The sequence below is a fragment of the uncultured Gordonia sp. genome (assembly GCF_937858515.1).
Lineage (GTDB): Bacteria > Actinomycetota > Actinomycetes > Mycobacteriales > Mycobacteriaceae > Gordonia.
Genome location: NZ_CALLZT010000120.1, coordinates 1 through 48,530, shown reverse-complemented (window position 1 = coordinate 48,530; position 48,530 = coordinate 1). Strand labels below are relative to the sequence as shown.

The following is a 48,530-nucleotide window of genomic DNA, read 5'->3' as shown; positions in this document are numbered from 1 at the left end:
CGTTGCGATCCGGCTGGGGCCCTCGACGCGGCGCCTCCTCGCGGCGCGCCGCACGCTGAAGACGATCGCGACCGTCACCGTCACGCCGGCCGGCCGGTCGCCGGTGACGACCAGGACGAGCTACACACTGCGCGCGCCCGCGCGCTGAGGTCAGGCGCGCCCGGCGGGAAGCCGCGCGGCGACGGCGCCCCGGACCCGGCGCACCGCGGCCGCGGCGGACCTGCGCGCGGCGCCGGGCGGGTGCTGCCGCGCGCGCAGCCAGCGCTCGAAGTCGGCGCCGCCGATGTCGGGCGGGACGTGCCGCGGAATCTCGTGGACGCGCGTGCGCCGGGTCACGGACCGCGGATGGATCGCGCAGGCCCAGCCGAACCCGGCCTCGCGCACGATCGCGGCGGTCTGCGACGTGTACTCCACGCCGGGCTTGCCGAACGGGTAGGCGAAGCCGCGCACCGGGTGGTCGAGCTGGTCCTCGAGGTCGCGGAGGCTCCCCGTGATCTCCGCGCGCTGCACCTCCGGTGACTGGACGGCGAGCACGGGATGCGTGCGCGTGTGCGCGCCCACGTCGATCAGCCCGAGCCCGCGCAGCCGGCGCAGCTCGTCCACGTCCATGACCCGCAGCGTGTCGTCGCGCTGCAGCGGCCCGCGCCCGCGCCACGCGCGCAGCTCCGCGAGCACGGCCTGGATCTCTTCGAGCGGCCACGTGCGGATCCAGGCCCAGATCTCGATGCCGGCTCCGCTCGGGCCCCCGGGCCCGTCGAAGCGGAACGTGCGCGTCTCGCCGCGCCCCTGGAGCGTCACGACGGGCGACGGCGGCGGCCCGGTGAGGACCAGGTCGTCGAGCTCCTCCCACCAGACCGCGTCACGGGTGCCCGTGAACCCGGTCGTGACGAACACCGTCGCCGGGCCGCCCGCCCGCTCGAGCGCGGGCGCCGCCGACGCGAGGCTGTCGCGGTAGCCGTCGTCGAAGGTCACCGCGATCCCGCCGGGGCGCACGTCGCCGGCGCGGATCTCCGCGACGAGGTCGGCCAGGGCGAGCGGACGATGGGCGCGCATCACCTCGAGCTGCTCGGCGAAGTGTTCCGGCGTGACCGCCATGCCGAACGGGTCATGGTCGAGCCGCCCGACGCGGTGGTAGCAGAGCGCGATCGTCGCGGCGCGCGAGCTCACGCGTGCCTCCCCAGCAGCTCGACGTAGGTCGCCTCGACCGCGCGCGCCATCTCCGCCGCCGTGAACGCCGCCAGCGCCCGCCCGTGCCCGGCCGCGCCCATGGCGGCGCGCAGCCCGCCGTCGCCCGCGATCCGCCCGACGGCGGCGGCGAGCGCCGCTGCGTCCCCGGCGGGCACGAGCAGCCCGGTCTCCCCCTCGACGACCGCCTCGATCGCGGGGCGCGCCACGACGCTCGCCGCGACCGCAGCCGGAATCGTGTCCGCGTCCGTGCCGGACGGCGCCGCCGCGCGGGCGGGATCGACGGAAACGTCCCTCACTCTGGTTGAGAACCTTACTTCCGTGGACGTATAACGGCAATCCCGCGACGGACGGTTCGAGGAGGCAGCGATGCGGATGGCCCTCGCAGCGGTACTGGCGGTCCCGGGGGGGGGGGTCGCGCCCCCCGCCCGCGCCGCGCCGGCCCGCACCCCTCCGCCGGCCCGACGTCGCGGACGAGCGTGCCCGGTGTCAGCGACGCGACGTCGGTGGTGGCGGGCACCCGAGGTGCGTGCGCCGTCGCAGACGCAAAAGTGTTCTGCTGGGGCGAGAACGCCGCCGGGCAACTCGGCGACGGCACCACGGAGGATCGCGAAACACCCGTTCAGGCAGGGGATCTGACGGGTGTCACCGCGGTGTCGACCGATGCGGGCACCACCTGCGCGATCAGCGACGGCGCCGTCTACTGCTGGGGCAGCAACTCGTCCGGGCAACTGGGCAACGGGTCGGCCGACGACAGCTTAACCCCCGTCCGGGTGCCCGGATTGTCCGGCGTGACGGCGATTGCCACACACTCGGAGACCACCTGCGCGGTCGCCGGCGGTGCCGCCCATTGTTGGGGGCGCAATGACTCCGGACAGGTCGGCGACGGTACGACGGACAACCGCAGTGCACCGACCAGGGTGCCCGGACTGTCACGTGTCACCGCGATCTCGACGTCGCACGGGACCACCTGCGCCGTAGCGGATAAGACCGCACAGTGCTGGGGGCTGAATGAGGCAGGTCAGCTCGGAGACGGCTCAACCGACGAGCGTGCCACGATCGTCCAGGTCGCCGGACTGACCGATGTCAGCGCGATCGACGTCGGCTACAACGCCGTCTGCGCCATCGACGGCGGCACAGCCTATTGCTGGGGTCTGAACGAATCGGGTCAGCTCGGCGACGGCACCACCGAGAACCGCGGTACACCGACTCAGGTCGGCGACATCGGCTCGGCGACGTCGGTGTCGGCAGGTGTCGGACAGGCCTGCGCCGTCTCCGATGGGACCGGCTACTGCTGGGGCTACAACGGATTCGGCCAGCTCGGCGACGGCACCACCGAAGACCGCACCACCGCGGTCCGCGTCACCGACCTGTCGGGGCTACGCGCGATCGGTGCGGGTGAGGACACCACCTGCGCGGTGTCCGGTGGCAAGGTGTACTGCTGGGGCGAATTGGCGAGCTGACGCGTCAGTCAGGGCAGTAGTCGGCGCAGTGCCTCGTGTGGCTGCCCGAAGAGCTGCGAACTACCTTGTGCGCGTTTGAAATACAGGTGGATGTCGTGCTCCCAGGTGATACCGATGCCGCCGTGGATCTGGATGGCGTCGCCGGTGACCGAACTGAACGCCTCCGAGCAGTAGACGTGCGCGGACGCGGCGAGTGTCTCGGCGTCCGGCGCATCGTCGACGAGGGCCTCTATCGCGGCTCGGGCGACCGATCGTGCGGATTCCACCAGGACGTACATGTCGGCCATCCGGTGCTTGAGGGCCTGGAACGAGCCGATGGCGCGGCCGAACTGCTTGCGCACCTTGGCGTACTCGACGCTCAGGTCGAGAGCGGCCTGCGCGCCGCCGACCTGCTCGCACGCGAGCAGAGCCCATGCGCATGCTTGCAGCCGTGAAGGGAGGTCCGCTGCCGAAGCGACACCCTGGGCGGGTGCCTCGGAGAAGCTGACCGTAGCCAGAGGGCGGGTCGGGTCCACAGTCGGCAGGGCCTGCACCTGAACGCCGTCGGCGTCGGCGGCCACTACGTGCAGTGTCGGTTCGTGGCCGGGTCCGTCGGCGAGTACGACGAACAGGTCGGCGGATTCACCGTCGACCACATAGTGGGCGGTGCCCGACAGCAGGCCACCCTCGGCGATGACCCCCGGGGAGTTCCATCCGGCGGCTCCCGCCCAGCACACCGTTGCGGTTCTCCCACCCGAGGCGATGCCGGGCAAGATCTGCGCGGCCACGGCGTCGTCGCGGGCCAGCAGGAGCGCCACGGTCGCCAGGGCCGTCGAGAACGCCGGTACCGGTGACAGCGACCCACCCAGTTCCTCCAGGACGACGGCCGTTTCGGCGAGGCTCGCCCCGGCACCGTCGAACCTCTCCGGGATGAGGAGTGCGGCGACACCGATCTCCGTGCACAACGTCGACCAGAGTGGCTCGTCGGTGCGGCCGGGAAGGGTGGAGGCCTTGCGTACGGAATCCATTCCACCGCGCCGTCGCAGCAGGTCGGCGACGGAATCGCGGAGCGCTTCACGGTCGTCGGCCGATGCCGCCTCGCCCAGCGTCCCGGAGCGGGTACGAGCGGCCGACCGGTCGTCGATCGTGGTGTTCATGGCGCCTTCCTGCCTTGCGGAACTATCAGAGGGAGTCGAGGATTCGCTGCCGGTGCTGGGCGGGGGTGCCCCAGGCGCCGACGAGTGCCCGCGTCTTGGTCAGGTACAGCGACAGGTCGTGTTCGGCGGTGTAGCCGATGGCGCCGAGCACCTGCAGCGCCTGCCGGGACGCGAGGTAGGCGGCGTCGGCGGTGGCGACCTTCGCCGCGGAGATATCGGCGAGGACGTTCGTGCCCACCGGTACGAGGCCGTCGGCGCCGAGCGCGGCGGCGTGCACGAGGGGCCGCGCCATCTCCAGGGCGATCGCCACATCGGCCAGATGATGTTTGACCGCCTGGAATGATCCGATGGCGCGGCCGAACTGTTTGCGTGACTGCGCGTATTCGGCGGCCAGCGTCAGCATGGTCTGCCCGAGGCCGAGCAGGTAGGCGGCCGTGGCCAGTGCCCCGAGGTCCGCAGCCGAGACCGCCGCGTCCGGGAGGTTGACGTCCTCGACGAGGACGGTGTCCACGGCGACCGTCGAGACGGTCCGTGCCGGATCCACCGACGCCGCGGTCGAGGCGATCCGGGCCACCGAAAGTGTCCCGGAGGCAAGCAGATACACCTGTGCCGCGTTCGGCGCGTCGGCGGCGTTCGGCTGCCAGTGCTCGATCGCGCACGAGACCGGTGTCCCTTCGGCGAGCGGGGCGAGCCGCTGGTGCAGGCCGCAATCGCCGAGGAGCTTCGGTGCCACCGCCAGGCTTTCGACGATCGGTCCGGGCATACCGTGACGTCCGAGTTGTTCCATCGCCACCACCAGTTCGGTGACCCCGGCCCCCGATCCGCCGTGTTCCTCGTCGATGACGAGACCGCAGATGCCTGCCTCGGCAAGCTGACTCAGCACCGGGGTGGCCGATGCCGGATCACCGGCCGCGTAGGCGCGGATGACCGTGGGCATGTCGGCCTTGGTGAGGATGGCGTCGACGGTCGAGGCCAGATCCGAATGAATGTCGGAGAGCAGAAAATCCATGGGGATGGTCCTTTACCGGTCGCCGCGGGGCAGGCCGAGGAGTCGTTCGGCGATCACATTGCGCTGAATCTCATTGGTACCGGCGTAGATCGGCCCAGACAGCGAGAACAAGTAACCGTCGGTCCATTCGTCGGCGATCTCGGCGTCGGTGCCCTGCAGGTCGAGTGCGGTCTCCTGGGCGGCGATGTCCCACTGCGACCAGAACACCTTGTTGATCGACGATTCCATGCCGAGTTGTCCGCCCGCGGCGAGCCTGCTGACGGTCTGATAGGTCGACAGTTCGTAGGCGCGGGAGCCGATCCAGGCGTCGGCGACGCGACGATCGACATCGGCCGCGGCCGGAACCTCGGTGCGGTTACGTTTCCACAGATCCACCAACCGGTCGGTGGTAGCCAGGAAGCGGCCCGGGGCCCGCAGTGACAGGCCACGTTCGTTGGCGGCGGTGCTCATCGCGACGCGCCAGCCGTTGTTGACCTCACCGATCACCCCGGACTCGGCCGGGTTCGCCGGATCGTCGGGCACGAACACGTTCTCCAGGAACAACTCCGCGAAACCGGGCTCGCCGTCGAGCTGGGCGATCGGGCGCACGGTGACGCCGGGACTGCGCAGATCGAACATGAAGTAGGTGATGCCCTTGTGTCGCTGGGCGTCCCTGTCGGAGCGGAATAGTCCGAACGCCCAGTCTGCGAAGCTCGACCGCGAACTCCACGTCTTCTGGCCGTTGAGCAGCCAGCCGCCCTCGGTGCGGGTGGCCGTTGAACGGAGCGATGCCAGGTCGCTGCCCGACTCGGGCTCACTCCACGCCTGGCCCCAGATGTCGTCGGCGCGGGCCATCCGCGGCATGATCCGGTCCAGCTGAGCCTTCGACGCGTGTTCGAAAAGCGTTGGGGCGAGCAGGAAGATACCGTTCTGGCTGACCCGGCCCGGGGCGCCCGACCGGAAATACTCCTCCTCGAAGATCACCCAGTGCAGCAGGGGAGCGTTCCGGCCGCCGTATTCTTCCGGCCAGCTCACCACCGACATACGGTCGGCGGCCATCGTCGCCTCCCACTCGCGGTGCGCCTCAAAGCCTGCGGCGGTGTCCATCGACGGCAGTGCGGTGCGGGGCGCGTGTTTGGTCAGCCAGGCGCGGACCTCGGCGCGAAATTCGTCCGCGGCGGAATCGAAAAGCAGATCCATCTCAGTTCCCCGAAGCCGTGGTTGCCGAAGCCGCTGTAGCCGAAGCCTTCATGGACTTGGCATCCATACCGCCGAGTGAATCCCCGCCCGAGGCCTCGGAATTGGCGGCGTGGGCGTAGTGATGCCAGCCGAACACCGAATCCATCGAATTGCGCAGACCCATATTGTCCTCGCAGATGTTGACGGCCTTCTTGGACAGGAACAGTCCCTGCATCGGCATCGCCACCATCTTGGCGGCGAGCTCATCGACCTTGCCGGCCAGATCGTCGCGCGGCACAACATGATTGACCATGCCCCAGTCAGCGGCCTGTGCGGCGGTGAACCGGTCGCCGGTCATCAGGATCTCCTTGGCGCGGCGCGGGCCGAGGACGAAGGCGTGGGCGAAGTATTCGACCCCCGGAATGCCCATGCGTGCCACCGGATCGGAGAAGAACGCGTCGTCGGAGGCGACGATGAAGTCACAGATCCAGGCCAGCATCAGCCCGCCCGCGATGCATGCGCCATGCACCTGCGCGATCACCGGTTTGGGGATGTCGCGCCAGCGCCGGCACATCCCCATGTACACCTCGATCTCCCGTGCCAGCCGCTGATCGGCACCTTGCTTATCGGTGTGATCCCAATGCAGCGTGGCCACGTTGTCGTAGAAGGTGTCGAAGTCGCGTTCGGGGGTGCCGATGTCGTGGCCGGCCGAGAAATGCTTGCCGTTGGCCCGCAGCACGATGACCTTCACCGACGCGTCGTCCACGGCCTTGCCGAACGCGGCGTCCAACGAGTACGTCATCACCGAGTTCTGGGCGTTGCGGTACTCGGGCCGGTTCAGCGTCACATAGGCGACCGCGCCGTCGGGTCCGCCCGTCTCGTACGCGACGGGAGTGGTGTCCGGGCCGAGATCGTCGCGACCCAGCGCTGGGGGAATGACGCTTTCACTCATGCCCCCGAGCGTAACCTAGCAAGTGCTTGGTTGGTAGATCGGGCTGCTTCGGCTTCGCCCCGGCGGTGTCGCTGTGTCACAGTCATGGGGTGAAGCGACGGACCGGCGGAAGGATTCCCGCATGACCGGCTCGGGCGGCAATATCGTCTGGCAGTCGAGCAAGGTCTCTCGTTCGCAACGACCGCATCAGGGCGCGACGCTGTGGCTGACCGGGCTGTCCGGGTCGGGCAAGTCGTCGCTGGCCATCGAGCTGGAGCGGTGCCTCGTCGCCGCGGGAGCGCCCGCGTACCTGATGGACGGCGATAATCTCCGCCATGGTTTGAACTCCGATCTGGGTTTCTCCGACGACGATCGCCGCGAGAACATCCGCCGCACCAGCGAGGTCGCGGCGTTGTTCGCCGACTCCGGCGCTATCGCGATTGTGGGGCTGATCAGCCCGTTCGCCTCCGAACGACAACGCGCACGCGAGATTCACGCCGAACGTGGCCTGCCGTTTCACGAGATCTTTCTCGACACACCGATCACCGAGTGCGAGCGACGGGACCCCAAGGGGCTGTACGCGCGTGCGCGGCGCGGGGAGATTCCGCATTTCACCGGAATAGACTCGCCGTACGAGGCGCCCCAGCACGCGAACATCGTCGTCACCCCGGCCGACGGAACACCGACCGAGGTCGCCGAGTCCGTGCTCGACCGGCTGGGTCTGGGCCGCAACCGCTGAAGGAGAATCGGTGTCATCGGAACGTCTTGACGATCGGGCGCTGGCGGGCGAGCTGGCCACCGCAGCCGGACAGTTGTTGCTGCAAGTGCGCTCGGACAGTGGGCTGTCGGGCAAGGAACTCGGGGACGCGGGCGACCTGCGCGCCAATGACCTGCTGCTGTCGCGGCTGGCCGCCGACCGCCCCGGTGATCTCGTGCTGTCCGAGGAATCCACCGACGACAAGCGCAGGCTCACGGCGTCGCGGGTGTGGATCGTCGACCCGCTCGACGGGACCCGCGAGTACCGGACGCCGGGTCATTCGGACTGGGCCGTGCATGTGGCGTTGTGGTCGGCGGGCCGGTTGATCGCCGGGGCGGTGGCCCTGCCCGCGCTCGGCATCACCTATGTCGATGACGACGCACCTATCGAGCCTGTCGCCGGTCTGCTTCCGCCTCCCGCCGATGACCGGCTGCGCGTGGTGGTGAGCGGGTCCCGTCCGCCCGCCTTCTCGGACGTGGTCGCCGAGGCCGTCGGTGGTGTGGTCGCGCCGCTGGGGTCGGCCGGGGCCAAAGCCATGGCCGTCGTGCGCGGCGAGGCCGCGGCGTATGTACATGCAGGCGGGCAGTACGAATGGGATTCGGCGGCGCCGGTCGCGGTGGCGCAGGCACAGGGCCTGTGGTGCGGCCGCATCGACGGTTCGCAGCTGGTCTACAACAACGACGACACCTACCTGCCGGACCTGATCATCTGTCGGCCCGAGTTGACCGACGCTATCGTCGGGGTGACTTCCCGCTATTCGTAACTGAATTCGGGTGTTCGGCTTTGTCCGGTGAGTTGCGCCAGCGCCGCGCGGATGTCGGCGGCGTCGATGCACATGAGATCCTCGTGGGTAAGGGTGCCGAGATCGTCGCGGTCGGAGAGCCGGAATTCGCGTTCTTCCTCGGCGGTTTCGATGACGTTGCGGATGAACCGGCCGTTGCCGACGATGTCGATGCCGCGGCGCAATCCTGAAGCGGTCGGGCGAATCTCGGAACACAGCGCGGCACAGGCCCGTTCGAGTTCCACCAGGGCGTCGGTGGTGAGGGCTGAATCGCGGCCGGCGGCGATGTGCGAACCGATGTCGGCCAATTCGGTGGGGGAGTACGAAGCAAACCGGATGCGCCGCGAAAACCGTGATGCCAGACCGTCATTGGCGCCGAGAAAGCGGTCGATTTCGTCGTCGTAACCGGCGATGATCACCACCAGCCGGTCGCGGTCGTTTTCCATCCGCGCCAGTAGCGTGTCGACGGCCTCCCGGCCGAACGCGTCGCCACCGGAAAGTCCTTCCTGGATAAGCGTGTATGCCTCGTCGATGAACAGCACCCCGTCGAGTGCGGAGTCGATCACCTCGGAGGTCTTGATGGCGGTGCTGCCCAGATGCTGGCCGACCAGATCGCCGCGGCCGACCTCGACGACCTTGTCGGACTTGATGAATCCCAGCCCGCAGTACATGGCGGCGACGATGCGGGCGACGGTGGTCTTGCCGGTGCCGGGTGGGCCGGTGAACGCCAGATGCAGGCTGCGTGCCGCCGTCGACAGGCCGCGATCAGAACGCAACCGTGCCATCGTCGCCGCAGAACGCAGCTTGGCCACTTGCAGTTTCACCTCGTCGAGCCCGATCTGCGTGTCGAGCCGGCGCTGGGCCCGATCCACCAGGTCGTCGTCGGTTCCGGCGTGGCTCGCCGCGGGCTCGCCGCCGGCTTCCGTCGGGGCGGGGGGGTCGGGGGTCCACGGGTCGATACGGGCATCGATGTCGGTGGCACTGGTGATCACGAGCCGGTACGCGGGTGACCGCAGCGCGTCGGTGGCCGGGCCGAAGCCCGGGTCGCGGGCGTAGACCTGCTGAAACCGGCTCAGCGCCTCGGTTTCCTGGCCCTGTTCACGCAACGCCATCCCGGTGGTGAACAGGGCCTGGGTGGCCAGGGCCGGAACGGGTCCGGAGAGCACATCGGACAGCTGCCGCATCCCCTCGTCGAACATGCCGAGTTGCACGCACGCGGTGCCGGTCATGAATTGTGCTGCGCAGCCCAGCACCGGATCGGGCCACGCCGCTGCTGGTGACAGCGTTGTCAGTACGTGATTCCACCGGCCGGTGGCGAACTGCAGCACCCCGCGGACCAGGTCGATGATCGGGATATTGTCCGCTACCTGTGACAACACGTCGTCGGCACCGGCCGGATCGCTGCCCCGGACGAGAGTCGCCGCATATGCGGCGGTGGCTTCGAGGGCATCGGCGAGCGGATAGTCGATGCCGATGGTGGTGTCCCAGCGCCCGGCCAGGATGCGCTGGGGGAGCCGCAGTCTGCGCTGCTCACGGCCGATGGCGTCCCGGTGCAAGTAGAGGGCGGCTATCACCTCGTCGGTGCTCTCGCCGCACGCCATCCGGCCCAGCCAGGCGTCGGCCATCGCCGGATCCCACTGGCTGGCCCGGGTGAATGCGCGTGCGGCCTGCGCACGGTCGTTCACCGGGTCCTGGCCGTCGACGGGAATACCGAGCGACAGAACACCGAGATCGAACAGTTGCCGAGCCCTGTGCGCGGCCTGCGTCATGAGTCCCCCAGTCTGCTTCCCGGACGGCCGCGCACCCCTTCGCGGCCCCGTCACACCCTACGGGCGAATCGCCCGAAACCACCAGTGGCTTATCCACAGGGTGCGTGGGAAGCCCCACCCCGCGGCACCCACTAGACTGACGCGGGTGAGTGCACAGGTGGATACCGTCTCAGCCGCTGCCCAGACCCCCGACCATCCGCAGCCGTTCCGCGAGCTAGGCCTCAAGGACGACGAGTACGACCGGATCAAGGAGATCCTCGGGCGCCGCCCCACCGACGCCGAACTGGCCATGTATTCGGTGATGTGGTCCGAGCACTGCAGCTACAAGTCGTCCAAGGTGCACCTGCGCTACTTCGGGGAGACCACCACCGACGAGATGCGGGCCTCGATGCTCGCCGGTATCGGCGAGAACGCCGGCGTCGTCGACATCGGCGACGGTTGGGCGGTCACCTTCAAGGTCGAGTCGCACAACCATCCGAGCTACGTCGAGCCGTACCAGGGTGCGGCCACCGGCGTGGGTGGCATCGTCCGCGACATCATGGCGATGGGCGCGCGGCCGATCGCGGTCATGGACCAGCTGCGGTTCGGTGCCGCCGATGCCCCCGACACCCGGCGCGTTGTCGACGGTGTGGTGCGCGGTGTGGGCGGTTACGGCAACTCCCTCGGCCTGCCCAATGTGGGTGGCGAGACGGTGTTCGACGCCTCGTATGCGGGTAATCCGCTGGTCAACGCGCTGTGCGCGGGCGTGCTGCGGGTGGAGGATCTGCACCTGGCGTTCGCCTCGGGTGCGGGCAACAAGATCATCCTGTTCGGTGCGCGCACCGGCCTCGACGGCATCGGTGGTGTGTCGGTGCTGGCGTCGGAGACCTTCGACGACAGCGAGGAGGACGGGCCGAACCGCAAGAAACTGCCGAGTGTTCAGGTGGGCGATCCGTTCACCGAGAAGGTGCTCATCGAATGCTGCCTGGAGCTGTACCACGCCGGTCTCGTCGTGGGCATTCAGGATCTCGGTGGCGCCGGATTGTCGTGCGCCACTTCAGAACTCGCTGCCGCCGGTGACGGTGGCATGCACATCGACCTCGAGAAGGTGCCGATGCGCGCCACCGGGATGACCCCGGCGGAGGTGCTCTCCAGCGAATCCCAGGAACGCATGTGCGCGGTCGTGACACCTGACAATGTCGACGCGTTCATGGCGGTGTGCCGCAAGTGGGACGTGCTGGCGACCGACATCGGTGAGGTCACCGACGGCGACCATCTGGTCATCACCTGGCACGGAGAGACCGTCGTCGACGTGCCGCCGCGCACAGTCGCGCACGACGGTCCCGTCTACGAGCGTCCCGTCGCCCGGCCCGACTGGCAGGACGAGGTGATCGCGTCGTCGAGCGCCGGTCTGGCACGGCCGTCCACCTCCGATGAGCTGCGCGAAACGCTGCTGACGATGCTGGCCTCGCCCGCGCTGTGCAGCCGCAAATTCATCACCGAGCAGTACGACCGGTACGTGCGCGGCAACACCGTGCTCGCCGAACACGCCGACTCCGGCGTGGTGCGCATCGACGAGGAAACCGGCCTCGGTATCGCCCTGGCCACCGACGCGTCGGGCCGCTACACCTACCTCGACCCGTACCGCGGCGCGCAGCTCGCGCTCGCCGAGGCCTACCGCAATGTGTCGGTCACCGGCGCCACCCCGAAGGCCGTCACCAACTGCCTCAACTTCGGTTCCCCCGAGGACCCAGCGGTGATGTGGCAGTTCCAGCAGGCCGTCCGCGGCCTCGCTGACGGCTGCGCACAGCTAGGCATCCCGGTGACCGGCGGCAACGTCAGCTTCTACAACCAGACCGGATCCACTCCGATCCTCCCGACACCCGTCATCGGCGTGCTGGGCGTGATCGACGACGTCCGCCGCCGCACCCCCACCGGCTTCGGCACCGAACCGGGCGAAACGCTGATCCTGCTCGGCGACACCCACGACGAATTCGACGGGTCGATCTGGGCGCAGGTCGCCCACGATCACCTCGGCGGCGTCCCGCCGCAGGTCGACCTCGAACGTGAACGGCTCCTCTCGCAGATCCTCGTCGCCGGTTCGCGCGACGGCCTCATCTCGGCCGCCCACGACCTGTCCGAGGGCGGTCTGATCCAGGCCGTCGTAGAGTCGGCGCTGGCCGGTGAGACCGGTGCCCGCGTCCTGCTGCCCGAGGGCGCCGACCCGTTCGTCTGGCTGTTCTCCGAATCCGCCGGCCGCGTCCTCGTCGCCGTCCCCCGCACAGAGGAATCCCGCTTCTGCGGCATGCTCAACGCCCGCCAGATGCCATGGACCCGCATCGGCGTCGTCGACCAGGGCAGCGACTCGGTCGAGGTTCAAGACCACTTCTCGATCACCCTCGCCGAGCTCCGTCAGGTTCACGAGTCCACCCTCCCCACCCTCTTCGGCTGAACGGGCGACTACGCGAACCTGGCGACGAGGCGTTCGGGGTCGTCTGTGGTGATCTGGTCGGCTTGCAGGGCGAGCAGGCGGGTGATGGTGCGGCGGGAGAACAGGTTGACGCGGCGGACCGTGTAGGTGTCGACTGTGCGGCCTGCCGCGTGGAAGGCGCCGATCAGGTCGACGCCGCGGTCGTCGGCTCGCAGGACCAGCTTCTTGTCGAGGTAGACCATCTCCGCTCGCGGGGAGGCGTCGACGGCGTTCGCGACGAACTCGTCGAATCGTCCCGAGGTGAGTACCTGTTTGACGGCGCCGTCGTGACATGGGTCGTAACCGACGCGGATTCCTGGTGCGGCGCTTGTCAATTCACTAACGGCCACAGCGTCGCCGCACGAGAGGATCATGTGCCGGGCGATGGGGGCGACGGCGTCGGCGAAGGTCTGCAACGCCCTGTCGTCGAGGGCGGATGCGGTCTCCTTGAAATCGAGCTGGAGCAGGGCGTCGGGGTGAATCGTGGTGGTGCGCAAGGCGTCGGCGAGGTCCTCGAGCAGCAGGACCGGTTCGTCGATGCGGCGGCGGCGATTGTCCACGAGCGACATGGCGCGCAGTTGGTTGGCGCCGAGCGTGCGGACGTTGCCGCGCCCGGTGGTCGCATGGGCCACATCGAGATCGTGCAGGACCGCGAAACCGCGGTCGGCGTGCACCACAAGATCGATCTCGACGCTCGCACCGACTGTCATCCCCTCGCGGATCCGGGTCGCGGTGAACACCGGGTCCGCAGCCCTGCGCCGGGCACGATGCCACTTGATCCGGGTCACGTGGCCGTCGCGTACCACGGTTGTCGGTGCGTTCATCGTCGCCACGATAGCCTGAGTGTGCCGCTGAACCCGGAAACCGGGACTGATCGCACGGTGACCCTCGACTCCGCGAACACTCGACATGACGGTGAAACGTGTTCTAGTTTTGGGTGATGAGTCTTCGCGTGGTCGTCTGGTCGACCGGAACCGTCGGAAAGCATGCCATCGCCGTCATCGACGGCCATCCGGATCTTGAACTGGTCGGGGTGTGGGTGTCGAGTGAGGCGAAGGCCGGTCAGGATGCCGGACGGCTGGCAGGCCTGGACCGAGATCTCGGGGTGGTCGCCACCAACGACCGGGATGCGCTGCTGGCGCTGCGTCCGGATTGCATCGTGCACGCGGCCATGACCGACGACCGGGTACCCGAGGCCATCGAGGATCTGATCGGATTCGCCGAGGCGGGCATCAATGTGGTGTCGAGTGGTCCGGTGATCCTGCAATTCCCGTACGACGTACTGCCGGATGCGTACATTGCCCGTATCGACACCGCCGCCAAGGCGGGTGGGGTGAGTATCCACGTCAACGGAATCGATCCCGGATTCGCCAATGATGCTCTGCCGCTTGCCATGACGAGCCTGTCACAGCGTATCGACGAGCTGCGCTGTCAGGAGATCGCCGACTACTCCACCTACTACCAACCCGTCGTGATGAGTGAGTTGTTCGGCTTCGGCAAACCGATGGACGCTACACCGCCGCTGGTGGTGCCGCAGGTCCTCACCCTCGCCTGGGGCAGTGTGGTGCGCCAGCTCGCCGCCGGGCTCGGCGTTACGCTGGACGAGCCGCTCGACGTTCGCGTCGAACGTGTTGCGGCTGACAGGGATTACTCGACGGTGTCGGTAGAGATCGCCGAGGGGACCCAGGCCGCACTGCGTTTCGAGGTGGCGGGGCAGGTAAACGGGACCGATCGCATTGTGCTCGAACACTACACACGAACCCACCCCGACCAGTGCCCGCACTGGCCTACGCCCGCCGAGGGCGATGGTTGCTATCGAATCCTGATCTCCGGCGAACCGCACATGGCCGTCGAGTTCACCCACCACGGCGAGCGCGGCGACCACAACGTGTCCGGCATGATCGTCACCGCCGCCCGCCTGGTCAATTCCGTTGCCGCCGTGGTGGATGCGAAACCCGGCCTGATCACCGCCCTCGACCTCCCGCTCATCACGGGTAGGGGCCTGGTCGCGTCATGATCGTGTGGTCACCGGACCCTTCGAGACGCGGTCGGCTCCTTCGTCGCGCGACTGCTCCTCAGGGATCAAGATGCCGGGCCGCGACCAAGCATCTTGATCCCTGAGGCCGATGCCGCGGCGTTCGGTCTGCTGCTGTCGCGACCATGCATCTTGATCCCTGAGGCCGAAGCGACGAAGGAGCGAGGGTCGCGAAGGGTCCGGTGACCTGGCTGCACGACGAAATCACCTCAAACCGGTTGAGAATCAACGAGAAGGAAGTCCTCGGGTTTCGAGCTGGTCCCGCAGCTTCTCCCGCCCGTGCAGCGACGCGACGGTGCCCAGGCGGGTGAGCACCCGGCCACTCCAGGTGCCGTCGAGGCCGTGCCGCCGGTTGTAGTCGGCCAGCGACTCGTCGTAACCGGTGATGTGGGCGTCGGCGGCGGCAGCGTCGTACTGCTCCTGATGCAGAACGGCCTCCTGTGGCAGCCGGGGTTTGATGCCAGCGTTCTCCGTCGGGTCCGGAACACCCACGGCCAGGCCGAAAGTGGCGATCGTGTGCGGTGGCAGACCCAACTCGTCGGCCACCTCCAGCGGCTTGTTGCGCAATGCACCGACGAAAACCGTTCCCAGGCACAGTGATTCGGACGCGACCACGGCGTTCTGGGCGGCCAGGGCGGTGTCGACGAACCCGATGATGGTGGTTTCCAGATAGTCGGCACCGTCCAGTGGTGCGTTTTCGCGTTCGGCAACGCGGCGTGCCCGGCCGAGGTCGGCTACCCACACCAGGAACAGCCCGGCCTCGTTGATGAACTGCTGATTATTGGCCAGCGCAGCCAGCCGGGCCTTGCGCTGTGGGTCCCGGACGGCAATCACGCTCCACGGTTGCAGATTCGACGACGTCGAAGCCGACTGCGCTGCAGCGACTATCGCCTGCAACTGCGCGTCGTCGACGGGTGTGTCGAGGAACTTGCGCACCGATCGGTGGGCGAGTTGGGCGGCGATAATGTCGCTGGTGGTGGTCAGGGTCAACGCTGCGTCGGCATACCGGGCGGCGATGGTCATGCTGAATCTCCTTGATTCATAGTGTGATTCCCCAACTCACCGTCGTTGGTCGGGGTGTGATGAGCGTAAGCGACGAGCCTCGAAACCCGGTGAGACGATATTGTCCGCTCGCCAGGTTTCGAGGCTCGGTCGCTGGGCGACCTCGCACCTCAGCCGGCAATAGAGGGCGGAGAGGTGGTGTTGCTGGGGTGAAGGTTGTCCTTACGCACCCAGGAACTGCTCTCCTGAGACGAGTTCGGACTGGCGGCCGTCGACACCGCGCGGCACGTCCCCTTCCAGAGTGACCCGGTAGAGCACCCGGTCGTGGCCGAGGTGACCGGCGTCGGCGATGGCCAGGTGGGCGGTGGCCCGATTGTCCCAGAAGGCGATACTGCCTGGGGCCCAACGGAACCGGACGGTGTACTCGGTGCGGGTGGCCTCGCGCCACAGCAGTCGCAGGATCTCGTCGCTCTGCTCCGGTGAGAAGCCCCGGATCTCGCGGGCACCGCGGGTGAAGCCGGGACTCACGAACAGGGCCCGCTCACCGGTTTCCGGGTGCACCCGCACCGCCGGATGGTAGGCGACGAGGTTGGCTTCGGCGATCTTGCGGGCGCGCTGGCTGCCCTCGGCGGCCCGCGCCGCGAACTGGTGCCGGATGTCGATGCGGTCGGCCAACTCACGGAGCTGCCTGGGCAAACCCTCATAGGCGGCAACGAGATTGGTCCACGCGGTGTCGCCGCCGTACGGCGGCAAGATATCGGCACGCAGGATCGATGCGGCCGGCGGGTTGACCAGCGCGGTGACGTCGGTGTGCCAACTGTGGTCGTACGAGGTGCGCTTGCGGCCGAGGTTCTGGTCGTAGCGGCGGCTGTCGATGGGAAGGATCTCCGGGAAACCCGCCGGTGGGTTCTCCTCGTGCGGGTGTGCCGGGGTCACCTTGCCGAACCGCCGGGCGAATGCGACCTGTTCGGCGTGGCCGATCTCCTGGTCGCGGAAGAAGATCACCTTGTAGCGGTGCAGTGCGTCGCGGATCTCCTCGACCGTGTTCTGGTCGAGATGATCGCGCAGGTCGACACCGCCGATCTCGGCGCCGATGTAGCCGGCGGAGGGGGAGATCTCCAGCGAGCCGGTGTGGGCGGGTGCGTCCTGTACTGGGGCTGCTTCCTGTACTGCGGTCATGGGCTGTGTCCTTCTCTTTCTCTGGGTTGAATCATCTTGTGGTTGTTCGTGTTATCCCGCGAGGGAGACCGAGGTTCCCGATCCGGGGAACGGCACACCGAATCGTTCACGCAGCGTGGTGGATTCGTAGTCGCGGCGGAACAGTCCGCGGCGCCGCAGGATCGGCACCACTTCGTCGACGAAGATCTCCAGACCGTCCGGGAAGCGGTCGGGCATCAGGTTGAATCCGTCGGCGGCTCCGGCGTTCCACCAGTGTTCGATGGTGTCGGCGACCTGCTCGGGTGAGCCGACGATCTTGCGGTGCCCGAATCCGCCGCCGAGCCTGCCGAGCAGTTGCCGGACCGTCAGGTTCTCGTCGGCGGCCAGCCGGATCACCGACTCCCGGAAGCCGAGCGAACCGCGGAACCGGGTCGGATCCACCGGTTCGGCGAGCACCGACTTCGGTAGCGGCGCGTCGAGATCGACGGCCGTGAGATCGATGCCGAGGGTCGCCGAAAAGCGAGCTGCCGCATGGCTTGACGGTGCGAGCGCGGCCGATTCGTCGTCCCGCGCGCGGGCCTCGGCCTCGGTGCTGCCGATGACGGTGATCAGCCCGGGCAGGATGCGGACGTGCTCGGGATTGCGACCCGCTTTGGCCGCAACGGATTTGACGTGCTGATAGTGCGCGATGCCCGCCTGCAGACTCAGTTCGGCGGAGAACACCGCGTGCGCCTGGCGTCCGGCGAGTTCGCGGCCCGCCGGTGAGCCGCCGGCCTGCACCAGCAGTGGCTGGCCTTGCGCGGAGGGGGGAACGGGCAATTGTCCTGCGATGGTGAAGAACTCACCGTCGAAACGCACCGGCGTCCGGTTCCGGGCTGACGCCCACAGTTCGTTGACGGCGTCGACGAACTCCGCGGCGCGACGATAACGGGTGTCGCGGTCGGGTAGTTCGGTGAGCCCGAAGTTTCCGGCGATGTCCTCGGCGTAGGTGGTGACCACATTCCACGCCACCCGCCCGCCGGACACATAGTCCAGCGACGCGATCCGGTAGGCGAGTTCCCACGGGTCGTTGAAGGTGGTCGACAGGGTGCCGATGAGGCCGATGTGCTCGGTGGCGGCGGCGACCGCGCCCAGGATCGTGGTGGGTTCGAGTGCCCTGCCGGGTTTGTGCCGCGGATCCTCCCGCAGGCCCGGGCCGTCGGCGAGAAAATAGCCGTCGAGGGTGCCGCGTTCGGCGATGCGCCCGACCTCGGTGAAGTACTCGGTGTCGACGAACGAGAGCGGATGCAGGTCGGCGGACCGCCAGGCGTCGTGGGTGATGCCCACGTCGAGAACGTTGACATTGAGTATCACGTGGCCGGGACGGTTGGTGGGGGAACGGTCAGGCACGGGACACCTCCGGGGTGGCTGGTTCGGTGGGAAAGACGACGCGGCCGGCCGCGGCCGGACCGGGGACCGGCAAGCCCAGGACCGCGCGCAGCGTTGCCGGTTCGTCCGGTGATCGGTCGACGGCGGGCAGGACGGTGAGCAGTTCATCGAGTTCGCGGGCATCGTCGGGCCGGTACACGACGATCCGACTGCCGCTGCTCGCGCCGGCCGGCACCACGATATCGGCCACCGAAACCAATTCCCTTGCAGCCAAGACAGATACAAAGATCGGAGGCCATACCTGGGGGCTGGTCGGCACCTGGAACGGTCCGGCGATGTCGTACGCGCCGTGGTGATCGATCGCCACGATCCGTTCCGATTCGGCGAATACCCCGCTGTCGCGGTCGGCGACGATGGTGTCGGCCGGAAAGCTGCGCCACAGCTCACGGATCGCCGTCACCGCGTCGGCGGCCCCGGCCGCGTCCTCCCGGGCCCACGGATTCCCCGCGGTCGCCGTGGGATCGCGTTCGGCGACGGCCAGCCCCGCACGGCCCCGGGTCGCGTGATCGACCCCGGCGACCCGGCGGGCCAGATTGTAAGGATGATCGCGGTGGGTGGCGGCGGCGATCACCAGACCGACGCTGCGGGTGTGCGCTGCCAGTGTGATCGCGGCGATGCTGGGGTCGAGCCCGGGACCGGCGACGGCCCTTGCGGCAGGAGGATCGAGCAGATCCGAACCCAGGATCACCGCGTGCGCCACCGCGTCGAGCCGCCTGCCCAGTTCGGTGGGCTCCTGTGGGCGATGCGGGCCCAGAACCTCTGCCAGCAGGGGCCGGGTGAGTGCGATCAGCACGAGTGGTGGACCGGAAACAGGTGGTGCGGACATGCGTTTGAGGATCGTCCGGGCCGGCCGGACGAAACAGGTAAGCGCGCTACGTGATCGAAAAAGGTGATACGGGCGGGTTCCCGACAGGCGCCCGCCAGTGGTTCGACGCCATCGCAGCCGAGTGCTTCGATATCGCCGACGACGAATACGCGGCGAGCACACAGGCTATCGTGCCGAAAGGTGCCGCGCGGTCGGCAATCGCGATCTGTAAGGCACCCGTGCGAAATCGTGCGAATCCAGCCAGGCGCAGACAAGAGGAGTGATCCATGCCGACTCGTGACGCGGTGATCGTCGAGGCCGTCCGTACACCCATCGGAAAGCGCAACGGATCGCTCGCCGGGGTCCACCCGGTGGATCTGTCCGCCATCGTGCTGAAAGAACTTGTGCGTCGTACCGGCATCGATCCGGAGACCATTGACGATGTGATGTGGGGGTGCGTCACTCAGCTCGGCGACCAGTCAAGCAATATTGCCCGCTTCGGTGTGCTGGCGGCAGGCTGGCCGCAGTCGGTTCCGGGGGTGACCATCAACCGCGCCTGCGGTTCGGGTCAGCAGGCCATCGAGTCCGCCGCGCACGCTGTGATCGCCGGTGCGTACGACATCGCTGTCGCCGGTGGTGTGGAGACGATGTCGCGGGTGCCACTCGGCGCCACCCGAGCTTCCGGATTCCCGTACGGGCAGACGGTTCTCGACCGGTACGGCGTCGACAAGCTCGATCAAGGCATCGGCGCGGAGATGATCGCCTCGCAGTGGGGACTGTCGCGGTATGCCCTCGACGAATATGCTTCGCGGTCACACGAATTGGCGGCCGCAGCCATCGACAGTGGTGCATTTGAGTCGCAGATCGTGCCTGTCGACACCGAGGACGGCCCGTTCTCCGTCGACGAGGGCCTGCGGCGCGGCACCACTCCGGAGAAGCTGTCCGGGCTCAAACCGTCGTTCCGTGGGGACGGAGTCATCCACGCCGGCAACGCCTCCCAGATCTCCGACGGTGCATCGGCGGTGATGATCATGACATCACAGAAGGCGGCCGAGCTCGGTCTGACCCCGATCGTGCGTCTGGTAGCGGGCACCGTGGTGGGCGACGACCCGGTCAAGATGCTCACCGGACCCATCCCTGCCACGCAAAAGCTACTCGCCCGCACCGGGTTGAGTATCGATGACATCGGTGTGGTGGAAATCAACGAGGCGTTCGCACCCGTGCCGATGGCCTGGCGGATCGACCTCGGTGCCAGACTCGATCGGCTCAACCCGCTGGGCGGGGCGATCGCGCTTGGCCATCCGCTTGGCGCAACAGGCGGATTCCTCACCACCAAACTGATCAACCATATGCGCGACAAGGGAATCCGCTACGGTCTGCAGGCCATCTGCGAGGGCGGTGGCACCGCCAACGCCACCCTGTACGAACTCATCGAATAGCTGCCCCCGGCTTCTTGCCCCGTTAGGTTCTTCTCGCTTTCGGTGAAGTTTGCTGTCCTTCACAGTGGGCAAGCAGCGCGAAGGCGGTAAGTGGCTGATCTCCGCGTTCGATCCCGTGTGAGCGTGATCACGTAGCGGACCACGTAGTCCACCCGCTGCGAGCGCCGGCCCTCCACCGGCAATGTGATTCGGGTCATAGACGACACCGAACCGGCCAGGAGGGCCCCATGACCGCAACCGAACTCAGCCCGGCACCGACCGAGCTCGCCGCTCCCGACTACATCGCCCGCGCTCGCGAGGTGGCCAAGGTGATCGAGGCCGAGGCCAACAACATCGAAGAGGCGGCGACCATCACCCGCCCCGTCTACGAGGCGCTGGCCGACGCCGGGCTCTTCTGGATCCTGATCCCCGGCGCGTACGGCGGCGGCGGTACCGACATCGTCACCGCCTTCAAGGTCATTCAGGAGATCTCCCGCGCCGACGGTTCCACCGGCTGGGCGTTCATGGCCAACATCTGCAGCGCGGCCGTCGCCGCCGGCTTCATGAATTCCGAAGGCGGACAGGAGATGTTCGGCGGGGAGAACAAGGCGATCACCGCCGGCATGGTGGTGCCCACCGGCAAGGCGACCCGCGTCGACGGTGGCTACCGGGTGGACAGCCGGTACCAGTTCGCCAGCGGCTCGGCGCACGCGAGCTGGATCGGAGCCGGATTCGTCGTCGTCGACGACAACGGCGAACCCGTTCTCGTCGACGGCGAACCGCAGTGCCGGATCGCGTTCCTGCCCCGCGACGAGGTCGAGTTCCTCGGCAACTGGGATGTCATGGGCATGGTCGGCACCGGCTCCTACGACTACGCGGTCAAGGACCGGTTCGTGCCGGACAAGTTCACCATGGAGACCTTCGCGACCGTCCCCACCCAGGCCGAACCGGTCTACCAGCTCGGGCTCCTCGGCATCGGCGTCGGCGGTCACGCACCGGTGGCGCTCGGGCTCGCGCAGCGGGCGCTGCAGGAGATCGCCGGCATCGTCAACAACAAGATCCGGCCCGGCTACGACGGCCCGGTGGGTGACTCGGACCTGTTCCAACTCGACTTCATGCGGCACGAGGCGAAGTTCCGGGCGGCGCAGGCCTACGTGTACGAGGTCTTCGGGGACGCCGAAGCCACCGCGGCGCAGGGGAACGAGATCTCCGACGAGCAGCGGGCCCGGATGCGGCAGGCCACCACCTGGGTGCAGGAGGTGACCGGCGAGGTCGTCATGTTCGCGCACCGCTGGGCGGGCAGCGCCACGGTCCGCAACCCCAGCGCGCTCGGCCGCTGTGTCCGCGACGCCGCCGTGGCAACCCAGCATGCGCTCATCGACCGGATGACCCTGGTCGAGGCCGCACCCGCGATCCTGCCCGGCTACCAGAACCGCTGACCGCTTTTCACTCTTCGCCGACCCTGTATCCGACACCGTCGGCACATTTCACCGAAGTATGCGCAAGGAGGCGCACATCATGGGACAACTCGACAACAAGGTGGCACTGGTCACCGGAGCCGCACGCGGACAAGGACGTTCGCACGCCATCAGGCTCGCCGAAGAAGGCGCGGACATCATTGCGATCGACATCTGCGCCAAGCTCGGCACCACCGAGTACAAGGGAGCCACACCCGAAGATCTGGAGGAGACCGCCCGCTTCGTCGAGAAGACCGGCCGGCGCGCGGCGACCTCGATCGTGGACGTCCGGGACCTCAAGGGTCTGGAGCAGGCGGTGAAGGAGGGGATCGCCGAATTCGGCCGACTCGACACCGTGGTGGCCAACGCCGGCATCTTCTCGTCGGCACCGCTGCACGAACTCACCGAGACGCAGTGGAACGAGATGGTCGACATCAACCTCACTGGCGTGTGGAAGACGATGCGCGCCACCGTTCCCTACCTGATCGAGCAGGGTGAGGGCGGCTCGATCATCCTCATCAGCTCGACCGGTGGCCTGCAGGGGTTCCCCAACTTCGCCCACTACGTGGCCGCCAAGCACGGGGTTCTGGGTCTGGCCCGGACTGCGGCGAATGAGCTTGGTGCGCACAGTATCCGGTGCAACTCGATCCATCCGACATCGGTGCTGACCGACATGATCGACCACGAGGCCATGTACCGGCTGTTCCGCCCCGACCTCGAACACCCCACCCACGAGGATTTCAAGGAGGCGTGCGAGCAGGGCATGAACCTGCTGCCGACGCCGTGGGTGGAGCCGCGCGACATCTCCAACGCGGTGCTGTGGCTCGCCTCGGACGCCTCGCGCTTCGTCACCGGCATCGCGCTGCCGGTGGACGCGGGCACCCTGTGCAAGGTGTAGTGACACGGCCCGAGGCGTAACACCCCGATCGCCTCACCGAAAATAGACTTCTGCCCCGGGCGGTGCGAAAACGCCTGCCCGGGGCAGAATTCCAGTTTGTGTGGGGACTCATCCGGGGAATGCGGGAAGTCGGTCCGGAACAGATCAGGCCAGATCCTCAGGACGGCGAGACACGGGAGCCGGAGATCGCCGCGGCCATCTGCGTCCGGCGGGTGAGATTGAGTTTGCGCAGGGCATGCTCGACATGGCCCTCGACGGTACGGGGCGAGAGGACGAGCCGCTGCGCGATCTCCTTGTTGGTCAGGCCGTCGGCCACGAGCACGGCGACCTCCTGCTCGCGCTGGGACAGGGAACCGAGCAGAACGGTGTCGTGAGCCGGCGGTGAGCGCCGGACGACGGCCGGACTGCGGTCGTCGGTCACGGCGGCGGGCGCGTCGCCTGGGGCCCCGTCGCCGGCGATGTAGTCGAGTAGCTCCGATGTGGACATCGCTTCGCCACGGGCCCACCAGGTTTCGAACGTGGACTCACCGAGATCGGCGCGGGCCGTGGCAACCGCGTCCGCGCGCAACGCATTCCAGTGCTCCGATCCGTACAGTTGCTGCCCGAAGAGCCCCCACAGCGCCGACGCCGCACCGAGTACCACCGCGGCACGCGTCCCGGACCCGTCGGCGGCCAGCGACCAGCCCAGCAGGTCGGCCATCAGCGTCATGCCGACGACGTCACCGAACGGTCGATGCTCACCGAGGGCCTGGGAAGCCAGTTCGGCGGCCCGGCCGGGTTCTCCGGCGAGCAGTGCCGTCAGACCGAGCCCGTAGGTTGCGTAGGAATGGAACCATTGTTCGCCCACGGCGGCGGTCGCCTCGTGCACCTGCGTGAAAACCGCCCGGCTGCCGTCGATGTCGAGAATCGAACTCAGCAGCATCCCGCGGTGCACCCGCAGGGTGGCCAGCAGATCGGCGTCGGATTCGCGGTAGAGCGCCTCAGCATGGTCGAAGTGTCTTCCGGCGGAAACGAAGTCGCCCGCGAAGAAGTCGCGCAGTCCGGTGGTGTGGATGGCGAAGGCCGTGGTCTGCCGGTCGTGGACACGATCGGCGAGGCTGCGGGCCCGCTGAATCGAGAAGGCCGCCGACTCGCGATCGCCCTGCAAGGTCTGCAGCAGTGCGAGGACCCCGAACATCCGCGCCTTGTTCCTGTCTCCTGCATGGGGTAGGTCCAGCGCTTTGGTCAGCCACATGCGGTGCTCCCGGCCGGATATGCCGCAGGCCCACAGGAATCGGGCCGAACCCAACGCGTGCGTGGCGACGGCGGTGAGGTCGGGGTCCGCGCGTGAGTCCATCGCGAATTCCAGTGCGGCGCGGACGTTTCCCAGGTTGTCCTGGACCACGGTGGCCTTGGTCACCTGGTCGGGACCGTACCAGTGGGTCGCCGAGTCGACCATGATCCGCGCGGACCAGGCCAGGAGCCGGGCGTTCATCGTGTCGCGGTCGCGGGGGACCAGTTTGCTCCAGCCGTACTCGCGGATCGACTCGAGGAGACGGAAGCGGGCACGCCGGTCGTCGGCGACGCGGGACACCACCGACTTGGCGACGAGCCCGGCGACCGCGTCGACGACCGATTCGGCGGGCAACTGGTCGTCGGCGCACACCTCGACGGCGGTGCCGAGATCGAATCCACCGATGAACACCGACAGGCGTGACCACAGCAATTGCTCAGGCGCGGTGCAGAGTTCGTAGCTCCAGTCGGTGGTGGCCTGCAGGCTGCGGTGCCGTGCGGTGCGGTCGCGCGATCCGACGGTCAGCATCGACATCCGCCGGTCGAGGAGATCGGCGAGGTCGTGCACCGACAGCACGTTCAGCCGGGTGCACGCCAATTCGATTGCCAGCGGAAGACCGTCGAGGCGTCGGCAAATCTGTTGTACAGCTTGATGATTGGCGTCGGTGAGCTCAAATCCGGCGAGAGCCGACGATGCGCGGCGGGTGAACAGTTCCACCGCGGCACTCACGTCGTGGGTGTCCTCGGTCGAGAGAGCTCCGAGGTGGAAGACGTACTCGCCCGGAATCGACAGGTACTCCCGTGAGGTCACGATGATCCGCAGCTCTGCCGTCGATGCGAGCAGGTGCGCGATCAGTGCCGCGGCGCCGTCGACGACGTGCTCGCAATTGTCGAGGACCAGCAGCATCCTGCGGGTGCGCAGGAATGTGGCCAGTGTGTCCGGCACCGATCGGTCGCTGGACTCCCTGCTGTTCAGAGACAGGGCATCGCATACGGATTGGGCCAGCAGGGATTCATTGCGGACCGCGGTGAAGTCGACGAACCGCACGCCGTCGGGAAAGGCGCGGCGAAACTCCTCGGCGGCGGCGATCGCCAGGCGCGTCTTGCCGATTCCGCCCGGGCCCACCACCGACACGAGCCGATGGTCGCCCAGGAGACGGCGTAGCTCGGCCAGTTCACCGCGCCGCCCGACGAAACTGGTTGCGGGGCGGGGGAGACCGGGCGTCGCGGTACCGCTCGATCGCCCGAGTTGAGCCGTGTTCTCCGAGCGGATCGTATTCACTCGCCGGGCCAGCAGGGTGCGTGATCGGGTCCAGCCGATCGACCGTCCGATCTCGGCGATCGTGACGTCGGGGTCGGTGGCCAGGATCCTGCGGATGTCGTCGTCGGCCTCGTCGGCGAGCGAGCCTTTGACGCTGCGATGATCCTCGGGCGGCGACGTCATCGCCAGAGCCCGCCGGACGGTATTGCGCGACATCCGAAGTCGTCCGGCGATCCCCTTGATCGTCTCGCCCTCGGCGTGGCACCGCCGAATCTCGGCCCACTCGTCAGCATTCACTTCGGTACCTCTCGTCCGGTATCGGCACCGTCGGGATCGCACATTCCCCACATTCGGTGATGCAGATCACTCTGCTGTCCGATGGCGCCTGCCGACAACCCCGGGGGTCAAGATGTGTCACCGCGGGTGTCGGGTGCGGGTGTGACAGTGGGATCACCCGTCAAGGAATGCCTCTTGACCAGGTCTTTCGCGCTGGCGTTCCGGTCCTGGGTGATTCGGGGTCCAGATCACGTAGTCGGCCGGTTACCCGACGGGCCGGTCGACCGCCACAGTGATGGTCGACACACCAACCCGATCACTTCCCGAGAGGACACATCATGACCCAGCAGAACGCAGACGCCCTGACCAAGGCCTTCGCCGCCGCCGACGCCGGCGACCCGAGCCTGCTCGTCGCCCTGTACGCCGACGACATGACCTGGGCGGGCTTCACCGTGGAAGGCGCGGTGCGCCTCTACACCAAGGGTGAGTTCCTGGGCGCCTTCGGTGTGGTGGCCAAACTCGACGAGGCCCGCAACGAGGTGGTGCACTGCGACGTCGTCGGCGACGAGATCGTCACCGCGAACGTCCACATCTACCGGCGTCTGGGTGACACCGTGCTCGACACCACGATGGTCATGGTGCACCGCTTCGTCGACGGACAGGTGAAGTTCGGCAACGACATGGTCCCGTCGTCGTTCGAGCAGTTCTGGGCCTCGGTGGGGATCACCGGGTAGTCACCCCGTCGGGATCACCGGATAACATAGGAGTTCGTCATGTCCGCACCACTGACCGACCTGCAGACCGAGTTCCGGCAGGCGATGGCCAATCTTTGCGCACCGGTCTCCATCATCACCGTGATGGACGGTGACCGTCCGCACGGCACCACCGTCAGCGCAGTGATGTCGCTGTCGATGGACCCGCTGCTGGTGGCCGTCGCACTCGCCGACACGTCCGAAACCCTGGCCCGGATCAGGGAATCGAAGGCGTTCGGTGTCAATGTGCTGGCCGGTGACCAGCACGACATCGCCGGCCGATTCGCGACGAAGGGGCCCGACAAGTTCGGTGACATCGACTGGCACCAGGTCGAGTCGGTACCGCGTATCACGGGCACGGCGGTGTGGCTGGCGTGCCGGGTGGCCGACCTGCTGCCGGGTGGTGACCACACCATCGTCGTCGGCGATGTCGTTGCGGCCGAGTCGGATACGGACGCGCAGCCGCTGACTTATCACCGGCGGGGATTCGGCACGCACGCGGCGCACGGCGATCGCTGAGGCCAGGCCGTCAGCTCGTGGCCGCCGCGGCGGCGATGTTCGCGCCGCGGTAGGTCCGGTTCAGGTAGCCGGCAAGCCGCGGATCCTCCAGCGCGCGAGTCAGTTCGAGCACGCGGGGATCACCGGCGAGCCGTGACGGCGCGACGAGGACGTGCGCGTACGGGTTACCGGGCCCGGGTTCGACGGCCAGGGCGTCGGTGGCCGGCACCAGTCCCAGACTCGCGGCCTGATCCGGATTGAGGACGATGGCGTCGTAGCTGTTGTAGGTCGACTTGAGGAACTCGTCGAAGCTGAGCCCGATCACGTCCAGATGCCGAGCCGAATCGAGGACGTTGGCCGCCGTGATGGTGAGATCCTGCGCCGAGGTGCCGCCGAACTTGCGGTCGAGGGTGACCAGTCCGGCCGATTGCAGCAGGTACAGGCCACGTGCGAAGCCGGTGGGAGTACTCGGCAGGGCGACCCGGGCGCCGTGCGGCAGGCTCGTTCCGGTGATGCTGTCGGCGACCAGCCCGGTGTTGACCCAGCTGCCGGTCTCCCGCAGATCTGTCCATTTGTGTGAATACAGCGCGTAAGGAACCACATTCACCCGGCCGGCGATGCTCAGATCGGTGATGCCACGATCGGTGGTGTCGGCCTCGAATGCCGGAGTGTGTTGGTAGAACGCCAGATCAGCTTTTCCCGCTGATACTTTCGCGTTGGCGTCGTCATCGGCATCCTCGATCTTGATCCGGATCTGTGTGCCGAGAAGGTTTTTCGACACGTACTCGAGAATGCCGCGGTCGGCACCCTTCCCCGCGTAGACGACGAGGGCGTCGCCGTCGGACCCGGAATCGTAATCGACGGACGTCTCCGATCCGCAGCCCGCAGTCATGACGGTCGTCAGCATCGCGATCAGCACGACCAGGGCGGCGCGCAGACGCGGACCGCGGATCGGAGGGGCGGTCATTTGTTGGTCAGTCCTCTCTGCCACGCCGTGGCCTTGTGCTCGACACCGGTCATGACGGCGTTGACAAGGATGCCGATGAGCCCGAGCGTGATGATGCCCGCATACATCTGCGGCGTCTGATACCGCAGTGCGGCATTGTTGATATAGATACCGATACCGTGTGCGCCGCCGACCAATTCGGCCGCCACCAGCGCGGTGAACGCGTTGGCGCTCGCGAGCCGGATACCGGGGAAGATGCCGGGGATCGCGGCCGGTAACACCACCCGGGTGAAGATGTACACGCGGCCCGCCCCCAGCGTCTTGGCGGCGTTGAGCAGGATCTTCTCCACGCCGTTGACCGCGCCGACGGTGGTGATGAAGATCGGCCAGAAGCACGCCCACACCACGATCGCGATCTTGGACTGCTCGCCGATACCGAAGAACACCACGAACACCGGCAGCAGCGCGAGCAGCGACAGATTGCGGAAGAACAGCAGCACCGGTTCGAGGAATTGCTGAACGATGCGGACATACCCGACGGCGATCCCCAAACCGATACCGGCGACGAGGCCGATCACGAAACCGATGAGCGCGCGCTGCACGCTCGGCGCGATCTCCTGGGCCAGCGATCCGTCGGCCAGTCCGTCGATCAGGGCGGTGAAGGTGTCCTGCGGCGTCGACAGGTAGAGCTTGTCGACATAACCGGAAGCGACGGCCGCCCACCACAGTACGAGAAAGCCGGTCAGGCCGATCGCGCCGTAGATGTATCGCTCGTACTTGACCAGATACGGGTTGCGGCGGGCAGGTGGGGTGAGGTCGTAGTCCTCATCGATTACCGACAGCCCCGCCGGGTCCGGCTTAGGCAGCGTCGTTGCCAACGTTGACCTCCTCGGCGAGAATCCCGGCCACCCTGGCCCGGATATGTGCGAAATCTTCGGAACTGCGCAATGTCTGGGTCCGCGGACGGTCCAGGTCGACGTCCAGGACGGTCTTGACAGCGCCCGGGGACTTGGTCATCACCGCGATCCGGTCGGACAGGAAGATGGCCTCGTCGATGGAATGGGTGACGAACAGAATGGTCTTCTTGTTCTCGCCCGACTCCCAGATGCGCAGCAATTCGCCCTGCAGGAACTCACGCGTCTGGGCGTCGAGCGCGGCGAACGGCTCGTCGAACACGAGCACCTCCGGGTCGTATGCCAGGACGCGGGCGATGGCCGCACGCTGGCGCATACCACCGGAAAGCTGGTGCGGCAGACGGTCGGCCGCAGCCGACAGACCGACGGTCTTGAGCACCTCGGCGGCCCGTTCACGACGCTCGGCCCTGCCGACGCCCCGGATCTTGAGGCCGACTTCGACGTTCTTCTGCGCGGTCAGCCAGGGGAACAGTGCGTAGCCCTGGAATACGACACCCACGTTCTTGTTGACCCCGGTGACCTGCTGCCCGTCGAGGTGGACCGAGCCGCCGTTGTAACTGTCCAGTCCGGCAAGGATATTGAGGAATGTTGACTTACCGCAGCCGCTCGGGCCGAGCAGCGACAGGAACTCGCCGTCGTTGATGGTCAGGTCGAATCCGTCGAGGACGGCGGTGACGTCCTTGCGGGAACCGGGTTTGGGGTAGAGCTTGCTGACCTTGCGGGCCACGATCTTGGGTGTAGCATGCCTCGGTGCCCTGATCGCGCTGCCCGCGGCGGCTGTTTGCTGCTCCACCAGCACTGTTCCGCTCATGGCAGTGGCCTTTCTGTGTGTGATTTGGGATGACGGTTCTCGGCCCGCGGCTATTTCTCCACGGGTGATGTTTCTTTCCGGTGGCCTATTTTTCAGCGGTGGCGAAGTCGACCAATGGGGTCTTGAAAACTCCCTTGTTGCGGAAACCCGGTAGTACCGAGGTGTTCTCGTCCTGATGGTCGAGCAGGTCGGCGGAGGTCGCGTACGGGTTGAACGCGTTGGTGGCGATGTCCTCGGGCTTGAGCTTCTCCGAACCCGCGAGCGGAGTGCCGGTGTCCTTCACCAGATCCCACCACAGTGCCAGACTTGCCTTGTCCAGCAGTGCATTCGGTGCGTAGTGCCAGTTGGTGGTCTGCTCCACCGGGTATCCGGTGGTCTTGCCGGCGATCTCCGCGGACTCCTTCGGATGGGAGTTGGCCCAGTTGGCGGTCTTGCCGATGATGCCGACGAACTCGCGGGCGGCGTCCGGATGCTTCTGCAACCAGGCGTTGCTGGCCACGAACGGGGCCTGGCCACCGAGCGGTCCCCAGTCGTCGTAGGAGGTGAACGTCTGGGTGAACTTGTCGGGTTTGCTCAGTAGCACACCCACCAGCGGCGGGTGGAACACCCCGAGGTCGACCTCGCCGCGCTCGATAGCGGGTGCGATCAGTTCCGGTTTGAGTTCGAGGAACTTGACCTTGTCCAGGTCGACACCGTTCTTTTTCAGGTAGCGCTTGATCACCAGGTCGGTGCAGCTGTTCTTGCCGGGGCCCAGACCGACCGTCTTGCCCTCTACCGCTTTGAGATCGGTCTTGGTGATGGGCGAGCCGGCCTTGGTGAAATAGGCCATATGCGGCTGATCGGGCAGATCGAGCATGCTGGAGGCGATCGCGGTGAACTTGAAACCCTTCACCTTGCCGTCAATGTCGTTGCTGAACATGCCGGTGGCGATGTCGACGCGATTCTGGTCCAGCAACTGCACCGCCGGAACGCTGGTCGCCGGACCGACGTATTCGGGTTTGACGCCGGCGTTCTTCCAGTAGCCGAGCTCGTCGGCGATCCGGACCAGCGACAGTGCCGTGGGCGAGTTGGCGAACCGGAAGGTGACCACGCCGTCGTCGGACCCGCCGACGCCGGAGCAGCCCGCGAGCACGGTAGGGGCGGCGAGGGCGGCGGCTACCGCGACGGTCAGCTTGCGTACGAATCTGCTGCTCCGGACTCTGCTGGTCAGCAATCGCGTGGTGCCCGTCGGTGACGTGTGTGTCGGTGCGATCTGTGTCGAACTCATCTGCAACCTCGGTATCGGTGTGGAGTCTGTGGAAGTGGGGGTCCTTGGGTGCACGTTGTGGGGATCGAAGTCCCTGCCATGCGCTGTAACTGAAAGGTATGGGTGCCGGGCGGGTAGGAAAATGGATAAACTCACCGTGGTCCCCAAAGTGGGCAGTGAGTTCTTGGAATTGTCGATAGCTGTTGTCCTACTACAGGATTCATGTAGTAGAAATGTGTCGACTAATTCTTGGGGGAATCGCGAAGAAATTGTTTACGATGGGAAAAAATCGACCGGGCCGGAATTCATTGGGTGTGGGTGCGGCGAACGTACGGTGACATCATGACCACCACAGCCGATATCACCTCAGCAGTCGTCACCGCCGCACTGGTCGACGCCGACCCGACGGCGCATCCCATGTACCAGGAGTTCGTGCGTTTCGCGGCCGAGGTACTGACCCCACGCGCCGTCGAGGTCGACCGCACCGAGGTTCCGCGCTCGCATATCGACGGCCTGCGGGAGATCGGCTACCACCGGCTGTTCGTCCCCGAACAGTACGGCGGACTGAAACTGCCGCCGCGGGTGGTGAATGCGGTGAACAATCTGCTGTTCGGCGTGGACCCGTCGACGGCGACGATCGTCACGCAGCACGGTGCGCCGGTGCTGCCGGCGGTCACTGCGGGAACCGATGACGCGCTTGAACTGCTGCCGAAGCTGGCCTCGGGTGAACTGATCGGCGGTGCGGGGATGGGGCATGTGCGGAGCTGGCCGAAACGCCGCGGCACCGTCGCCACCCGCGTCGCCGGCGGATATCGCATCGACGGGGTGATCGGGTGGCATTCGGGCTGGGGGCTGACCGACATCATCTGGCTCGGCGCCGTCGATGAGCAGCGCGAGGAATTCGTGTTCGGGATCGGCCATCTCGACGATGCGTCGATCAGCGGCCAGGTTCTCCCGCTCGCGGCGGTATATGGCTCCCGCACAGCGGAACTGAGACTCGACGGATACTTTCTGCCCGATGCGCTGGTCACGGAGGTCGTCGCCGTTGAGGAGTATCGTCACCGTGACGGCACCCGCGTGCAGGAATTGCAACGGGCCAAACACCTGAATCCCGACGTCGATGATGCGGATCTGGCCGCGATCGCGCCTGCCGGACCGTACGGTCTCGCCCGCGCCGCGCTCGATGACGCGCTGCGCATCGCCGGCGACGACACTCATTTGCTCGCGCTGTCCGCGGAACTGGAGACTGCGGCGGCCACACCGCTGCCGGATCCACAGTGGCGTGCGGTGCTCAACGAACTCGCTGTCCGCGCCACCACGGCGGCCGTCGTCGCGGCGGGCGGTGCGGCGCTGCTCGACTCCGACATCGCGCAGGTCCGGGCCCGTGCGGCGCAGTTCCTACAGGTGCGGGGGCTGGCACCGCGGGTGCGGACGGCGCACTTCGCGGTCTACGCACGGTGACTTGCCGTCGGTAGATTTCGCCAGGCTGGGTGCAACAGGGTGCTCCGGTGGCGCCCGGCACCATACTGGGGCTCCTGTCCGCGAACTGGAGGAGGATGTCTCATGCTGGACCTTCGGCGAATGATGTTGCTCTGCGATCTCGCGGAGCTGGGGACCGTCACTGCTGTGGCCGAACGTCGATCCATCACGAGTTCGGCGGTGTCGCAACAGCTTCGGGTACTCGAAGACGAGGCGGGGGCGACTCTGTTCCGGCGTGAGGGCCGGACACTGGGGCTCACCCGGGGCGGGCTGGTGCTCGCCGAACATGCCCGCCGCGTGCTCGGGGCGGTCGACGAGGCACTCAGCGCGGTCGCCTCCACCGCCGATCGGACCTCGGGGCGGCTGATCGTGGCGTCGTTCAATCTCGGTGTCCGGTTGCTCGCGGCCCCGATGACCGTCCGTCTCGCGCAGGTGGACCCCGAGATCGGTGTGCAGATTCGTCAGCTCGGTCGCGCCGACGCATTGCGGCAGCTGCGGCAGGGCGAGGCGGACCTCGCGATCACCTGCGAATACGACTTCGGGCGCCATGAATCGTTCAGCGGGCTGCGTGGTATTCCGCTGTTGACCGAGCCGATGGTGCTGCTCGCGGCGCAGAACCGGCATGCGGCGATCCGCTGCGGGGGTCTGGGTGCGCTGGCCGAGGATTCGTGGGCCACCGGCATTCCCGGTTCGGGACTGCACACCGCACTCCTGCGGGCCGCCGACAGGGTCGGCTTCACCCCGCACATCACCCACCAGACGATGGGGGCGGCCAACGCCTGCGAACTCGCCGCCGCCGGCATCGCGGTCGCGCTTGTGCCGGCGCTGGCGGTCTCCGAACAACTCGCACCGCTGGTGGTCGAAGGACTCGACCTGGAAAGCCGGCGTATCGAGGTGGTGACCCGCGCCGGGCGCCTGGAAGACCCCAACGCCCTTGCCGCCGTGCGTGTTCTGCAGGAAGTGGCCGCCGAAGTGGAGGCCTCGATCACCGGTTCGTGGGTCTCGGTCGCCTGAGGTGGCCGGTGTCGTTCGAGGTGGGTGCGTCAGGTGCCGAAAGGTCACCGGACCCTTCGTGACCCTCGCTCCTTCGTCGCTTCGGCCTCAGGGATCAAGATGGTTGGCGTGACAAGAACATCTTCTTCGTCGCTTCGGCCTCAGGGGGCAAGAGGGTTGGGGTGACCAAAGCATCTTCTTCGTTGGTTCGGCGTCGGGGGGCTAGAGGGTTGGGGTGGCCGAGCGTCTTCTTCGTTGTTTCGGCCTCAGGTTCGTTGTTTCGGCCTCAGGGATCAAGAGGGTTGGGGTGACCAAACGTCTTGATCCCTGAGGGCTGTCGCGCGAGCTTGCGAGCCGACAGCGTCACGAAGGGTCCGGTGACACCAGGCTCCCAGGTCAGAAGAAGCCGGCCTTGGGGATGGGGGTGCCGTTGACGGCATGATCGCCGAGTACCCGCGCCTTGTACGGGGTCGGGTTGTGGGAGAACAGGGTTCGCAGATTGCGCCAGTGCCGGTCGAGATGCGCCGACGAACGGGTGGCCGAAGCGCCGCCCACCGCGAACAGGTCGCCGGCGGCCTTCAGTGCCAGATCCTCTATGCCCACCTTGGTTTTCGCCGCCAGCAGCGAGGCATGCTGTTCCCGGTGATCGCAGACGACACCGTTGGCGATCGCGTACGCGGCCGCGTCGTCCTGGGCGTCGGCGGCGGCAAGAACCGTTGCTTCCGCAACGAATGCCGCGGACGACAGCCGACCGACGACCTCCAGCAACTGCGGGTCCTCGGTGGGATTCGGTGCTGCCGCATACACATACGTGCGGCTTCGGGTACGCAGTAGGTCGGCAGCGTCGGCCACCACCGCCCGCAGGATTCCGGCGGCGATCGCGTGCAGGATCAGCTGGGGCTGCGAACCGCGTGGCCGGGACGGATCCTCCGGGCTGTCGAATCGGATCAACTCGTCGGAGGAGACGTACACGTTGTCGAGAATGGTGGTGCCACTGCCGGTTTGAGCCTGTCCGATGCCGTCCCAGTCGTCGGCGTGGATGACGCCCTCGCGGTCGGCGGGGATGAGAGCTGCCCGCTGCGCACCGGAATCGTCACTGGCGGTGACCCTCAGGTAGTCCGAGTAGAGACTGCCGGTGCTGTAGAACTTCTTGCCGTTGAGCCGGAATCCGTCGCCGTCGACGGTGAGGGTGGTGTCGTAGTTGTAGGTGCCGACCGTCTTGGTGGTCAGTTCGGACGACACGCCGCCGTAGAGGACGCCGTCGGCGATGTCCGCGAGCCACTGCCGGTCGCTCTCCTGACCCCGCAGCCGCAGCCGGTCCTCGGTGAAACCCCAATGGATGCGCAGGATGTGTGGCACATCCGGATCGGCCTCGGCGAGCCGGATGATCAGGGTGTACAGGTCGCGCTTGGAATATCCGGCGCCGCCGAGTTCGATCGGCAGCCGAACCGCGCCGAGCCGGTGCGAGCGGATCAGTTTCAGCGCCAGTTCGGGACGGCCACCGCCGGACTGCCTGCGCCGCCGGGCATCCTCGGCGATCTCGGCGATGATCTCCCGCAGTTCGGGTGAATCGAGCGGCGGCGCCGCGGTGGGCTGACCGGCTGTGGACGGCGCCGGTTCAGCATCCGATTGTGTTGAAAGGGCGGGTGATTCGATGATGTCGGTCACAAGTATCTCCAGAATAGTCGTCAATTGCGGTGGCCCCATCGTGCGTTCGCCACCGTTTCCGGTCAACCTTGCGGCGCTAAAAGATTCACGTAGAAGAAGTTCGGCTATTCGGCGGCGCACTGTGCCTACTGTCTGGTCCTATGACTGTTGACAATCCCTCGAATGCAGGGCTTTCAGAGAATGCAGGGCTTTCCGAGAACGCTGGGCTTTCCGAGAACACTGCGGCTGCGAACGCACAGGAATCGTTGCAGCTCCTCGGCTACCCGGACACCCCGAACCTGATCGACGAATCGGGCGGTGCCGATCATGACGTGGTGATCATCGGCGCCGGACAGACCGGGATCAGTGCGGCGTTCGGGCTGCGTAGGCGCGGAGTGCGCAGGATCAGCGTGATCGATGCCGCTCCGACCACCGCCGACCTTGCCTGGCGCACCAAGGCGCGCATGCGAACACTGCGCACCCCGAAGACCCTCGCCGGCCCCGAGCTCGGCGTTCCCGCACTGTCGTTCCGGGCCTGGTACGACACCGTGCGCGGCGACGGTGCGTTCGAGTCGATCGGCCGGATCCCCACCGGCGACTGGGCCGATTACCTGGACTGGTTCCGTGAACAGGTCGGCGTCGACGTACGTCGCGGGGTGCGTCTGGAGTCGATCGAATCCGTCGGCGACGACCTCATCGCCCTGCACCTGGTGAATCCCGAAAGTTCGTCGCAGCCCGAGCGGTGGGTCGAGACCACCCGCAAGCTGATCCTGGCCACCGGGGTATCGGGAACGGGTGGACCGCTCATCCCCGAGGCGGTCGCGGACCTGTCGCCTGCGGTGTTCGCGCACACCGCCGACGCGATTGACTTCGCGGCCCTCGCCGGTAAGTCGGTGGCGGTGCTGGGCGCTGCTGCATCCGCATTCGACGCGGCGGCAACAGCTTTGGAGGCCGGAGCGGCGAGTGTCGACGTGTACACCCGGCGTCCCGAATTGGTGATTCCCGATCCTGCGGGGCCGCCCATCAACCGGTTGGTGCAGGACGTGTTCGCCCATCTGCCCGACGACGAGCGGTGGCGCCGGCGCAAGGCCACGTTGACCGCCGGCGCCAGTGTGCCCGCCGATTCGGTGGAGCGGGCGGCACTGTTCGAGAACTACCGGCTGCATGTGTCGGCGCCGTGGCATTCGGCGCGCGAGGCCGACGGCCAGGTGACGGTGGAAGCCGAAGACGGCACCGCCACCTACGATTTCGTCATCGCCGGCACCGGCTACCAGCAGAACCCGGCGACCCGGACCGAATTGTCCGCCATCGCAACGCATATCGCGCTGTGGCGGGACAGGTTCACCCCGCCGGCCGGGCAGGAGTCGGAAACCCTCGGCGTGGTCCCGTATCTCGGGCCCGGCTATCAGCTGACCGAACGCGAACCCGGACAGGCGCCGTGGCTGGCGAACATCCACGTGTTCTCGATCGGTTCCAATGCCAGCTTCGGGCTGCCCGTCGGCGACGTCCCGAGCCTGCCCACCGGCATCCCGCGCCTCGTGGAGGCGATCATCCGGGATCTGGTGATCGCCGACCTTGATCGCGCCCGCACGGTCGCGGCCCGGTAGTTCAGGCGCCCGGTAGTTCAGGCGCCCGGTAGACCGGGTCAGAGCCCCATCCGACTTTGAAAGGTCAATGAACAGTCATGTCACACAACAATCATGCAACGATCCGGAGCGGGTTACGCGCTGCCGTCGTCACGTTCGGGGTGCTGGGCCTGACGGCCCTCGGTGCCGCCGGCGTCGCGTCGGCACACGTCTCCGCCGATCAGACGGTGCAACCGGCCCAGGGTGGATACGGTCAGGTCCGGCTCATCGTGCCCACCGAATCGGATACCGCGCGAACCACCGCGGTGGCGGTGACCATCCCCGAGTCGGTCGACCTGACCTCGGCCAGAACCCTGCCGATCCCCGGCTGGACGGCCAAGGTGAGCACCGAACCCGATGGCGCCGCCCAACGGGTCAGCCGCATCGAATGGACGGCGAACAATCCCGACAATGGTTTGGGCGCAACCGAGTTCGGGGTGTTCACGTTCTCGGGCGGAAAATGGCCCGCGGGCGTCGATTCGGTGTCGCTGCCCACCGAGCAGCGTTATAGCGACGGCACCGTCGTGCGGTGGGACGAGGAGGCACTCGACGCCGCCAGCGAGCCCGAACATCCGGCACCGTCGGTGACGCTCGCCGAATCGGCCGGTCATGACGGAGCGCACGGGCAGTCCGCCGACCACAAGGCGGAAAGCGTTGCCGCCGAACAGGACAAGGCGGACTGGGCGGCTCGGGTGCTGGGCATCGCGGCATTGATCGTGGCGCTGGCCGCCGCCGCCGTGGGCGGTGCACTCTGGCAGCGGGGCCGAACGGATCCCGCGGCGCCGGCCGACGGAGCGGCCACGGCTGAACGTGACGGTGCCGAAGGTGATCTCGTGTCGGCCGGGACCGGGGAGCGCGGTCCGGCCCGGTCATGACGACGGCGCTGCGGGCCGCCGCCGCACTGCTCGTGACGCTGCTGGCCGGTGCGGTCCTGGTGGCATCGGCAGCACCCGCATCGGCGCACGCCACCGTCGTCTCGAGTTCGCCGGCCGACGGCGCTCACGTCGATACGGCACCGGAGGTGCTGGTCATCGAGCTGAGCGAGCCGGTGACCATCGTCGGTGGGTCGGCGTCGCTGATCACCTCCGGCGGTGAGCGGATACGGCTGTCGGGGGTACGGCTGGAGAACGGTAACCGCCGGGTGGTGATCAACCCGTCCGGCTCGCTGGGCGACGACGCCTACCTCGCCACGGTCCGCACCGTGTCGGCCGACACCCATGTGATCTCGTTGTCGATCCGGTTCACCGTCGGCTCGGTCACGGACCTGAGCGGGATACCGGTGGCCTCCGCAGCGAGCAATACCGCGACCCGCTGGGGGTGGCCGGCGAAGGCGGCCGTCTATCTCGGCGTCATCCTCACCGTCGGACTGCTGCTCGCCGCGCGCATGGTGTGGCCGGAGCTACTGTCCGGCAACAGGTTCCATGTCGTATACCAGGCCGGTGGGGTGATCCTGTTCCTCGGGCTGCTCGGCCGCCTCGCCGTCCTGGGCACGCAGCACGCCGGCGGTCTGTCCTCGATCACCACGGGCGCGATGGACGATGTGCTGCACACCCGGGCTGGTTGGTCGATCGCGCTCGCCGCGGTGCTGAATCTGACTGTCGCCGCGGGTATCTCCCGGATCCGGGGCGGACGATACGCCGGATATGTTGCGGCGGGGTCCGCGCTGATCGCCGTGACCCTCGGCGGGCACGGGGGGTCGACGGATCGGTGGCCGGTTGCCTTTGCCGACACACTCATTCACGTGTACGCGATGTCGGTGTGGCTCGGTGGGGTAGCGGTGCTCGCGTTGCTCGCCCCGGAGACTGTCCGCATCGCGCGCTGGCATCGGGTGGCGCTCGCGCATGTGGCGATCGTGATCGTGTCCGGGGTGATCCTGGCGCTGTGGCAGGTCGATCCGCTCGCAGCGCTCGGGACCACCACGTACGGGGTGGTCCTGCTGGTGAAGGCCGGCGTGGTCGCCGGTGCCGTGGCGGTCGGATTCTGGGCGTACCGCCGATCCGTTCGTGGTGATTCCCGGCGCGGAGTCGTCGCCGGGGAACTCGCGCTGGTGGTGGTGATCGCATCGGCGACGGCCGTACTGTCGTCGACGACGCCCGCCCGGGACAGCTACACCACGCAGGTGAAGGCCACGCTGGACTTCGGGTCGTCCCGGATATTGGATGTCGATATCGACACGATCCGGCGCGGTGATCAGACCATCACGGTGCGATACCGGAGTCCGGAGCCGGCCGACGATCCCGACGTCGACATCGAATTGTCATCGGCCGACGCGAACGTCGCTCGGCTGCCTGTCACCGTCGCCCGGGTGTCGTCGGCGAGTGGCGTCCTTTGGCGAAGCGACGGCCTCATCGTTCCCGCTGCGGGGAAGTGGAAGGTAACCGTTCGGTTCGACGGCGGGGGCCCGAAAGACGGGGGGCCGAAACTCGCGTCTTTCAGGTATCGGGTCCGTTGATCACGGAACCATTGCGATCACCGGCGCGCCGGACACATTAATACTCATTGCGAACAGATAAAGCATTCTTTACCAATTATGTGGTGGCAGTGGGTGATCCGCGGGAATTCGGCGGTGTCCGGTAATGTTTATCAATGCGTCGGAAACCGGTCGAAGGGATTGAGGTCTGGTGGGCTTGAAGGTGAAAAGCGGTCAGGGAACACTCACATTGCTGGCACCATTGCTGGGCCGGGCCAACCTGCGCCGGATTCACGCCGGCATCGTGCTGTCGGTGCTCGCCCAGGTCACCCTGGCCGCGATACCACTGATCCAGCAGCGGATCGTCGACGACTGCATCGTCGCCGGCCGGCAGTCGCTGGGGACATGGATCACCATCCTGCTCGTGGTGGGCGTGGTCTGTTTCGGGTTGCAGTACCTGCGCCGGTCGGTCGGTTTCCGTGCTGCCGCCCGCGGGCAGCGTGACCTGCAAGAACTCGTCCACCGGCACATGCAGCACCTCGACGCGAGCGCACGGGGCCGGTTCCGTACCGGCGACGTGATGTCGCGTGCCACCAGTGACCTCACGCTGATCCAGATGTTCCTTCAGCAACTCGGGCTGCTCGCCGGAAACATCACCCTGCTCGCGAGCGCGCTCGCGGTGATGCTGTATCTGTCGCCGCTGCTGTCGCTGGTGATGGTGATCGCTGTCCCGGCGTTCCTGTGGGTCGCGGCCCGCTTCCGGACCCGGACCTTCCCCGCCGGCTACACCGATGCCGTGTACAAGGGGTCGGTGGCGGGCGTGGTCGAAGAGGCGATCACCGGGGTACGGGTGGTGAAGGCATTCGGTCAGGAGGCACAGGAACAGGACTCTCTGAATACCGAGGCGCGCACGCTGTTTCAGTCGCGGCTGCGTGCGGCCCGCATCACCGCCCGGTTCTCCGCCTCACTCGACGCGTTCCCGGGCCTCACCCAGGTGGGGGTGCTCGCCCTCGGCGGGTTGCTGGTGATGCGCGGCGACATCACTCTCGGTGTGTACCTGGCGTTCTCGAGTTACATCCTGCAACTGGTCACCCCTGTCCGGTTCCTGTCGAGCATCCTCACCACCAGTCAGCAGGCGCGGGCGGGAGTGACCCGGCTGCTCGATCTTCTGAACTCGAAGTCCGAGGTCGCAGACCGGCCCGACGCCCCCGAGATCCTGGCCGGGCACGGACTGATCGAGATCGACCATGCAGACTTCGCCTACCCGGGCGGCGAGCCGGTGCTCACCGACATCACGCTCCGCGTGCAGCCAGGTGAGCGGCTCGCGATTGTCGGCGCGTCCGGCTCCGGAAAGTCGACGCTGGCCTTGCTGCTCGCCCGCTTCTACGATCCATCCGCCGGGCAGATCCGCATCGACGGCCAGGATCTGCGGGACTGTTCGGTCGCGTCCGTCCGGCGCGCGGTGGGGCTGGTGTTCGAGGAAGGATTTCTGTTCTCCACCACCATTGGTGACAACATCGCCTTCGGCCGCCCCGGCGTCGGTCGCGGCGAAGTAGAGCGTGCCGCGATCGCCGCCCATGCCCACGGTTTCATCTCCGGACTTCCGGGCGGGTACGCCACAGTGGTCGGCGAACGCGGGTACACGCTGTCCGGCGGTCAGCGTCAGCGCATCGCTCTGGCCCGGGCCGCCCTGGCCAACCCGCGGGTTCTGGTGCTCGACGACGCGACCTCGGCGATCGACGCCCGCACCGAACACGCCATCCACCGATCCTTCGATGAGGTACTGTCCGGGCGCACCACGGTGCTGATCGCCAAACGCTATTCGACGCTGCAACTGGCCGACCGGGTCGTCGTGCTCGACGGCGGGCGGATCGTCGATCAGGGCACCCCGGATGAGCTGCAGGAACGGTCGGCGCTGTTCCGGGAACTGATGACCGGCCCGGACACCGACGATGTCCCGTTCACGCCGGATACCGACACGGCTGCGGTGGATACGGCTGCCTGGCCGGCCGGAGTCTCCCGGGAGGGGGCGGCCAAGGTGAGCAGTTTCGCCGGGGACGCACTCGCCCGCTCGTCGGCCGGCGGCGGTGGACCGATCAGCGACAGCTCCCGGCTCGGCAGCCTGGCCACTGAATCACCCGAACTGCTCGCCGCCGTCGACGCCCTGCCGCCGCTGTCGGGCGAACCCGACGTCGACCTCGCCGAGCAGACCGCGCCGAACAGCCATTTCACGATGGGTGCCGTGTTCGCGCCGTTCGCCAAGCCGCTCGCGCTCGGTGTGCTACTCGTGGTCGTCGACGCGCTGGCATCGCTGGCCGGGCCCGCGCTCATCCGGTTCGGCGTCGACCACGGTGTCGTGCGTGACTCGGTCGCCGTGCTCTACGTTGTGGTGGCGTCGCTGCTGGCGTTGCAGATATTCATCTGGGTCAATCAGCGATACATGACGTTCTTCACCCAGTGGACGGCAGAGCGGATGCTGTTCGGTCTGCGGGTGCGGACTTTCGCTCACCTGCAACGACTTTCGCTGAATTACTACGAGCAGCACCAGGCCGGCAAGATCATGACGCGGATGACCTCCGACGTGGAGGCGTTTGCCCAACTGCTGCAACAGGGTCTGGTGACCGCGCTGGTCAGTCTGCTCACCTGCGGTGGGATCGCGGTGGTGCTGGCGGTATTCAACCCGGCTCTGGCGCTTGCCGTTTCGGTGGTGATCGGACCGCTGGTAGTGGCCACCACGGTCTTCGGACGGCTCTCGACACGAACATATCTGGTTGCCCGGGAACGCATTTCGGTTCTGTACGCCGATATGCAGGAAAGTCTCAACGGGGTCACGGTCAGCCAGGCGTACAACAGGCAGGGCGCCAACGAGCGGCAATTCGCGAGGCTGGCCGAAAGCTACTGCGCCGCCAGGGAACGCTCGTATGAGTTGCAGGCCAGGTTCTTCCCGTTCATCGACCTGCTCAGCGTGATCGCCAAGGCGATCGCACTCGGGGTGGGGGCGGGCATGTTCGCAGCCGGAAACCTCACCGCCGGTGTCCTCGTCGCGTTCCTGCTGTATCTCGATCAGTTCTTCGCACCCATCCGGCAGTTGTCGTCGGTGTTCGACCAGTGGCTGCAGGCCCAGGTCGCCGCCGGACAACTCGGTGAGCTGTTGCGGACCCCGTCGGACACCCCGATTGCCGAGGCGCCCGTGGTGCCCGGCCGGTTGCGGGGCGACATCGACCTCGACCACGTCACCTTCGCCTACGAATCGACCGGGCTGGTGGTGATGGACGATGTGTCGTTGCGCATTCCGTCCGGGCAGGTGGTGGCGCTGGTCGGGACCACCGGCGCGGGCAAATCGACGCTGATGAAACTCGTCGCCCGGTTCTACGACCCCGACGCCGGCACGGTCCGTGTCGACGGTGTGCCGTTGAAACATCTGGATCTGCCGTCCTACCGGCATCAGCTCGGATTCGTTCCGCAGGAGCCGTTCCTGTTCAGTGGCACGATCCGGTCTAATATCGCCTACGGGCGGCCCGGCGCATCCGATCTCGAGGTCGAGCGCGCCGCGCGTGCGGTCGGTGCGCACGAGTTCATCCGCGGCCTGCCCGCCGGATACCTCACCCCGGTCAGCGAACAGGGCACGTCGCTCTCGGCCGGGCAACGGCAGTTGCTCAGCCTCGCCCGGGCGCTGCTGGTGGATCCGGCGATCCTGCTGCTCGACGAGGCCACCGCCAACCTGGACCTGGCCACCGAGGCCCGGGTGCAGCGGGCGATGGGTCTGGTCGCCAGTGGCCGCACCACCATCGTCATCGCCCACCGCCTGCACACCGCCCGCGTCTCGCACCGGATCCTGGTGGTGGACAACGGCATCATCGTCGAAGACGGCTCCCACGACGAATTGATCTCCGCCGGTGGCCGTTACGCCGGCCTGTGGGCGGCCGCTGCTGAGCAGGTGGTCACCTCATGATCGCGTGTCACCGGACCCTTCGAGACGCTCGCTCGTACCTCGCATCGCCCTCAGGGATCAAGAAGGGTGGGCGCTACCGATTATCTTGATCTCTGAGGCCGACGCGGCTCTGCTGCGCGCTCAGGCTTACGTGACCGATTGTCTTGGTCTTGGAGGCGGGAGCGGTTGTGCTGTGCGTTCGGGTTTACGTGACCGATCATCTTGATCCCTGAGGCCGTTGCGACGGAGGAGCGAGGGTCACGAAGGGTCCGGTGACCTTCCGCGCATTGCCGGACCACTTCGGAATCATCAGTGACACATATTAAGTCGCCGAAGCAGCTTGTTTGTCGCGGTAGCGGCGGGCCCATTCGGCGCGGGACCGGATGGACACGTCCACGTCGGCGGCGGCGCGACGCAGTGTCCCGGCGGAGATCTCCTCGCGGGTGCGGTCTTTCAGCGGATCCCAATTGAAGAAGCGGGCCGAGTTCTCCCAGCCGATCTTGTCGATATCCGAATCCGAGGCACCGGCGCGGTTGAGTTCGTCGAGCATGAGCTCGGCGGCGTTGGGCCAGAAGCAGTCCGAATGCGGGTAGTCGCATTCCCAGGCGATGATGTCGATCCCGATCTCGTTGCGCAGCAACAACGCCGTCGGGTCGGTGACATAGCAGGCCAGTGAATGCTCGCGGAACACCTCGCTGGGGAGTTTGCCGCCGAAGTCGCGACGCAGCCACCGCTGGTTGGTGTAGTGCCGGTCGCAGCGGTCGAGATAGAACGGGATCCAGCCGATACCGCCCTCGGAGAAGGCGAACTTGAGATCCGGGTAGGCGCGCATCGCCGGACCCCACAGCAGATCCTGCGCGGCGATTGCCGAGATCTGGGTGGCCAGCACAATCAGGTTGTCGATGGGGGCGTCTTTGGCCATCGAGATGGCGCCGAAACCCGATCCGATGTGCAGGCACATCACTAGCCCGGTGTCGGACAGGGTCTGGAACACCGGTCCCCAGTAGTCGATGTCGTGGTAGCTCGGCAGGCCCTCCAGGTGCGGGATCTCCGGCATGGTGACCGCGCGGCAGCCCTTGGCGGCCACCCGGCGGATCTCCGCGCACATCGCCTCGACGTTCCAGGTGGGCAGCAGCGCGAGCGGGACGAAACGCTCGGGGTAGGCGCCGCACCATTCGTCGATGTGCCAGTCGTTGTATGCCGACACCATGACCAGGGTGACCGGGTCCTGATACTGGTTGAGGTGCCGGGCGGAGAAACCGGTGAACGTGGGGAAGCACATCGAACCCCAGATCCCGTTGCGGCTCATGTCGCGGACGCGCTCGTGGACGTCGTACACACCGGGACGCATCTCGGCGAAACCGGCCGGGTCGCGGCCCCACTCCTCGGCCGGCCAGCTCACGACGGCGTTGAGACCGCTCACCCCGGCCTGTTTGCCCTGGTACATCCACTTGTCGACGCCGTTGTCGTCGGTGAAGACGACGGGTGCCTGATCGCGATACTTCTCGGGTACGTGGCGCAGGAACATGTCGGGCGGTTCGACGACGTGGTCGTCGATGCTGATGAGCACCAGATCATCGACATTCATAGGTGGGCCTCCTGATGAGAATCTGACTACCATCTACGATATTGGTATTCTCGTAATCTGCAAGTAGCATATTCAACAGAGGTCGGCGTGCCGACGGCTGGGAGGCGAAGAACATGCGCATGGGCGTGATGGTGGGACCCGAGGGCGGCGACGCCGCACGCAAACTCGGCCGGATGATCAGAGATGCCGAGTGGGCGGAGAACGCCGGCTTCGACTCCATCTGGATCCCGCAGGTGCCCGGCGACTTCGACGCGCTGATCGCCGTGGCTGCGGTGGGGGCCCGCACCAGCCGGGTCGAGATCGGTACCGCAGTCGTGCCACTGCACGCCCAGCATCCGATCGCCCTTGCCCGGCAGGCGCTTTCGGCACACGCGGTGTCCGGTGGCCGGGTGGTTCTCGGTATGGGGCCCTCGCACCACTGGATCGTGCAGGACATGCTCGGCATCCCGTACGAGAAGCCCGCGGCGTACACCCGCGACGTGCTCGACGTGCTCGATCAGGCGCTGCACGGGCCGGGACCGGTCGACGTGGAGAACGCCTCGTTCACCGTGCACAACCCGCTTGACCTCGGGCCGATCGCACCGCTGCCGGTGATGCTGTCGGCGCTCGGTCCGGTGATGCTCAAGATCGCCGGCGAGCGTACCGACGGGACCATTCTGTGGATGGCCGACGAGAAGGCCATCGGTGATCACATCGCACCCCGTATCAATGCCGCCGCCGAGGCCGCCGGGCGCCCGGCTCCGCGTGTGGTGGCCGGGATTCCCGTATGCCTTTGCAGCACTTCGGAAGTCGATGCCGCTCGGGAACGTGCCAACGAGCTGCTCACCGAATCGGAGTTCTCGCCGAATTACCAGCGTCTGCTCGATCACGGCAACGCGCGTGATGCCGGCGACCTGATCCTCGCCGGTGACGAGGACGCGATCGCGGCCGGATTCCAGCGTTACATCGACGCCGGCGTCACCGACATCTCCATGCGCTTGCTGCCCATCGGCGACACCCGCGAAGAACTCCGGGCCTCCCGCGACCGCACCCGCGAAGCCGTGGCCTACATGGCCAAAGACCTCCGGTAGGTCAGTTGGGAGCCTCATCTCGCCGGACCCTTCGAGACGCTCGCTCGTTCCTCGCATCGCCCTCAGGGATCAAGAAGGTGGGCGTGTTCTGTGGTGCTCTTCGGGGGGTCGAGAAGGTGGGTGTGTTGTGTGAACGTCCTCGGGGATCAAGATGGTGGGTGTGACCAATCATCTTGATCCCTGAGGCCGTTGCGACGAAGGAGCGAGGGTCGCGAAGGGTCAGGTGACCTTTCGGCTCCTGACGTACCCACCTCGCAGGCTACGGGGCCGATTGTTCGGCGGTCAGTTCCAGGATGCGCATGGCGGGCGGGGGGTCGAACTGCATCGAGTCGCTCATGTTGAACGCGCCGCTCTGGGCGGCCGCGAACACACCCTTGGCTGCTGCCGTGACGTCGTCGGCGTCGATCTCGTAGACAGCGACGTAGGGTTCGCCCGGGCGGACAGGGCGGAACCGGCGGGCGGAGACGAAGCCGTCGAGGGCGAGCACCTCGGGCATGTGGACGCTCTCATACCACTCGTTGAACTCGGCGTCGCGTTCGGGCGCGCTGGGGCGGCTCTCCACCAGCAGGATGCCTTTGGCCATGGGTGTCTTACCTTTCCTAGTGTTGGTCAGTCTTCGTACGTGACAACAGTTGTGGCGCAGTCCGGTACGGCTTGGCAGGTCAGGGTGTAGCCGTCCTCGATCTCGTCGTCCTCGAGTGCGTCGTTGACGCGCATCGTCGCGGTGCCCTCGTCGAGATGGGCCATGCAGGTCGCGCAGTTGCCCGCCTCGCAGGAGAACGGCGGGGTGAGCCCGCCACGCCGGGCGGCCTCCAGGATCGTCTCGCCGGCCTGCCGGGAGACGGTGACCTTCTTGCGCCCGAGCTTGATGGTGATCTCGCCGCTGACCTCGTCGGCGGCGGCCGGGGGTTCGGTGGTGGCGTCGGCGGGTGCCTGCGTCGCACCGCCGAAACGTTCGATGAACAGGGTGCCGCGGCCGGTGACGGCCTCCTCGACCACGTCCATGAATGCCTCGGGACCGCAGATGTAGTGGTCGGCGTCGGACAGATCGCCGAGGAACCTGGCCACCGTATCGCGGGTGAGGAAGCCGTTCTCGACGTCAAAGCTGCGCTGGACGGTAAGCCGTTCCGGGTACCGTGCGACCAGATCATCGATGGCGGCGGTGAAGATGGCGGCGTCGGCGTCGCGATCGGCGCACAGCAGGTAGACGTCGCGGTCGGTGGTGGCCAGCGCCGACTTGGCCAGCGACAGGATCGGTGTGATGCCACTGCCGCCGCTGTACCCGATCACCGGCCGGTGGCCCTCACGCAGGCAGAACGTGCCGAAAGCCCTGGTCATATCGACGGTGTCGCCGTCGGCGATGTTGTCGAGCAACCAGTTGGACACCTTGCCGCCCGGGACGCGCTTGATGGTGGTGCGCAGTTCGTCGTCGGTGTCAGGGGAACTGGACATCGAGTAGGAGCGGTGCAGCGTCTCACCGTCGACGTCGACGCGGAAGGTGCAGTACTGGCCGGCGCGGTAGTCGATGGGTCCGTCCTCGGGGGTCAGGACGAAGGTCCGCGCATCGGCAGTCTCCTTGATGACGCGGGTGACGGTGGCGCGCTGGTACATCGGAGGTCTCGACACGGCCTCTCCTCTGCTCGGGCTGGGCGTCGTGTGCCGGTGCGGGCCTGCCGGCCACTTGCCAACCACGACGGTATTGCAGTTCTATTACTGTGAGAATCATATTCTCATACTGAGGTAGCATCCTCTCAAGTTCCCCGAATCTCACACCTCCAGATCCGTGTTAGGAGACCGATGGACGCACGGTTGACCGGCGAGCAGGCGCAACTGCGCGACGCCGCCGCCAAACTGGCCACCGACCTGGGACCCGAATCGGTGGCCGCCCTCGACTCGGCCGATCGCCGCGACAGGCTGGACACCGCACTCGCACGCTCGGGGTGGCGGACGCTGCGGTCCGACGGGGCATCGGGTGTCGAGGTCGCCGTCGTTGCCGAAGAACTCGCCCGCGGCCTCGTCGACGCACCGTTCCTCGGGCCGATCCTCGCCGACGACCTGCTTCGCCACGCCTCGGGCACCGGGGAGGGCGTCACCGTCGCGGTCGGCGGCACCGCGGTCGATGCTCGCGGCATCGACCGGGTGGCGACCCTCGACGGCACCACCGTGCGGCTCGGTGCCGCCGGTGGATCCGTTGTGTGCGCCGACTTGACGCGCGAGGCCAAAGAGGTAGCCGGTAGCGGCGACTCGGTGGGCACGATCCCCGATGCCGACGGCCGGCGCTGGTACGCACTCGCACTGGTGGCCACCGCGGCCGACCTGCTCGGCGCCGCCCGCGGCGCACACGCCCTGGCGTGCGACTACGCCAAGATCCGCGAACAGTACGGCAAGACCATCGGCTCCTATCAAGCCGTGGCGCATCTGCTGGCCGAGGGCCTGGCCCTGATCGAGGGCATGGTCTCCATCGTGCGGCACGCCGCCTGGGCCGTTGATGAACTCGACCCCGAGGAGGCCGTGCGGGCCGCGCAGATGGCCAAGGTGTACGCGGCGCGGTCGGCACTGACGGTGTGCGAGAACTCGATTCAGGTTCACGGCGGCATCGGCAACACCTGGGAATGCCTGGCGCACCTGTATCTGCGCCGGGTCCTCGTGGACACCGAGACCTTTCCCGTCACGTTGAAGGAGATCAGCAGTGGACTATCGTGACTCGCCCGACGAGGCGCAGTTCCGCGCGCGGCTGCGCGCCTGGCTCGCCGACAACGCCAAGGATTTCCCGACCTCCGGAGACGAATACTGGGCGCGGCAGGGCGAATGGCATCAGGCGCTTTACGGTGCAGGCTTCTTCGGGCTGTCGTGGCCGGCGAAGTTCGGTGGGCACGACCTGCCGCCCGTATACGACGTGATCCTCGATGAAGAACTCGCCAAAGCCGGTGCCCCGCCCCGGCCGAGCCTGGGCTACCTGCTGCACGGTCTGT

The 48,530-nt window shown here is 67.2% G+C and carries 40 protein-coding genes; 19 read left to right on the top strand and 21 right to left on the bottom strand.

Annotated features, from left to right (window positions below):
* Window positions 1-150: 150 nt before the first annotated feature.
* Both Q0627_RS10965 and Q0627_RS10960 read right to left on the bottom strand, forming a co-directional pair.
* Window positions 151-1,167 carry a polysaccharide deacetylase family protein gene (locus Q0627_RS10965; RefSeq protein WP_298809773.1) on the bottom strand — a complete coding sequence of 339 codons (1,017 nt, stop codon included), beginning with the start codon at window positions 1,165-1,167 and terminating at the stop codon, window positions 151-153.
* Window positions 1,164-1,484 (bottom strand): hypothetical protein, encoded by a 321-nt coding sequence (locus tag Q0627_RS10960; protein ID WP_298809770.1) that lies wholly within the window; start codon window positions 1,482-1,484, stop codon window positions 1,164-1,166. Before Q0627_RS10960 ends, Q0627_RS10965 begins: the two co-directional genes overlap by 4 nt.
* Before the next feature lie 180 nt (window positions 1,485-1,664).
* Between Q0627_RS10960 and Q0627_RS10955 the strand changes: the two genes are divergently transcribed.
* On the top strand, window positions 1,665-2,648 hold the full coding sequence (locus Q0627_RS10955; RefSeq protein ID WP_298809765.1) for a hypothetical protein: 984 nt from the start codon (window positions 1,665-1,667) through the stop codon (window positions 2,646-2,648).
* Between the two features lie 8 nt (window positions 2,649-2,656).
* On the opposite strand, the gene Q0627_RS10950 is transcribed toward Q0627_RS10955, so the two are convergent.
* Genes Q0627_RS10950 through Q0627_RS10935 form a run of 4 tightly spaced genes read right to left on the bottom strand, consistent with a single transcriptional unit; the run spans window position 2,657 to window position 6,903 of the window.
* The gene (locus tag Q0627_RS10950; RefSeq protein ID WP_298809762.1) at window positions 2,657-3,784 is read right to left on the bottom strand and encodes an acyl-CoA dehydrogenase family protein; all 1,128 of its coding nucleotides are present in this window, start codon (window positions 3,782-3,784) and stop codon (window positions 2,657-2,659) included.
* 25 nt (window positions 3,785-3,809) lie between these two features.
* Complete coding sequence (locus tag Q0627_RS10945) at window positions 3,810-4,793, bottom strand: acyl-CoA dehydrogenase family protein (protein ID WP_291016809.1); 984 nt, start codon at window positions 4,791-4,793, stop codon at window positions 3,810-3,812.
* 12 nt (window positions 4,794-4,805) lie between these two features.
* Window positions 4,806-5,972, bottom strand: a complete 1,167-nt coding sequence (locus tag Q0627_RS10940) for an acyl-CoA dehydrogenase family protein (RefSeq protein ID WP_298809759.1) — start codon at window positions 5,970-5,972, stop codon at window positions 4,806-4,808.
* A 1-nt stretch (window position 5,973) separates the two neighbouring features.
* Window positions 5,974-6,903, bottom strand: a complete 930-nt coding sequence (locus Q0627_RS10935; protein WP_291017018.1) for an enoyl-CoA hydratase — start codon at window positions 6,901-6,903, stop codon at window positions 5,974-5,976.
* Between the two features lie 121 nt (window positions 6,904-7,024).
* Here Q0627_RS10935 and cysC point away from each other — a divergent pair, with 121 nt between their 5' ends.
* Window positions 7,025-7,621: an adenylyl-sulfate kinase gene (cysC, locus tag Q0627_RS10930; RefSeq protein WP_298809755.1), complete on the top strand. Its 597-nt coding sequence runs from the start codon at window positions 7,025-7,027 to the stop codon at window positions 7,619-7,621.
* Between the two features lie 10 nt (window positions 7,622-7,631).
* Complete coding sequence (locus tag Q0627_RS10925; RefSeq protein WP_291016997.1) at window positions 7,632-8,402, top strand: 3'(2'),5'-bisphosphate nucleotidase CysQ; 771 nt, start codon at window positions 7,632-7,634, stop codon at window positions 8,400-8,402.
* On the opposite strand, the gene eccA is transcribed toward Q0627_RS10925, so the two are convergent.
* Complete coding sequence (gene eccA, locus Q0627_RS10920) at window positions 8,393-10,189, bottom strand: type VII secretion AAA-ATPase EccA (protein WP_298809751.1); 1,797 nt, start codon at window positions 10,187-10,189, stop codon at window positions 8,393-8,395. The genes Q0627_RS10925 and eccA overlap by 10 nt on opposite strands.
* Window positions 10,190-10,334: 145 nt before the next feature.
* Between eccA and purL the strand changes: the two genes are divergently transcribed.
* Window positions 10,335-12,620, top strand: a complete 2,286-nt coding sequence (gene purL, locus Q0627_RS10915; protein ID WP_298809748.1) for a phosphoribosylformylglycinamidine synthase subunit PurL — start codon at window positions 10,335-10,337, stop codon at window positions 12,618-12,620.
* An 8-nt stretch (window positions 12,621-12,628) separates the two neighbouring features.
* On the opposite strand, the gene Q0627_RS10910 is transcribed toward purL, so the two are convergent.
* Window positions 12,629-13,462, bottom strand: a complete 834-nt coding sequence (locus Q0627_RS10910) for a glycerophosphodiester phosphodiesterase family protein (RefSeq protein ID WP_298809745.1) — start codon at window positions 13,460-13,462, stop codon at window positions 12,629-12,631.
* A 116-nt stretch (window positions 13,463-13,578) separates the two neighbouring features.
* On the opposite strand from Q0627_RS10910, the gene Q0627_RS10905 reads away from it, so the two are divergent.
* Window positions 13,579-14,655: a diacylglycerol kinase gene (locus tag Q0627_RS10905; protein ID WP_298809743.1), complete on the top strand. Its 1,077-nt coding sequence runs from the start codon at window positions 13,579-13,581 to the stop codon at window positions 14,653-14,655.
* A gap of 243 nt (window positions 14,656-14,898) precedes the next feature.
* On the opposite strand, the gene Q0627_RS10900 is transcribed toward Q0627_RS10905, so the two are convergent.
* The 4 genes from Q0627_RS10900 to Q0627_RS10885 all read right to left on the bottom strand — a co-directional run bounded on the left by Q0627_RS10900 (window position 14,899) and on the right by Q0627_RS10885 (window position 19,087).
* Window positions 14,899-15,696, bottom strand: a complete 798-nt coding sequence (locus Q0627_RS10900; RefSeq protein ID WP_298809741.1) for an NADPH-dependent oxidoreductase — start codon at window positions 15,694-15,696, stop codon at window positions 14,899-14,901.
* 201 nt (window positions 15,697-15,897) lie between these two features.
* Complete coding sequence (locus Q0627_RS10895) at window positions 15,898-16,854, bottom strand: TauD/TfdA family dioxygenase (protein ID WP_291018102.1); 957 nt, start codon at window positions 16,852-16,854, stop codon at window positions 15,898-15,900.
* Window positions 16,855-16,905: 51 nt separating this feature from the next.
* Window positions 16,906-18,222: an NtaA/DmoA family FMN-dependent monooxygenase gene (locus tag Q0627_RS10890; RefSeq protein ID WP_298809736.1), complete on the bottom strand. Its 1,317-nt coding sequence runs from the start codon at window positions 18,220-18,222 to the stop codon at window positions 16,906-16,908.
* Window positions 18,215-19,087, bottom strand: coding sequence for an LLM class flavin-dependent oxidoreductase (locus Q0627_RS10885; protein ID WP_298809733.1), 873 nt, complete (start codon window positions 19,085-19,087; stop codon window positions 18,215-18,217). The genes Q0627_RS10890 and Q0627_RS10885 overlap by 8 nt, the downstream gene beginning before the upstream one ends.
* Before the next feature lie 266 nt (window positions 19,088-19,353).
* Between Q0627_RS10885 and Q0627_RS10880 the strand changes: the two genes are divergently transcribed.
* From Q0627_RS10880 to Q0627_RS10870, 3 genes are all read left to right on the top strand, one after another.
* Window positions 19,354-20,505: a thiolase family protein gene (locus tag Q0627_RS10880; RefSeq protein WP_298809731.1), complete on the top strand. Its 1,152-nt coding sequence runs from the start codon at window positions 19,354-19,356 to the stop codon at window positions 20,503-20,505.
* Between the two features lie 227 nt (window positions 20,506-20,732).
* Window positions 20,733-21,923 carry an acyl-CoA dehydrogenase family protein gene (locus tag Q0627_RS10875; protein ID WP_298809728.1) on the top strand — a complete coding sequence of 397 codons (1,191 nt, stop codon included), beginning with the start codon at window positions 20,733-20,735 and terminating at the stop codon, window positions 21,921-21,923.
* 79 nt (window positions 21,924-22,002) lie between these two features.
* A complete protein-coding gene (locus tag Q0627_RS10870) occupies window positions 22,003-22,839 on the top strand; it encodes a mycofactocin-coupled SDR family oxidoreductase (RefSeq protein ID WP_298809725.1) in 837 nt (278 codons plus the stop codon).
* Between the two features lie 157 nt (window positions 22,840-22,996).
* On the opposite strand, the gene Q0627_RS10865 is transcribed toward Q0627_RS10870, so the two are convergent.
* On the bottom strand, window positions 22,997-25,669 hold the full coding sequence (locus Q0627_RS10865; protein ID WP_298809722.1) for a LuxR C-terminal-related transcriptional regulator: 2,673 nt from the start codon (window positions 25,667-25,669) through the stop codon (window positions 22,997-22,999).
* 317 nt (window positions 25,670-25,986) lie between these two features.
* Here Q0627_RS10865 and Q0627_RS10860 point away from each other — a divergent pair, with 317 nt between their 5' ends.
* Window positions 25,987-26,382: a nuclear transport factor 2 family protein gene (locus Q0627_RS10860; RefSeq protein WP_291014696.1), complete on the top strand. Its 396-nt coding sequence runs from the start codon at window positions 25,987-25,989 to the stop codon at window positions 26,380-26,382.
* Between the two features lie 39 nt (window positions 26,383-26,421).
* Entirely contained in the window at window positions 26,422-26,919 is a 498-nt protein-coding gene (locus Q0627_RS10855) for a flavin reductase family protein (protein ID WP_291014699.1), read from the top strand.
* A 10-nt stretch (window positions 26,920-26,929) separates the two neighbouring features.
* Here Q0627_RS10855 and Q0627_RS10850 read toward each other — a convergent pair whose 3' ends face one another.
* The 4 genes from Q0627_RS10850 to Q0627_RS10835 all read right to left on the bottom strand — a co-directional run bounded on the left by Q0627_RS10850 (window position 26,930) and on the right by Q0627_RS10835 (window position 30,836).
* Window positions 26,930-27,865 (bottom strand): MetQ/NlpA family ABC transporter substrate-binding protein, encoded by a 936-nt coding sequence (locus Q0627_RS10850; protein ID WP_298809715.1) that lies wholly within the window; start codon window positions 27,863-27,865, stop codon window positions 26,930-26,932.
* Window positions 27,862-28,722, bottom strand: a complete 861-nt coding sequence (locus tag Q0627_RS10845) for an ABC transporter permease (protein WP_298809712.1) — start codon at window positions 28,720-28,722, stop codon at window positions 27,862-27,864. The genes Q0627_RS10850 and Q0627_RS10845 overlap by 4 nt, the downstream gene beginning before the upstream one ends.
* Entirely contained in the window at window positions 28,703-29,569 is an 867-nt protein-coding gene (locus tag Q0627_RS10840) for an ABC transporter ATP-binding protein (RefSeq protein WP_291015080.1), read from the bottom strand. Before Q0627_RS10840 ends, Q0627_RS10845 begins: the two co-directional genes overlap by 20 nt.
* A gap of 85 nt (window positions 29,570-29,654) precedes the next feature.
* Window positions 29,655-30,836, bottom strand: a complete 1,182-nt coding sequence (locus Q0627_RS10835; RefSeq protein WP_291015078.1) for an ABC transporter substrate-binding protein — start codon at window positions 30,834-30,836, stop codon at window positions 29,655-29,657.
* 321 nt (window positions 30,837-31,157) lie between these two features.
* Between Q0627_RS10835 and Q0627_RS10830 the strand changes: the two genes are divergently transcribed.
* Together Q0627_RS10830 and Q0627_RS10825 are read left to right on the top strand one after the other, a co-directional pair.
* Window positions 31,158-32,276, top strand: coding sequence for an acyl-CoA dehydrogenase family protein (locus Q0627_RS10830; RefSeq protein ID WP_291015076.1), 1,119 nt, complete (start codon window positions 31,158-31,160; stop codon window positions 32,274-32,276).
* A 102-nt stretch (window positions 32,277-32,378) separates the two neighbouring features.
* A complete protein-coding gene (locus tag Q0627_RS10825) occupies window positions 32,379-33,308 on the top strand; it encodes a LysR family transcriptional regulator (RefSeq protein ID WP_298809705.1) in 930 nt (309 codons plus the stop codon).
* Window positions 33,309-33,683: 375 nt separating this feature from the next.
* On the opposite strand, the gene Q0627_RS10820 is transcribed toward Q0627_RS10825, so the two are convergent.
* Complete coding sequence (locus tag Q0627_RS10820; protein ID WP_298809702.1) at window positions 33,684-34,955, bottom strand: acyl-CoA dehydrogenase; 1,272 nt, start codon at window positions 34,953-34,955, stop codon at window positions 33,684-33,686.
* A 140-nt stretch (window positions 34,956-35,095) separates the two neighbouring features.
* Here Q0627_RS10820 and Q0627_RS10815 point away from each other — a divergent pair, with 140 nt between their 5' ends.
* From Q0627_RS10815 to Q0627_RS10800, 4 genes are all read left to right on the top strand, one after another.
* On the top strand, window positions 35,096-36,541 hold the full coding sequence (locus Q0627_RS10815) for an NAD(P)/FAD-dependent oxidoreductase (protein WP_298809699.1): 1,446 nt from the start codon (window positions 35,096-35,098) through the stop codon (window positions 36,539-36,541).
* A 77-nt stretch (window positions 36,542-36,618) separates the two neighbouring features.
* The gene (locus Q0627_RS10810; RefSeq protein WP_298809696.1) at window positions 36,619-37,434 is read left to right on the top strand and encodes a YcnI family protein; all 816 of its coding nucleotides are present in this window, start codon (window positions 36,619-36,621) and stop codon (window positions 37,432-37,434) included.
* Window positions 37,431-39,011, top strand: a complete 1,581-nt coding sequence (locus tag Q0627_RS10805) for a copper resistance protein CopC (protein WP_298809694.1) — start codon at window positions 37,431-37,433, stop codon at window positions 39,009-39,011. The genes Q0627_RS10810 and Q0627_RS10805 overlap by 4 nt, the downstream gene beginning before the upstream one ends.
* Before the next feature lie 208 nt (window positions 39,012-39,219).
* A complete protein-coding gene (locus Q0627_RS10800; protein WP_298809691.1) occupies window positions 39,220-42,921 on the top strand; it encodes an ABC transporter ATP-binding protein in 3,702 nt (1,233 codons plus the stop codon).
* Window positions 42,922-43,222: 301 nt separating this feature from the next.
* On the opposite strand, the gene Q0627_RS10795 is transcribed toward Q0627_RS10800, so the two are convergent.
* Window positions 43,223-44,488: an amidohydrolase family protein gene (locus tag Q0627_RS10795; protein ID WP_298809688.1), complete on the bottom strand. Its 1,266-nt coding sequence runs from the start codon at window positions 44,486-44,488 to the stop codon at window positions 43,223-43,225.
* Between the two features lie 113 nt (window positions 44,489-44,601).
* Here Q0627_RS10795 and Q0627_RS10790 point away from each other — a divergent pair, with 113 nt between their 5' ends.
* Window positions 44,602-45,558: an LLM class F420-dependent oxidoreductase gene (locus Q0627_RS10790; protein ID WP_291017914.1), complete on the top strand. Its 957-nt coding sequence runs from the start codon at window positions 44,602-44,604 to the stop codon at window positions 45,556-45,558.
* 259 nt (window positions 45,559-45,817) lie between these two features.
* On the opposite strand, the gene Q0627_RS10785 is transcribed toward Q0627_RS10790, so the two are convergent.
* A complete protein-coding gene (locus Q0627_RS10785; protein WP_291015068.1) occupies window positions 45,818-46,141 on the bottom strand; it encodes a DUF4286 family protein in 324 nt (107 codons plus the stop codon).
* Between the two features lie 26 nt (window positions 46,142-46,167).
* Window positions 46,168-47,184: a ferredoxin--NADP reductase gene (locus Q0627_RS10780; protein WP_291015066.1), complete on the bottom strand. Its 1,017-nt coding sequence runs from the start codon at window positions 47,182-47,184 to the stop codon at window positions 46,168-46,170.
* A gap of 171 nt (window positions 47,185-47,355) precedes the next feature.
* Between Q0627_RS10780 and Q0627_RS10775 the strand changes: the two genes are divergently transcribed.
* Window positions 47,356-48,261, top strand: coding sequence for an acyl-CoA dehydrogenase family protein (locus tag Q0627_RS10775; RefSeq protein ID WP_291015063.1), 906 nt, complete (start codon window positions 47,356-47,358; stop codon window positions 48,259-48,261).
* On the top strand, window positions 48,248-48,530 hold a 283-nt coding region (locus tag Q0627_RS10770), incomplete at its 3' end, for an acyl-CoA dehydrogenase family protein (RefSeq protein WP_298809676.1). The genes Q0627_RS10775 and Q0627_RS10770, both read left to right, overlap by 14 nt.

Bases quoted from the DNA above. Each gene is read 5' to 3' on its own strand.
- Q0627_RS10950 (WP_298809762.1), bottom strand. From the start codon at position 3,784: ATGAACACCACGATCGACGACCGGTCGGCCGCTCGTACCCGCTCCGGG.
- Q0627_RS10945 (WP_291016809.1), bottom strand. From the start codon at position 4,793: ATGGATTTTCTGCTCTCCGACATTCATTCGGATCTGGCCTCGACCGTC.
- Q0627_RS10940 (WP_298809759.1), bottom strand. From the start codon at position 5,972: ATGGATCTGCTTTTCGATTCCGCCGCGGACGAATTTCGCGCCGAGGTC.
- Q0627_RS10935 (WP_291017018.1), bottom strand. From the start codon at position 6,903: ATGAGTGAAAGCGTCATTCCCCCAGCGCTGGGTCGCGACGATCTCGGC.
- cysC (WP_298809755.1), top strand. From the start codon at position 7,025: ATGACCGGCTCGGGCGGCAATATCGTCTGGCAGTCGAGCAAGGTCTCT.
- eccA (WP_298809751.1), bottom strand. From the start codon at position 10,189: ATGACGCAGGCCGCGCACAGGGCTCGGCAACTGTTCGATCTCGGTGTT.
- Q0627_RS10910 (WP_298809745.1), bottom strand. From the start codon at position 13,462: ATGAACGCACCGACAACCGTGGTACGCGACGGCCACGTGACCCGGATC.
- Q0627_RS10905 (WP_298809743.1), top strand. From the start codon at position 13,579: ATGAGTCTTCGCGTGGTCGTCTGGTCGACCGGAACCGTCGGAAAGCAT.
- Q0627_RS10900 (WP_298809741.1), bottom strand. From the start codon at position 15,696: ATGACCATCGCCGCCCGGTATGCCGACGCAGCGTTGACCCTGACCACC.
- Q0627_RS10895 (WP_291018102.1), bottom strand. From the start codon at position 16,854: ATGACCGCAGTACAGGAAGCAGCCCCAGTACAGGACGCACCCGCCCAC.
- Q0627_RS10885 (WP_298809733.1), bottom strand. From the start codon at position 19,087: ATGTCCGCACCACCTGTTTCCGGTCCACCACTCGTGCTGATCGCACTC.
- Q0627_RS10880 (WP_298809731.1), top strand. From the start codon at position 19,354: ATGCCGACTCGTGACGCGGTGATCGTCGAGGCCGTCCGTACACCCATC.
- Q0627_RS10875 (WP_298809728.1), top strand. From the start codon at position 20,733: ATGACCGCAACCGAACTCAGCCCGGCACCGACCGAGCTCGCCGCTCCC.
- Q0627_RS10870 (WP_298809725.1), top strand. From the start codon at position 22,003: ATGGGACAACTCGACAACAAGGTGGCACTGGTCACCGGAGCCGCACGC.
- Q0627_RS10860 (WP_291014696.1), top strand. From the start codon at position 25,987: ATGACCCAGCAGAACGCAGACGCCCTGACCAAGGCCTTCGCCGCCGCC.
- Q0627_RS10855 (WP_291014699.1), top strand. From the start codon at position 26,422: ATGTCCGCACCACTGACCGACCTGCAGACCGAGTTCCGGCAGGCGATG.
- Q0627_RS10850 (WP_298809715.1), bottom strand. From the start codon at position 27,865: ATGACCGCCCCTCCGATCCGCGGTCCGCGTCTGCGCGCCGCCCTGGTC.
- Q0627_RS10840 (WP_291015080.1), bottom strand. From the start codon at position 29,569: ATGAGCGGAACAGTGCTGGTGGAGCAGCAAACAGCCGCCGCGGGCAGC.
- Q0627_RS10835 (WP_291015078.1), bottom strand. From the start codon at position 30,836: ATGAGTTCGACACAGATCGCACCGACACACACGTCACCGACGGGCACC.
- Q0627_RS10830 (WP_291015076.1), top strand. From the start codon at position 31,158: ATGACCACCACAGCCGATATCACCTCAGCAGTCGTCACCGCCGCACTG.
- Q0627_RS10825 (WP_298809705.1), top strand. From the start codon at position 32,379: ATGCTGGACCTTCGGCGAATGATGTTGCTCTGCGATCTCGCGGAGCTG.
- Q0627_RS10815 (WP_298809699.1), top strand. From the start codon at position 35,096: ATGACTGTTGACAATCCCTCGAATGCAGGGCTTTCAGAGAATGCAGGG.
- Q0627_RS10810 (WP_298809696.1), top strand. From the start codon at position 36,619: ATGTCACACAACAATCATGCAACGATCCGGAGCGGGTTACGCGCTGCC.
- Q0627_RS10805 (WP_298809694.1), top strand. From the start codon at position 37,431: ATGACGACGGCGCTGCGGGCCGCCGCCGCACTGCTCGTGACGCTGCTG.
- Q0627_RS10795 (WP_298809688.1), bottom strand. From the start codon at position 44,488: ATGAATGTCGATGATCTGGTGCTCATCAGCATCGACGACCACGTCGTC.
- Q0627_RS10790 (WP_291017914.1), top strand. From the start codon at position 44,602: ATGCGCATGGGCGTGATGGTGGGACCCGAGGGCGGCGACGCCGCACGC.
- Q0627_RS10785 (WP_291015068.1), bottom strand. From the start codon at position 46,141: ATGGCCAAAGGCATCCTGCTGGTGGAGAGCCGCCCCAGCGCGCCCGAA.
- Q0627_RS10775 (WP_291015063.1), top strand. From the start codon at position 47,356: ATGGACGCACGGTTGACCGGCGAGCAGGCGCAACTGCGCGACGCCGCC.